Source organism: Microbacterium wangyouchuni, assembly GCF_051546305.1.
Classification (GTDB): Bacteria; Actinomycetota; Actinomycetes; order Actinomycetales; family Microbacteriaceae; genus Microbacterium.
On sequence record NZ_JBPTMA010000004.1, the window covers coordinates 1 to 57107 of the forward strand.

The window sequence follows — 57107 nt, forward strand, 5'->3', positions numbered from 1 at the left end:
ATCCGGCGCTTCGTCGAGGATGCCCACAACATCACGCGGTGGACCGATGTCGCGGATCGGGGCGGACACTTCGCGGCGCTAGAGGAGCCCGACATGCTCGTCGACGACGTGCGGGAGTTTCATAGGTGACCCGCAATGTCGGCGCATCACCTGCAGGACCTCTCGGCGATCAGCTGGCCGCACGAAGTACGACTCTGCGCTACACATTGCCACACCCCTCGATTTCGCTTCGTGTCGCGAGTCTGAGCGCGAGGATGATTGACGCTGAGCGGCGACCGGTCAGAAGACTTGGGGTGATCGGTCAGCGGTAGACCGCGAGGTGGGGTCCTGCGCGAGCTTCATCGACACAAGTTCAGTGAATCCGACTCGTCGGGCGAAGCGCACCTTCCGGCGCTTGTACACCGTGAAGCCGAGCTTGGCGTAAAGGCTTAGGGCTGGTGCGTTGGTGTCCTTGATGTCCTCGAGCAGATATTCGTGATGCCCGGGCTGCGCCAGCAGGTGAGACAGCAACGCGGTCGCGACGCCGCGACCCTGATGAGCTGGCTCGGTGGCGACGAACCCGATCTCGGCGAGCCCGGGCTGGGCATCGTCGGAGGGGCGCATAAACCAGCTCCGGATCACCACGTAGCCGAGCAGTCCGCGCGCCAGCCCAAGGTGATGGCGAATCTCGCGCAATCGCGGCGCGAACAGCGTCTGGTCGCCCCCGGTGAGCGAGGCGAGGCCGGCGGGCTCCCCGTCCACGAGCGCGATGTAGAACCGTTTGAGAAGCAGCATGTGCTCGAACGCGGCAGCCAACTTGTCGGTGTCGCGCGAGAATGCGACGAAGTCCTCTGCGAAGCTGCGCACGTATACCTCGGTGATGCGGCGTCGATACTCCTCACCGAGCTCGTCCCCCCGCTTGATCACGACCATTGCATAGACCATCCCGTCCACTCCGCTCGTCATGCTCCCGCACGGGTGCGATTCCGTCCCACGGACACGTACCGCGCCATCCGCCGGGGCACCGGACCCGGCCGAACTGTCGTCTGGCGCGATTGAACCACCTTCCTCTGGGTGCGCGTCCCTGGCCACGCCGTGGGCGTCCGTCGGTACGCTCTCGTCCGTCTTCTCGTTTGCGGTGAGCTCACGTCGACGGCGGCGACTGGCTGCGATGCGATCGATGGCGATGCCGAGGACAATTGCGACGACGACGCCCAACACCGCGCTGAGGAGTGGCTGGTCCTTCAACCACCGTCCTGCGAGGATGCCAATGCCAGCGCTGTAGATGGCCCAGGTCGCGCCCGCGAGAGCGCTGAGAGGCAGGAAACGGGGCCAGGGATAGCCGAGAGCGCCCGCAGACATGTTGACTGCGACGCGTCCGACCGGGATATAGCGGGCGCCCAGGATCAGCGGGGCACCGCGGTGCCGGAGGGTGCGCTGCGCCCGCTCGAACACAGCGACGATGCGAGGGTGGCGCATCCAGCGGAACCGCGCAGGGCCGACAGCCCGACCGATCGCGTAGGCGATGTTGTCGCCGATCATCGCGCCGACCGCGGCCACCAGGCAGAGCAGGAGTATGTTCGTGCTCCCCGTTGAGACGGCCACAGCTGCCGCCGCGACAAGCACGGTCTCACTGGGGACAGGCGGGAAGAAGCCGTCGACGAGAGCCGTCGCGAACATGACGAGATAAAGCCACGGCGAGGCAGCGGCCTGGAAGATGAGTTCGTTGATGACGTCCACCCTTCGGTGCTACGGAGCAGGGTCCGCCGGGGCATCACGCTGGGCTATCGACATCGTCATACTCCAGCGTGGTGTTGGGGGAGGAGGACTGCCGAAGAAGGTGCGGATCGACGGCACGGATGCTCACGCTGCGCCTTGCCTTGCGTATGCAGTCGATGCTGTTCCAGACCGCGATGAAGATGATGATGACCGCGAGGGGTTCTGTGGGTACGCGCCAGTCGGTGTTTCCGTCTAAAATCCCGGCCAGTTGCTGGGGCAGGTCAGGCGCGAGCAGAACGTCCCGCATGAGGAGAGCGACGATGAGAATCGCACCGACGATGGTCGTGAGTACGTTGATCCCAGCGAGAACTGGCGTCCATCGTCGGGACAGCCACACGGCGACCGTGATGACGATATCAACGATCAGCAGAGCCACGATCATCACCGGCCAGATGGTCGCCAGGTCGGGATTGAGAACCTGTATCTGGATGCCGTCTTGTGTAACCCCGCCGAATTGCCAGAGGACTAGGGCGGTCGCTGCGAGCAAACAAACCACCCAGGCGATAGTGCCCGGCAAGCCAATCTGCCAATCTGCACCTGTGGAGGACGGGGACGGCTTCGAAGGGGTCACGAGATCGCCGAGATAATGGGTGCGAGGGTGGCGGCGATGAGGAGTGATCCCATCACGATCGCCACGGCAGCGATCACGGTCATCACCACTGTGGACACTGTCCATCGCACGGGCGGCAGCGTGCGCACGATGATCAGGCCTAGCGGAAGCAATATGAAAAGACCGCTGATCACACCGGGCATCAGGCTCCAGGACGCCACACTGATGACGAGGTGACTGCCAGCGTTGATGAGCAAGGCGTAGGCCACACACGCCAGCGCCTCGGCGCTCCACTCCGCCCGGGTCGACACCGCGATTACGGCGATTGTGACTACCGCCGCAGTCACGAGTAGGAGTGCGAGTCCGAACTGTGCTTGGTCTCCGTGTAGTGACCGCCCCGGCATCCAGGGGTGTGCAGCTATCCAGCCGGTCAGGCCGAGTAGCCATTCCTCGGCATTGTGCAACGCTAAAGCGACGATAGTCGCCGCCCAGAGTGCTGCGAGGCGTGTTTGGGTGGGCAGTTCGGGCTTCGTGCCTGCAGAATCTACGTTTTGTACCATCTCACATCACTCTCTTACGATCGTATGGGCTTCTCGTACGAGTGTATGATGATCTCATGGAACACGCAATAGGGGATGGTAAGCGCCGGGTGGCCGAGGCGTTGTGGCGCGTTGTTGCCAGGGATGGCATGACAGGGGTCAGCGTGCGGACTGTGGCCGCAGAGGCCGGCGTGAAGGGAGGAACAGTCCAGTACTATTTCCCGACGCGGGCTCAGATGGTGCACTTTGCCATGGAGTTGCTTGCCGATCAGTTCACCCAACGAATCACTGCTATGCCGCGGACCGGCCCGACGCACGAATGGACGCGGGCAATCTTGCTCGAACTGCTCCCGCTCACAGCGGAGCGCCAGCGAGAGTTCAGGGTTTGGCTCGCCTTCACTACCCATGCCGATACGAACCCAGCACTGACCGAGCTCAAGCACAGTTTTTCTATCCAACTCGGGGCGATGTATCAGCGTCTTCTCCGAGCCAGGAGGGCAACATCCCACAGCATGGATGAAGGCTTTCACCATGAAGTCAATCCGTCTGACGGCACGGAAGTGGCAATCCTCCAGGCTGTCATCGACGGTTTATCGCTTCAACTTACGGACCTGGATCCTGATGAGGCAGCCGGGTTGGGTGCCCGTCTCCTTGATCATTACCTCGCCAAACCTGATGCTGATCCAATCGAGGTCGACAGGATTGGGCCCCTGCTTGAGGCCGCCGAGAAGTCTCCCAAGTGAGACGGCGAGCCTGGAGGCGTCGAACATCACAGATCGGGGGCTTCAGGCGCTCCGTAAGGTGCTCTGATCCACCAAACGGTGGAGGCGCGAATCAACCCAAGCTCAGACGCTATGGGCGATGTGGCGGTGCACGGTGTCCCCGTAACTTCGCAGTATGACCGCAATAGAAGTACGAAATCTGCACAAGCGTTACGGGCAGCACGTTGCCGTTGACGACGTCTCTTTCACCGTTGAAGAGGGGGAGATCTTCGGCATCATCGGGCCCAACGGCGCAGGCAAAACGACGACCGTCGAGAGCATCGCCGGCTTGCGGGCGCCCGACTTGGGCTCGATCTCTGTAATGGGACTCGACCCGATCAAGGACCGGGCGGAGGTGCGTGAGCGACTCGGCGTGCAATTGCAGGAGAGCAGCTTCCCAGACGCGATTAAGGTCGCCGAAGCCCTCGAGCTCTACAGCTCCTTCTACCGGGACCCCGCCGACTGGCGCGAGCTCATGGAGCTCCTGGGTCTCACCGAGAAACGCAACACGCAGTACAAGGCGCTCTCAGGCGGTCAGAAGCAGCGGCTTTCGATCGCGCTTGCGCTGGTCGGCAACCCGAAGGTCGCGATTCTCGACGAGCTCACGACGGGATTGGACCCACAGGCGAGGCGCGACACCTGGAGCCTCATCGAACGGGTTCGTGACACGGGCGTCACGATCCTCCTCGTCACGCACTTCATGGATGAAGCGGAGCGCCTCAGCGACCGGATCGCCATCATTGATGGTGGCCGGGTTGCGGCAGTGGATACGCCGGCAGGGTTGATCGCGCAGGCGAGCGCGGTACAGCAGGTCCGGTTCCGTGTGAGGCAGCCGCTGGACAAGAGCGTCCTGACCGGGCTTCCCGACGTGACCAACGTCGAGATCACCGAGGGTCGTTGGCTGGTCACCGGCAGCGGACAACTGCTGAGCGGCGTCGCAGGGGCTCTCGCCAGGGCGGAGGTCGTGGCGGAGGATCTCCGCGTCGACCAGCGCAACCTCGACGATGCGTTCGTGGCCTTCACTGGCCGCGCCCCGGAATCCCCAGAACCCCTCGAGAAGAAAGGCTGACCCATGTCTGCTCTTACGAACATGATCAAGGTCGAGACGAAACTCTTCCTCCGAGACCCCACCACCGTCATCTTCGGTGTGCTGTTCCCGACGGGACTCCTACTCGGGCTGGGCGCCATTCCTGCACTCAGAGAGTCGACGCCGGAAACCGGAGGGCTCCGATCGATCGACGTCTGGGCGCCGACCGCACTGGTATTCGGGATGGTGATGATCGCCGTGCAGCACATACCGACTGTGATCGCGACGTATCGTGAGCGCGGCATCCTGCGGAGGCTGTCGACGACTCCTGCGCATCCGCGCAACGTCCTACTCGCGCAGATGATCGTCGCGTTTGCCTCCGTTGTAGTCTCCGCGACACTCATGATTTTCGTCGCGTGGGCGGTGCTGGATATCGCGCCGCCCGAGCGGCCGCTGGAGTTCGTCGTCGCCTTCATCGTCGGCTATGCGGCACTGCTCGGGGTCAGCATGATCTCCGCCGCCGTGGTCCGCACGAGCAGCGCCGCGAACCAGATCGGCACCCTGCTGTTCGTTGTGTTGATGTTCTTCGGCGGCGCCTTCCTGCCCCGTCTCATCATGCCCGAGGTGCTCCAGAATGTCGGCGAATTCGTGCCGCCCGGGTTGCAGGCTCTCACCGCCGCATGGTCCACAGAAGCGGGCGAGATCACCGCCGGGGGGCAGCCCTTCTGGCTGCAGATTGCAATAATGGCAGGTATCGCAGTGATCGGGAGCACGATCGCCGCGAAGCTCTTCCGCTGGGAGTAGGTGGCGAAGATGAGGGATCCCTGGGCCGGTGAGCGCCCGATTTCTGGGACGCACGAATCCGCCATCGCGGAAGAGGCGGAGAACGCGAATCGTTCCCGGTTGGCCTGGAAGAAGGATCAGCTGCGGGTCTGGGATCTTCTGCAGTTGTTCACACCGTGGCTGTTGCTGACGATCTCGTCGGTGTTGTATTTCTTCTGGGGTCTTCCGGTCTCTGGTGAAGGCTTCTGGCCCGAGGGCGCATCTGTCCTCGGGCTGGTCGCGGTATCCGTGCTGTGGATACTGGTCGGGCACACACTGCCGATTAAGAGGAGGACGCTCCGGCCCGTGCCGACGGCCATCTACTTCATCGGGCTGCTGGCCCTGTGCGTCATTCTCATGACGTACTCCGATATCTTCCTCGTCTTCACCGTTGCGGGTTTCTTCCACGCATACCTGCTCACGCCGTGGCCGTTGGGCGTGCTCGGGGTCCTGGCCACCTCCGTGGCCATCAACAGCTCGGCGATGCCCGTGTGGGTGAACCCAACTCCAAAGCTGATCGCGGAGTTCATCCTGATCACCGCCGTGCAGACTGTGGCAATCGGAGTGGGCATCTTGCTCACGGCGCGCAGCGAACCCATGGAACGCAAGCGGGAGGAACTCGTTGAGCGACTCGAGTTGGCACTGCACGAGAACGCCGGGCTACACGCGCAACTGGTCGCACAGGCGCGTGAATCCGGGGCGCAGGATGAGCGACAGCGATTGGCGAGCGAAATTCATGACACGCTGGCCCAGGGTCTCGCCGGCATTATCACGCAGCTCCAGGCAGCGGAGCGTTCCGCGAGTGTGCAGGGCGAGAAGGAAGAGCACGTTGTGCGTGCACTTCGTCTCGCGCGCAGCAGCTTGACCGAGGCCAGACGGTCCGTGCAGGCGCTCGCTCCCGAGGAACTCGGGCGAGCTCACCTCCCAGACGCATTGCGCACGTTGACCGAGCGATGGTCGGAGGACCAGGGGATAAGAGCTCAGGTGAAAATTACCGGCGCCCGAGAGCCATTGAGCCCCGCCATCGAGGTGTCGCTCTTCCGGGTCGCGCAGGAGTCGCTGACCAACGTGGCGAAGCACGCGGAGGCCTCGCGCGTCGGCGTCACGCTGTCGTACACGGGCACGGAGGTGATGTTGGACGTGCGAGATGATGGACGCGGGTTCTCGAAAGCGGTCGGTACCGGCTTCGGCCTGACGAGTATCCGCCAGAGGATCAGGGGCGTTGGCGGTCATGTAGGGGTGCAAAGCGCACCGGGTGAAGGAACATCCGTGAGCGCGCGCGTTCCGGCTATTGCGCCCGGGGGTGCGGGGCCGAAGGAGGAGAGAGACCGATGATTCGACTAGTGATTGTCGACGACCACCCGATCGTCAGGGGTGGACTTCGCGACACCTTCGCGGGCGTGGAGGACATCGTCGTGGTCGGCGAGGCCAGTGACGGCGCCGAGGGTATCGAACGGGCGACGGAGTTGGCAGCGGATGTCGTGCTTATGGACCTTCGGATGCCCAGAATGGACGGCGTCGCTGCGACCGCGGCGCTGCGCGAGCGAGCCCCGGATGCCCGAGTGCTGATGCTGACCACATTCGACAGCGAGAGCGACGTGCTGCCGGCGATTGAGGCGGGTGCGATCGGATATCTCCTGAAGGATGCGCTGCCCGACGAACTGATGCGAGCGGTCCGTGCAGCCGCGCGCGGAGAGTCGGTACTCGCGCCGTCAGTGACGCAGCACCTCATGGGGCAGATGCGCAGGCCCAGTGCCGGCATGCTGACCGACCGAGAGAAGGACGTGCTGCAATTGGTCGCGAACGGCAGTTCGAATCGAGACGCCGCTGCAGCGTTGTTCATCGGCGAAGCGAGCATCAAGACCCACCTGCAGCACATCTACGACAAACTCGGAGCTCGGGATCGAGCCTCGGCGGTTGCCGAAGGCTACCGCCGTCGCCTGCTCACGTGACGCCCCGCCACGGGGTCGCATTGCCTGCAGCGGACATAGGAGACCGGTTCCACGGCAGTGCGTATCGTCCTGTTTCGAGCTATTACGAACTCGAAACATGACGATTGGGCACTGTCTTGTATGTCTCGCACTATTGAGTCACCGATCCAGATGGATCGACCTGCTATTGGGAGACTGCTTGAAGACCACTAATGCTGGCAAGGACGATTCGTGAGGCGAACACTCCTGCGGCGATCAGGCCGATGATGGCGAGGACGCTGCTGACCAGATATGGCGTATCGCCGGCAAACATGGGTGCAAAGCCGATCCCGACGTACAGGGCGATGCCGGTTGATCCGCCCAACTGGTCAGAGGCTCGCTGGACACCGGAGGCGATCCCGGCATCGTGTCAAGCGCGGTCACCCATGTGACGGGGTGTGTGACTGAGCCTGCCTCCACGACATCGAAGACGAACAGAAGCGGCGTTGCAGTAAGCAACGCTGCGCCACGCAGGTCAAGGACGCGATCTCTCCCTTTCGTGCAGCACGGGACGCATTGACGACGATCGAGCGTATCGAACACTGTCGCGGACGCGAGTGGTGCCGTTCCTGATCGGCGACGCGATCAAGGTCGCCGCGATGGCCGCACTACTTCCGGCGATCTGGCGCGTCGTGGATCGCGCCCGCGGGAGTGGTGCGCTGTCTCGCGGGAGTGTCGCAACTAACTTCCAACAGCCCGTGACTCAAGCACGCAGTGCCTTTCGTTCGATGCTGGGTTCGTGCGACGATGGATTCGTCCTGCCCACGTTGTCTTCGCTGCACGAACAGGAGAACTGATGCCTCGCGTAACCACCCGCCTTCGCGCCATGCTCCATGATGGAGGCATACATCTCGCGCCAGGGGCCTTCGACGGGCTGACCGCGCGGCTTGTAGAAGAAAGCGGAAGCGAGCTCTTGTACGCGAGCGGTGGGGCGATCGCGCGGAGCACGGGCGTCCCAGACATCGGACTGCTGAGCCTCAGCGAAGTCGTCGCCCGGCTTGAGCAGATCGTGGAGGTCACGTCGCTCCCAGTGATCGCGGACGCCGACACGGGTTTTGGCAACGCGGTGAACGCCGTGCACACATTGCAGCGCTTCGAGCGTGCTGGTGTGGCGGGAATGCACCTGGAAGACCAAACCTTCCCCAAGCGCTGTGGCCATCTCGACGACAAGTCTTTGGTGTCGTCCGATGAAATGGTACAGAAGATCAAAGCGGTGGCAGCTGCTCGAGCCGACCCGGATTTTGTTCTTATCGCCAGGACCGATGCGATCGCCACAGAAGGCTTGGAAGCGGCGCTTGAACGGTCTCATGCCTATCTCGACGCGGGTGCCGATGTCATTTTCGTCGAGGCGCCAGAGACGGTCAAACAGATCGAGGCTATTGCTCACGAGATCCCGCAACCGAAGCTGATCAACATGTTCCACAGCGGCAAGACTCCGCTCGTTCCACGCGAGCGCCTCGCCGAGCTCGGATATTCACTGATCATCGTGCCATCAGATCTACAGCGTGCCGTCATCACAGCTGTTCGCGAGACCCTTGAGGCACTCAATCGTGACGGAGACAGCAGCGCTGTACAGAATCGCATGGCATCGTTCGACGATCGAGAGCGCATCGTCCGCACCAACGAGTACCTCCGACTGGGGACATAGCCCAGTAGCACCTGGTTAGGGGACTGCTGAAGGTTTGGCCAAGTAGAAGTCCCCACGCCGGTGGCACACGCGGGGCGTAGTGGATGTCCTGGGCGAGTCGTGTTGACGGCTTGCTAGAGGCGTAGTGGCCTGTTCCGAGAGGTGAGGCACTGCGGTCGGCCTGCCACGGGGTTGTGCCGGTCGGCTCTATCGTGTTCGGGGCAGCAGATCATGGCAGCCGGTAGCCGACCCCGCGAACGGTCTGGATCTGTCCGGTGCCGAGCTTCTGACGGAGGTAGCCGATGTAAACATCGACCACGTTGGAGCCGGGGTCGAAGTCGTATCCCCATACCCGGCTGAGCAGCTGTTCGCGGCTGAGAACCTGGCCGGCGTTGCGGACGAGCTCCTCGGCCAGGGCGAACTCGCGCGCGCTGAGTTCGACATCAACCGCGCCGACGCGGGCGCGACGGGTGCGCACGTCCAGATGCAATGCGCCGTGCGTCAGGTCAGTCGTGGCGCCAGCCTCGTCCCGTCGCATCCGCAGTCGGATGCGCGCGAGTAGCTCGTCGAAGCGGAAGGGCTTGCCCAGGTAGTCATCCGCGCCGCCCTCAAGCCCGGCGATCGTGTCGTGCAGTTCTACCCGGGCGGTGAGCATGATCACCGGCAGCCGCGAGCCAGAGCCGCGCAACTGCTCGAGGACCTGGAAACCGTCGAATCCCGGCAGATTGACATCGAGCACCATCAGATCGAACTCATCAGTCTGCGCAAGGTGGAGTGCCTCGGGCCCGGTCGCTGCGACGCGTGTGGCAAAGCCGGCTGCGCGCAGCCCCTTCTCGATGAAGCCGGATATGCGCGGCTCGTCATCGGCGACAAGGATGGATGCCACAGGTTACTTCCTTCGATCGATCATCGGGTCGGGGTCGGGGTCGGGTCGGGGTCGGGGTTTGGGTCGGGGTCTGGCCCGGGCAGAGGTGGTCGTGGTGGGATCACTGGGCCGTCGGGTGGTGGCTCAGCAGTTGGACCCGCGCCTCGGGGAAGGCTCAGAACGAACACGGCACCGCCACCGACGGCATCCGCGACGCGCACGGTCCCGCCATGTGCGCGCGCAATCACCTGCACGATGTTCAACCCCAGGCCGCTCCCGGGCTTGTCTGCGGCGTTGGAGCCGCGGTGAAAGCGCTCGAATATCTGACTCTTCGCATGCTCGGGTACGCCCGGGCCGAAATCACGAACCCAGAACTGCACGTGCTCGCCGGCATCGGAAACGCCGATCTCCATCCGTCCGTCGGCATGTGTGACGACGTTCTGCGCGAGTTGCAGCATGGCTTGGGTTATCCGGGCCGAATCGAGCATCGCCGTGCCTCCGGCTGCGTCAGCCACAGACACATCAGCACCGTCGATTCCACTCGCTTTGCGTGCGATCTGCGCCAGCAATTCGGCAACATCCATCGCATGCGGATCGATCGGTCTCGGGCCGTGCAAGGCAGCGGCACCGGCCAGATCTTGCACGAGATCGGCCATTCGATCCAGCTCATCCATCGCCAGCGCACGGGTCTCCCGAGCATCCGTCGGATCGTCCGGATTCATGACCTCGATGTTCCCCCGCACGATCGTGATCGGGGTCTTGAGCTCGTGGCCGACGTCACTGAGCAGCTGTCGCTGCGAGTCGAGTGCAGCATCGATGCGATCGAGCATCGCGTTCATTGTCTCGGCGAGCTCGGCCACATCGTCGTTTCCCACGATGTCGAGGCGCTCGTTGAGATTCTGAGCCGAGATCCGCTCTGCGGTGGTGCGCATCTGGCGTAGCGGACGCAGCAGACGCGTTGCAACGATCGTGCCGGTGGCAGCGACAACGACGATGACGATGAGAGACGCGATCACAAACATCCGCACCGGTTCGTTGAACTCGGCAAGCTCCGCATGCAGGTCGTACACCATGACGAAGACGACTTCTTCTGGCGCAGACGATCCCTCGACGGAGACAGTCGTCGCCAGATAGCGCCACGCCACACCCCGCTCAGCGTAGGTGCCGATGATCGCCTCGCCGGGGTCGAGTTCCCGATCCACGTGGGCCGCGAACATCCCCTGATACTGCAGATCGAGATCCAGATCGAACCCGGGCACGAAAGTGATCACGCCGTTGACGAGTCCCATGGCGCCGGTGTTGTCATCCGGGCTCATCCGCTGCACGACCACGGCCAGTGCGTCCGAGGACGATGCCCAGGGACCGGCTTCCGGATCTGGCGATTCGACGATGAAGTGCGCGGATTCGAGGTTCGCGTGCAGCCGCGCATCCACCTGTTCAAGAATCCGCTGACGCTCGACGAGATACACCGACAAGCCAACGGCAAACAGGCCCACTGTGATTACGACGGTGATCGTTGCGACGATGCGGGTACGCACCGAGACCGCGAATCGACGACGACGCCTGCGACCGGAGTCGTCCTTATTTCCTGCTGCCACGTGTCAAGTATCCCGAGTCCGGAGGGTCTCAGCCTCTTCCTAAGAGAGATCTCATCCCATTGTGCGCCCACTCATGATGCAATCGTCAGGTGAGTGCCAACACCAAAGTCTCGGAGCGAGACCTTCTCAGCGAGGCCCTCGGCGTCTCGGCAGCGACGATGACTCTGCACTCGAAAGAGCCCTTGGGTGCCGGATCGGTCACGGGCATCGAGGTGCCGGGCGCGCAGAATCTGCTGTACTACGTGGACACCTCGCAGATTACCGTCGCCGCTGAAACCGGGTGGGCGAGCGAGGATACGCGCGTGTGGATGCATCCGGCAGACCCGCATCTGCCGGCACTCGCATCCATCTCATTCGACCACGCGGCCACGGCGCTTCTGGAGCGCCTGGGCTTCACCGCGACGAGTGCCCCGGAGTTCATCGCCTATCGACCGGGTCGCCGCGCAGTGCTCCGCGTGGCTGCCGGGGACGAGTCGGTCTGGGTCAAAATCGTCCGCCCCTCGCGCGTGGAATCGTTGGTGCGGGCGCACACGGCCACGGCCGATGCCGGCATCGGAGTCCCGTTCGTGCACGGGTGGTCCGCCGAGGGCATGGTGATCATGTCGGCGGCGGCGGGAACGCCGGCGACCGATTTTGCGTGGGAGCCGGAAACCCTGCTCGACGAGACCGATCGGCTGCGGGCGCGGTTCTCGAGTATTTCCTGGACCAAGCGGAGCCCTGGGGCTGAGCGACGTATCCGCTGGTACGAGTCTCGCGAGGTCGACGGTACCGCGGACCTCCTCGACAGCATCCGTACCCTCATCGGACGCATCGACGGTGGGCGCCCTCGCACTGTCGTGCACGGCGACCTGCACTACGGCCAGCTCTTCCTCGATGATCAGGGTCAGATCTGCTCAGTGATCGATGTCGACACCCTGGGTATTGCCGATCCGGCGGAGGATGCTGCTGCGTTCGCCGCGCACGCCATCGCGAGCGCACGCTTGACCGATGCGCATAACCGCGCACGCGTCTGGGACCTGGCCGATGGCGCTCTCGCGCGTTGGGGAGATGACCCGTTGGTGCGCGCTTTGACAGGTGTGCAACTACTCGGTCACCTGATCGCGGCGAACGACAGACGAGATGCGGATGCTGCGGACCAACTACGAGCATCGGCTCATGCAGTGCTGGACGGACGGATGCCGTCAACCGGAGCGAGATAAGAACGCTCTCATCCGCCCTTTGGATTGACCTTAGGGAGGGCGACGAGGATTGAATCATCCCGATAACAGGGAGACAGTCACTGCACACGGACAGAGGAAACAGATATGAATACACGCAAGAAGTGGATCGTCACGGGAATCGCGGGTGTCGTCGGTCTCAGCGTCGTCGCCGGCGGTGCCGCGGCGGTTGCTAGCACGATGAACTTGCAGACCACGGATGGAACGGTCATCCCCGGTGGTGCCATCAACGACAGCTCCGGCGTGCTCAGCGGCAAGACGGTGCACTTGAAGGAGACGAACTCCAGCGTCACGGTCGTCAGTGCACCCTCCGCGGCGAACGTCACTTCTGCCGTGTCGGCTGTCTCTGCGGTGTCGGCCGCATCGGCCCCGGCGCAGGTTTCTGCGCCCAGCCCGGTTTCTGCACCCAGCCCGGTTTCTGCACCGAGCCCGGTTTCTGCACCGAGTCCCGTGTCTGCCCCGAGCCCCGTCTCGGCCCCGAGTCCTGTCTCAGCTCCGAGTCCGGTGTCTGCACCGAGCCCGGTGTCCGCTCCGAGCCCGGCATCCGCCCCCAGCGCAGCGTCGGTTGCTTCGGCAGGGTCCAACTGACCTATTGGACAGGGTCCTATTGACCCACTGGACAGGTTCGAGCCCCGAGGATCCCTCCCTGATTCTCGGGGTTCGCGCTGTCTTCGCCCGGCGAGGCATTCAGACAGTCCGGCTGAAATAGGCATGCTGGAACCATGAAGCTGTCCGCTGCGGCTGCGTTGTACGCCACGCATCTTGAGAATGTGCGCCGTTTGTCGCCCGCGACGGTGCGCGCCTACCGCTCGGATCTGCGGGACCTCGCCGAAGCGACCGATGACGGCGTGCTCCGAGAGATTGACCTGGAGTCTTTGCGCGACTGGCTGTGGCGTGCCACCCAGCGCGGCGACGCACGCAGCACACTCGCGCGCCGTGCGGCTTCTGCCCGCTCGTTCTTCTCCTGGGCTCATGAGGAAGAGCTGATCAACACCGATCCCAGCCTGCGACTGGTGGCGCCGAAACGCGGGCGTTCGCTTCCGGTAGTCGCATCGCGGGATGGGATGCGGCAACTGCTGGATGAACGCCGTGAGATCGCCGTCGACGGCGATCCGATTCACCTGCGTGATCACGCGATCCTCGAGCTGCTCTATGCCTCTGGCATGCGGGTATCGGAGCTGTGCGGAATCGACGTCGACGACGTGGATCAGGACCGCGCGACTGTCCGGGTGCTCGGCAAGGGGGCGAAGGAGCGGGTTGTTCCATTCGGGATCCCCGCCCGCGATGCACTCAATGCCTATCTCGTCCGCGGGCGGCCGGTGCTTCTGGCACGCAGTGCACGGGCGACTCCGGCGGTGATGCTCGGCGTGCGTGGCGCTCGTGTCGGGCCGCGGGCGGTCTACACGATCGTCGCGGACGCCCTGGGGCCGGTCATCGGAGCGGATGCCGTCGGCCCGCATGCTCTCCGGCACTCGGCTGCCACTCACCTGCTTGATGGGGGAGCAGACCTGCGCGCCGTCCAGGAGATCCTCGGGCACGCGAGCCTGGGGACCACGCAGATCTATACGCACGTGTCTTCGGAACGACTGACAGCGACCTACCGGCTCGCCCATCCCCGCGCCTGAGAGCCGGTTATGCGCAGCAGGGGAGCAGCACCGCGCGCGGCACATCGCTGAACAGCAGCATCGGATTGATGTAGACGTCGTTGAGGCGAACCCCGAGGTGCAGTTGATCGATCGGCGTGTGGCCGCCATGTGCCACTGTGCCCACCTCCTCACCAGCGGCGATCGCTGTTCCTACTGAGAGCTGTGAACTGACCGGCTCAAGAGTGGTGACGAGCCCGTCGCCGTGATCGATGGTGATCAGCGGCCGGTCGACGACGACGCCCCGAAAAGCGACGACACCGTCGGCTGGCGCATGAACGACGCTGCCGACGGCGACCGAGATATCGATGCCGCGGTGACCGGGGCCGTAGTCGTGCGTCGGCGCTTGAAAGGGTGTGACGACGTGATGTACGCCCGGAACCGGCCACTGCCATGTGCGCGGCAAATCCGGCGTGGCAACAGCGGGAATCGCCGCGAGAAACGTGGACAGCAAGAGGACCACGCACCTGCGTGCACCAACTCTCAGGGATCGCATCAGGCCATCCTGATCGATCGTGCGGCACGGGCCATAGCTGCTACCCACTTTTCGTTGAGAACACGGGTCAACTCCGCTTCAGTGCAGAAGCAGTGGATGCGACGCGATCCTGTACACTTGAGGTCGCACCTCGATCTCGAGGTGACTACGCGTGCCCAAAGCGATCTCGGTCGTGGCATCCAATCCCTCAGGTCCCGTTCTCCGGAACGGGCGGGCGTGGGCCGGGCACCAGGAATGCTGATCGCCCGATCAGCGAAATAACCTCAACGGCGCGCCAGCGCCAGAATCAGGAGACGACCATGGCTGTGGTCACCATCCGCCAGCTGCTCGACAGCGGCGTTCACTTCGGACACCAGACCCGTCGGTGGAACCCGAAAGTCAAGCGCTTCATCCTCACCGAGCGCAGCGGCATCCACATCATCGACCTGCAGCAGTCGCTGGGCTACATCGACAGCGCCTACGACTTCGTCAAGGAGACTGTTGCCCGCGGCGGCACCATCCTCTTCGTCGGCACGAAGAAGCAGGCTCAGGAAGTCCTCGCAGAGCAGGCGACCCGCGTTGGTCAGCCCTTCGTGAACCAGCGCTGGCTCGGTGGCCTCCTCACCAACTTCCAGACGATCTCCAAGCGTCTGGCTCGTATGAAGGAGCTCGAAGAGCTCGACTACGAGGTGCCGGCCAACAGTGGCTTCACCAAGAAGGAGCTTCTGCTCAAGAAGCGCGAGCTCGACAAGCTGCACAAGTCGCTCGGCGGAATCCGCAACCTGACCAAGACGCCTTCGGCTCTGTGGGTCATCGACGCCAAGCGCGAGCACCTCGCGATCGACGAGGCCAAGAAGCTCGGCATCCCCGTGATCGGCATCCTCGACACGAACGCCGACCCGGACGACTTCCAGTACCCGATCCCCGGTAACGACGACGCGATCCGCTCCGTCTCGCTGCTGACCCGCATCATCGCGGACGCAGCTGCCGAAGGCCTGCAGCAGAAGCACAACCCCGAGTCGGGCGACGCTGAGCCGCTGGCCGAGTGGGAGAAGGAACTTCTCGAGACGCCTGCTGAGGCGCCCGCGACCGAGGCTCCCGCAGCCGAGGCAACCGAGGCAACCGAGGCTCCTGCAGCTGAGGCTGAGGCTCCCGCAGCTGAGGCCGAGGCAACCGAGGCTCCCGCAGCTGAGGCGACCGAGGCTCCGGCCGAAGCCGACGCCAAGTAATTCCGCGTACACACCCATATCGAAGCAAGGAGCCACCACACATGGCCAACTTCACCATCGCTGACATCAAGGCGCTGCGCGAACAGCTCGGCACCGGCATGGTCGACACTAAGAAGGCTCTCGAAGAGGCCAACGGCGACCGCGAAAAGGCCGTTGAGCTGCTTCGCCTGAAGGGTGCGAAGGGCAATGCCAAGCGCGCTGACCGTTCCACCAGTGAGGGACTCGTCGTCGCTCGCGAGGCCGACGGCGCTGTGACGCTGATCGAGCTCGCCTGCGAGACCGACTTCGTCGCGAAGAACGAGCGCTTCATCGCACTCGCTGACAAGATCGCTGACGCGGTTGCAGCCGCCCAGGCAAACTCGGTTGAGGATGCCCTCGTCGCTGCTGCCGGCAACCAGAACATCGGAGAGCTGATCTCGGACGAGGCAGCAATCATCGGCGAGAAGGTTGAGCTGCGCCAGGTTCGCACCGTGACCGGCGACGCCGTCGAGGTCTACCTGCACCGCACCAGCAAGGACCTGCCTCCGCAGATCGGCGTTGTCGTCGCTTACACGGGTGACGACGCAGAGACTGCTCGCAGCATCGCGCAGCACATCTCGTTCGCTAACCCGTCCTACCTCAGCCGCGAAGACGTTCCGTCTGACGCTGTCGAGAAGGAGCGCGAGATCGTTACCGAGATCTCCCGCAACGAGGGCAAGCCAGAAGCGGCTCTGCCGAAGATCGTCGAAGGCCGTGTCTCTGCGTTCATCAAGCAGGTTGCCCTGCTTGAGCAGGACTACGCCAAGGACAACAAGCTCTCTGTCGCCCAGGTGGCGAAGGACGCCGGTATCACCGTGACGGACTTCGCGCGCTTCAAGGTTGGCGCGTAGCAGTGCATAAGGGGTTCGGATCCACAAGGGTCCGAACCCCTTCTTCATGCCCAAAAGGCACTATCTTGAATCGGGACGAGAGGATCCACACACCATGACCGAACGCACCAGGCGCCGACGCGTCCTTCTCAAGCTCTCTGGCGAAGCCTTCGGAGGCGGGCAGCTGGGAGTGAATCCAGACGTCGTCAGCCAGATCGCCCGTGAGATCGCGGCTGCCGTTGACGAGGTCGAGATCGCCATCGTCGTCGGCGGCGGAAACTTCTTCCGCGGCGCAGAGCTCAGCCAGCGCGGCATGGACCGCGGTCGTGCCGACTACATGGGCATGCTCGGAACCGTGATGAACGCTCTCGCACTGCAGGACTTCCTCGAGCAGGCCGGCGCGCCGACGCGTGTGCAGTCCGCCATCTCGATGACACAGGTCGCCGAGCCCTACATTCCGCTGCGTGCCGAGCGTCACATGGAGAAGGGGCGCGTTGTCGTCTTCGGCGCCGGCGCTGGCCTCCCGTACTTTTCGACCGATACCGTTGCCGCGCAGCGTGCACTGGAGATCGGCGCACAGGAAGTACTCGTGGCGAAAAACGGTGTTGATGGCATCTACACGGCCGACCCCAAGAAGGACTCCTCGGCAACTCGCATCGACACGGTCACCTATCTGGACGCACTGCAGCGCGGCCTGAAGGTCGTCGACTCCACCGCCTTCAGCCTCTGCATGGACAACAACATGGACATGCGGGTGTTTGGCATGGAGCCCAGCGGCAACGTGACGCGCGCTCTGCTGGGAGAACCGATCGGAACACTCGTCACCGCCTGAGCGCGGTATCCAGGTGCACGCCACGCACCTGGCTAGAATTACATGCACACCCCCGACGATAGGAGTCACCGTGATCGCGGATGTCCTCGCTGATACCACCTCGCGCATGACACGCGCGGTCGAAGCTGCCAAGGAGGATTTCGCCACCGTTCGTACGGGTCGCGCGAACCCGCAGCTCTTCCAAAAGGTGATGGTGGATTATTACGGCTCGCCCACGCCGATGGCACAGCTTGCCTCGATGGCAATTCAGGAAGCGCGCTCAATTATCATCACGCCATACGACAAGTCTGCACTCAGGGCTATTGAGCAGGCGATTCGAGACATGCCCAACCTCGGTGTCAACCCGACGAACGACGGCAACACGATCCGTGTGACGATGCCCGAGCTCACTCAGGAGCGTCGCAAGGAGTACGTCAAGCTCGTACGCACCAAGGGCGAAGACGCGAAGGTTCACCTCCGCGGCGTCCGCCGCAAGTCCAAGGACGAACTCGACGCGCTGAAGGGTGAAGTCGGTGAGGACGAACTGGTGCGCGGCGAGAAGGAACTCGACCAGCTGACCCGCCAGCACGTCGATCTGATCGATGAGGCACTCAAGCGCAAAGAAGTCGAGCTCCTCGAGGTATAGCCCGCAATGAGCGATGCATCTGGAGATGGAAGCGAGCAACGCCCGATATCGTCGGACGAAACTCGCTCCGTGGTGACCCCGGACGCAGCGCCTGCTGAAACGGGCGCGGCGATGCGGGAACAGCTGCGCCAGGCGCGCGGCGAGTTCGAGACGCACGTCAATCAGGCCCGCGAGCACCTCGACCAAGCCAATGAGCGCATCAAGGCTCGTACCGGTCGCGACCTCATTCTGGCGATCCTGGTCGGCTTGGGGTTCGGCGCCGTGCTGCTGGGATCGCTCGCGTTCATCAAAGAGCTCTTCGTTCCGATCGCGCTGGCCATCGTTATTCTCGGCATCCTGGAACTAACGAGAGCGTTGCGTGCATCTGGACGGCGCATCGACGTCGCAGCCCAGCTCATCGCTGGCACCGCGCTCGCGCTGGCTGGGTTCTTCGCTCCGCCGTGGCTGATCTGGGTCGCACTGATCTCCGCGGTCGCCTTCGTGATCGTATGGCGCCTGCTGGCGCAGATGATCGCGAAGGACGGTCGCACGTACGGAGACGTTCTCAAGGATGCTGCGATCGGCGGTTTCGTGCAGATCTACGTACCCTTCCTCGCCGGCATCGCACTGCTCTTGCTGGCACAAGAGGGTGGGCAGTGGTGGGTGCTCGGATTCGTCGCCATCGCGGTCTCAGCCGACACCGGCGCTTATGCGGCTGGAGTGGCCTTCGGCAAGCATCCGATGGCTCCGCGAATCAGCCCGAAGAAGACCTGGGAAGGTTTCGCCGGAGCTGTGATCGCTGCAATCGCGGCCGGTGTCCTGCTGGCGATCTTCCTGCTGGAGATGCCCTGGTGGGCCGGGGCTATTTTCGGCGTCGCTATTTTGCTGTCGGCTACGCTCGGCGACCTCGGCGAATCCATGATCAAGCGGGATCTCGGAATCAAAGACATGAGCTCCTGGCTACCAGGTCACGGCGGGATGCTGGACCGACTCGACAGCGTGCTGCCGTCGACGATCCCCGCGCTGAGCTTGTACTTCCTGCTTTCGCCCTGGGCGATGGCGTGATGAGTGTGAATACGGTGAATGAATTGACTGAGTACGACCAGGCCGAGACGCAATCGGCCTTCCGCGTCACCCAGGGGCGTGAACGCGGGTACCACCGCACCGCCGTGGATACGTTTCTCGCCGCAGCGCGCGACAGCTTTGAGCAGGATCAAGACCAGCTCACCGCGGCTGAGATTCGCATCGCGTCTTTCCCGCTGGTGAAGGGCGGGTACGCCGTGAGCGAGGTGGATGCCGCGCTGGGACGCGTTGAGGACGCTTTCGCCGCGCGGGAACGCGAACGTGTGGTGCGCGAGGACGGCCCTGAAGCGTGGGTCGTCGCAGCACGCGGCGAGGCGCAGATCGTTCTCGATCATCTGTCTCGTGATCGTCGGCGCAAGTTCGCCCGCACCGGCCTGCTCTCGTTCGGCTACCGCATCGATGAGGTCGATCATGTCGCAGAACGCATCGTGCGCTATCTGCGCGACGGCGATGCACTTTCCGCTGAGCAGCTGCGTTCGGCAGCATTCCGGATGCAGCGGCGCGGCTACCGCGAGGAGCAGGTCGATGCCCTTCTGGACGCAACCATCGACGTGATTCTCGCTGTGCGGTGAGGCACTCATGGTGGACTCAGGCGCGCCTGGATACACTGGAGGCATTGTGACTTCCGGTACTGAGATCGACCACGTCGGCGTGCGCAGCACGACGGTCGCTGCGGCATCCCGAAAATCAGCCGTCCGCCCGCGACGCCGCTGGACCCAACGCCGTGGTGTCAGTGGTGTGTTGGCAGCTTTCGCCGTGGTTGGATTCACCGCTGCGATCGTCGCGCCGACGGGTATGGCCCTGGCCGATCCGCCGGCGGTTGAAGTCGAAACATCTTTCTCTCTGGCGGCGCGCGACACCCAGAATCTCACCATCACGGCGGAGGGGGCGACGATTTCGCCCGTGCAGCGTGGTGCGTTCGAGGTCTACGTCACACCGACCCCCACTCCGGAACCGGTGCCAGCGCCGGCCTCTGCCGGCGGTGGCGGTGGCGGCGGGGGACCGCTCTATTACACCGGTGGCGGCGCACCCGCCGAATGGATGGCTGCTGCTGGCCTCGCATCCGGTGATTGGGGCTACGTCGACTACATCGTCGGACGCGAGAGCGGTTGGAACCCGAACGCGACCAACAGGTCTTCCGGAGCCTGTGGTCTTGTGCAGGCTCTGCCGTGCAGCAAGGTGCCGGGCAACGGTTACAACCCGGTCGACAATCTTCGCTGGGCGAACGGCTACGCGACCGGGCGGTACGGCAGCTGGGCAGGCGCCTACAACTTCTGGATCAACAACCACTGGTGGTAATGCTCCGATATGGCACGATCCCATCGACGGCGCCAGGAGCGCTCGCACTCTGACGACTCCTTCGACCGTCTGCTCGCCGGGTGGAAACGCAGTGAAAGCCGCCAGGGTCGCGAATGGACTGTGCAGCCGGTATCGGCGCTGAAGGCGCAGAAGCAGTACATCTGCCCCGGCTGCGGCGGCGCGATTCTGCCGGGAACGGCACACCAGGTTGTCTGGCGTGCCGACGGCGTACTCGGTGATGCAGCGGATCTGGCCGCCAGACGGCATTGGCACACGCACTGCTGGCAGGTTGCCTGAGTCAGTCCGCTACGCGAGGCCGTGACCAGGCTGGCGTCAACGCTCGTTCATCCGGGGGATGAGCACCTGGCGGTAGATGATGAGGATGCTGGCCGCGACCGGGATCGCGATGAGCGCACCGAGCAGGCCGAGGAGCGAACCGCCGGCGAGGGCAGCGACGACAACGACAGCGCCGGGAACAGAAACGGCGCGACTCATGATCCGCGGCGAGATCAGGTACGCCTCGATCTGCATGTAGATCAGGTAATAGATCGCGGCGGCCAGCGCGACGCCCGGGGATCCGAGGCCGGGAAGCAAGCAGACCAGGACGATGATCGTCGACCCGGTGAGCGTCCCCACCAGCGGGATCAATGACGCGAAGAACGCGATGACTGCGAGCACAGCGGCGAACGGTGCGCCGATGATGTTGAGGTAGATCGCGCTCAGGATGCCATTGATGACGCCGAGCGTTACCTGGCCCATGACGTAGTAGCCCACCGAGTCCGTGATCTGCTCACCGAGGTCGACGAACCGCGCACGCTTGGATGCTGGCACCAGCTGGTACACCGAGCGCTTCAGCGACGGAGTCGAAGCGGTCAGGTAGATCGTAAGGATCAGCACGATGAACGCGCCGAACAGGCCGGTGACGATGTTCACACTCGCCGCGATCACGCCGCTGGTGATGTCGCCCATGTTCTCGAGCAACCAGTTCTGCGCCTCATTGAGCACTCGATCGACGTCGAGCGCAGGAAAAACCGCGCCCAGCCACTCGCGCAGGTCCTCCCAGAGGTTATTGCTGCTCTGCACGAGCCGCGTGATCTGCCGCACCAGCTGGGACACCTGGTCGACGATGATGGGCAGAACGATCAGCACGATTCCCGCGAAGATTCCCAGCACGCCGAAGATAGTGATCACAACCGCCAGCCAGCGCGGGAGCTTGCGACGCTCCAAGAAAGAGATGACCGGGTCGAGTCCCAGACTGATGAACAGCGCCGTGCCGACGTACAGCAGCACCGTGGACAGTGATTCGACGCTGCCGATGAGCAGAATGCCGAGGCCCACGCCCAGCGTGGCCACCAGTGCGGTGCGAAACGGATTATGGACCTTCATGCGTGCTCCTCGTCAGACTGATCTCAGGCTAGTCCGCGCTGGGTGAGAGATTTCACGACGTGCCGATCAATCGCCGCTTCACCGCCTCGTGGTCAACACACAGCCAGTTTCGATAGTCTGAAATGTCGAGTGGTGACTGGGGCGAGGCGCCTTGGTCACGTAAGGAGTCTTTTCGTGCGTTTCGTCTGGGCCGTCGTGGCCTTCGTCTTGGCCACGCTTCTGATCGGAGCGGGCATAGCTCAGCGAACCATTTTCATGGGCCCTTCCGCGCAGCAGGCTGAGCTCAGTATCGAAGAACCGGCACCTTATCTGCTCGTCGATGGCGCGGTGCTACGCGAGCATCCGGGTCAGCAGACCCTGCTCGTTCGTGGCGAGGGGGAAATTTTCGCAGCCTACGGGCGCACGGCAGATCTCGAAGCATGGCTGTCGGATGCGACCTACAACTCGGTTGTCCCCGCTGAGGACGGCACGACGACGACAACACTCATCGAACCTGTCGTAGAGGCTCCCGATGAGGGCGCCGAGGGCGCTGAGGAGCCCGGGCGCAGCCCTGTCGGCTCGGACCTGTGGTTGGACTCCTTCAGCGAGCCGGATCAGCTGATCACCGATATGCAGCTCCCGGAAGGCATGAGCGTGTTGATCGCGCGGGACGGAACCGCGGACGCACCGCAGGACATCGTCATCTCCTGGCCGCTGGACACCTCCACGCCCTCGGTTGGTCCGCTGATCGCCGCTGGCGGTGCCGTGCTGCTGTTCGGGCTGGTCATGTATGTGCTGGCGATCCGCCACCAGCGTCGCGGGCGCGGCCCTCGGCGTAAGGGCCCCGGACCGCTGCCGCCGACCGAACCGATCAATTTTGCGCTTGATCGTCCTGAGCCTCGTGCGCAACTCGAACCGGCAGCGGCCGACCCGACGGACTCCACCCCGGCAGATCCGACTCCGACAGACGAGGCTGCGCCCAAGAGCGAACGTCGGGCCATCACACCTCGGCGACGCCTGCTGGCACTGCCAGCTCTCGGCGTGGCAGCACTGCTGTTCGCTGGCTGCTCCGGTGATTCCTGGCCGCAGTTCGACTCGGCGACTCCCTCTCCGACGCCGTCGCCGACTGTGGTGACACCGGAGAACCAGAAGCCCCCGGCTGTCACCGAGGCACAGGCCTCCCGCATCCTGCAGGAGATTTCGACGACACTCAGCGAGGCTGACGCCGCGCTCGACATCGATCTGGCTGCAACGCGTCTGGACGGAGCACCGCTCGATGCCCGTCGCACCGACTACACGCTGCGCGGGACTCTGACCGATCGCCCGTTGCCAGCAATCATCCCCACCGACACCATCGAAGTGCTGTTGCCGCAGGCCACAGACACCTGGCCGCGTACGGTGCTGGCGCTCAGCAAGAGCAAGACGGACGAAACTTTGCCCCCGGTCGTTCTCACCATGACCCAGAACGACCCGTGGGCCAACTACAAGGTCACCAACATCGCAGAGATGCAGGCTTCGGCAGAGGTGCCGCAGCTGGCTCCGGCGTGGTTGGGGACGAGCCTCATCACCGACAATGCCGCAGCCTTCCTCGCGCTGACTCCGGACGAAGTCGCCGCGGCGTTCGCCGATGTGGTGGATGCGGGTGAATCGAGCGAAAGCTACGAGCTGTTCGATCCGGTGGCGATCACTCTCGCGGAATCGATCAAGGCCAGCCGTGATGCTGTCGTGCAATCGCTCGTGGACAACGGTGCTGCAGAGACCTCCAGCACGGCCTTCGACATCACACCCAGCTCCGCCGAACCGACAGCACTCGCAACGCTCGACAGTGGGGCTATTGTCGCGGTTTCGCTCGTCGACAGCGAAACCATCGCACCGACCTCCGATGACGCGGTGATCCGATTCGGAGACAACGCCGAGGCCAAGACGCTCACCGGCGTGGAAGAGGCTTCGAAGGGCGTTGTGACCACCTATGGTCTGCAACTGTTCTTCTCGGTACCCAGCCAGGGATCGACGGCACAGGTCCGCCTGCTCGCCGTCGATCAGGACATCCTCAACGTGGAAGTGATCAAGTGAGCGACATCTCTGCCGCAGCTCTTCGCGGCGCCGTAGACCTTTCGACGCTGCGCAATCGACCCGCAGCTCCCGCAACGCCAGCCGCATCAGCGGGCGGCGACGCTGTAGCACCCAGTGGATTCATCGTCGATGTCACCGACGCCACTTTCGGGCAGATCCTCGAGCTGTCGCGCACCGTACCGGTCGTCGTCGACCTCTGGGCCGAGTGGTGCGGCCCGTGCAAGCAGCTCAGCCCGATTCTGGAGAAGGTCGTCCTCGAACTCGCCGGACGCGTCGTGCTGGCGAAGGTCGACGTTGATGCGAACCCGCAACTGGCCCAGAGCTTCAAGGCTCAATCGATCCCGATGGTAGTGGCGCTGATCGCAGGACAGCCGGTCCCGATGTTCACCGGAGCCGTTCCTGAAGAGCAGGTGCGCCAGGTCTTCGACCAGTTGCTGCAGCTGGCAGCGCAGAATGGCGTGACGGGATCGTTGGCATCAGATGCTGCTGAGCCTGCTGAAGAAGAAGAGCAGCAGGAAGTGCCGTTGCCTCCGCTGCACGCCGAGGCATTCGCCGCGATTGAAGAAGGCGACTTCGCCACTGCGATCACGGCGTACGAGAAGGCGCTGGCCGAGAACCCGCGCGATGAAGACGCCCGTGCCGGCCTCGGCCAGGTGCGGCTGCTTGACCGCGTGCAGGGAGTCGACCTTCAGCAAGCGCGGGCAACCGCAGCGGCTGCGCCGAAGGACATCTCCGCGCAGATGCTGGTGGCCGACCTCGACATCTCCGGTGGTCACGTCGAAGACGCTTTCGAGCGGCTGCTCGACCTGTTCGCGCAGTTGCCGAGCGACGAGCGGACGCCCGTTCGCGAACGCCTGGTCGAGCTGTTCGGACTCATCGGCGCAGACGACGCCCGGGTCATCGCCGCGCGCACGCGCCTGTCGTCACTGCTGTTCTAGTCGCTGCTGTTTTTAATGACGGTGGCGCAGCCAGAGCGTTGACAGCGCCGGCACGGTGATCCTCGTCATCGGGGTGTCGTGGTCGGCCTCGGGATGCGCGGCGACCCGGCCGTAGTTCCCGATGCCGGTTCCGCCGTACTCGACGGCATCCGTGTTCAAGATCTCGTCCCACAACCCGGCGACCGGCAGATCGAGCTTGAGGTTGGCGCGCTCAGTACCGGCGAAGTTGCTGACCACGACGACGCGACCTCCGTGTCTGTCGCGCCGTTCGAATGCGATGACGTTGGGGTCCCAGGACGGAGCGCCCAGACGCTGGAAGTGCACGGCTTCGCCGTCGCGCTCCCACAGCGGCGCATTGCTGCGGTACACCGTGTTCATGGCGCCGACGAATCGCTGCAACTGCGCATGCGCGGGCTGATCGAGTAACCACCAGTCCAGCTCGCGGCTCTCCGACCATTCTGCGATCTGGCCGAATTCTTGGCCCATGAACAGCAGATTCTTGCCGGGGTGGCCCCACATATACGCCAGATAGGCGCGCACATTCGCGAGTTTCTGGCCATGGTCACCGGGCATCTTCGACAGCAGACTTCCTTTGCCGTGCACGACCTCGTCGTGGCTGATGGGCAGCAGATAATTCTCGCCGAAGGCGTAGACGAAGGAGAACGTCATCTCACCCTCATGGTGGGCGCGGTAGAGCGGATCGCGTGCCATGTATTGCAGCGAGTCGTTCATCCATCCCATGTTCCATTTGAAGCCGAAACCGAGGCCGGCGCGGTCGGTGCGGGCGGTGACTCCGGGGAAGCTGGTCGATTCCTCCGCAATCATGACGATCCCGGGGTGAGCGCGGTAAGCGGTGGTGTTGACCTCCTGCAGAAAACGGATCGCTTCGAGGTTCTCGCGTCCGCCGTGCATGTTGGGTTCCCACTCGCCGTCCTCACGGGAGTAGTCGAGGTAGAGCATGGACGCCACAGCATCCACCCGCAATCCATCGATGTGGAACTGATCGAACCAGTACAGGGCATTTGCAACGAGGAAATTACGAACTTCTGGACGCCCGTAGTCGAAGATCAGCGTGCCCCAGTCCTGATGCTCACCACGGCGCGGGTCCGGATGCTCGTACAAGGGCATCCCGTCGAATCGAGCCAGTGCGAAGTCGTCCTTGGGGAAGTGCCCAGGTACCCAGTCCAGGATCACGCCGATCCCCGCCTGATGCAGACGATCGATCAGATAGCGCAACCCGTCGGGGTCGCCGAACCTGGCCGTAGGTGCGTAATAGCCGCTGACTTGATAGCCCCAGGAGCCGCCGAAAGGATGCTCGGCGAGCGGCATGAACTCCACATGAGTGAAGCCTGTCTCCGTGACGTGGGCGATGAGCGGGTCGGCGACCTCTCGGTAGCCGAGTCCCTCGCGCCACGAGCCCAGATGCACCTCGTAGATCGACATCGGCTGCGCGACGGCGTGTGTGGCGGCGCGGCGGGTCATCCACGCGCCGTCCTTCCACGAGTACGCGGAGAAGGGGACCACGGACGCTGTCTCTGGAGGGGTCTGGGTGCGTCGAGCCAGGGGATCAGCCTTGAGAATCCATCGCCCATCGGGGGTGAGGATCTCGAACTTGTAGTGCGCGCCGGGCGTGATATCGGGGATGAAGAGCTCCCAGACACCGCTGCGACCCATCGAGCGCATGGCGTGACCGGCGCCGTCCCACTGGTTGAAGTCGCCGACCACGCGGACGGCTCGGGCATTGGGTGCCCACACGGCGAAAGAGAACCCGATGTCGCCGTCGAGCGGGTGGGCGTTAGCCCCGAGCACCTCCCACAACCGTTCGTGACGTCCCTCTCCGATCAGATGAAGGTCGAGTTCGCCGATGGTGGGGAGATGGCGGTACGGGTCGCCGGCGATGATCTCATCATCGTCGCCGTAAACAGTGGCGACGCGGTAGGGAACTGCGCCTCCGGCATGCTCGCCCTCCCATATGCCGTGTGCGGCATGGGTGAGAGACACCCGCGTGCGGTCCGCGAGGATGACGATGACTTCGTCGGCAAACGGTCGCAGAACCCGGATGATGCTCCGTGCGTGGCCGTCGGCATCCGTGGTCGGGTGAGTGCCGAGGATGTCATGCGGCGAATGATGAGATCCCGTTGCCACAGCCTCCCACTCTGCAGTGGAAACACCGTTGTCGATGTCGGTCATGATCGCTCCTTCACCCTCAGGATGTGCACCGGCTCGGTGAATGCATCGAGTCGAACGAAGTTGTGATCCGTCCAGGTCCACACGGACCCGGTCACGAGGTCCTCGACCAGGTACGGATCGCCTGGCTCCACTGCCCAGATACGGGTATCGAGGTGAACGGTGCTCTCGCGGACGGAGTGCGGATCGACATTGATGACGACGATGATGCTGTCTGGCTTGCCGTTGGCAGTGAAGGCGCCATCGAGGTGCTTGGAGTAGACCAGGATCGCGTCGTCGTCGCTCCAGTGCACCGACAGATTGCGCAACTGGCGAAGCGAGGGATGCGCGCGGCGAATCTCATTCAAACGGGCAAGGTAGGGAGCAAGTGAGGCGCCGGTGGCTTCAGCTGCAGCGAAATCACGAACCTTGTACTCATACTTCTCGTTGTCGATATTCTCTTCGGAACCCGGACGCGCCACGTTCTCGTAAAGCTCGTAGCCCGCGTAAACCCCGTAGGTCGGGGCCGCTGTCGCCGCGATCGCGGCCCGGACACGGTACGCCGCGCGCCCGCCGTACTGCAGGTACTCCGTCAGAATGTCCGGGGTATTCACGAACAGGTTCGGGCGCAGGTAATCGGCCGTGTCGGTGGCGAGTCCGGTGAGGAACTGCTCCAGCTCGCGCTTCGTATTGCGCCAGGTGAAGTAGGTATAGCTCTGTTGGAAGCCGACAGCGGCGAGTCCGCGCAGGGGAGCGGGACGCGTGAATGCTTCGGCGAGGAAGATTACGTCGGGATCAGCTGCGGTGACCTCAGCGATGAGCCATTCCCAGAACTGGAGCGGCTTGGTGTGCGGGTTATCGACGCGGAAGATGCGGATGCCCTGGCCGATCCAGTGCTTCACGATGCGCAGCACTTCTTCCCGGAGACCGACTGGGTCGCCATCGAAGTTCAGCGGATAGATGTCCTGATACTTCTTGGGCGGGTTCTCGGCGTAGGCGATCGTACCGTCTGGAAGAGTCGTGAACCACTCCGGGTGGGATGTGACCCAGGGATGGTCGGGGGATGCCTGCAGCGCCAGATCGAGCGCGACCTCGACTCCGACTTTCGCTGCCTCGCGCACGAAGAAACGGAAGTCGGCCAGAGTGCCGAGGTCTGGATGCACGGCGTCGTGACCGCCTTCGGCAGCGCCGATGGCCCAGGGTGAGCCGGGGTCCTCGGGGCCCGCATCCAGCGTGTTGTTCTTTCCCTTGCGGTGCGTGCGGCCGATCGGATGAATCGGCGGCAGATACAGCACATCGAAGCCCATTTCCGCGACGGCGGGCAGACGCCTCGCTGCGGTACGGAAAGTGCCGCTGATGATCGTGCCGTCACTTGATCGCCTCGCGCCCTCTGAGCGCGGGAAGAACTCGTACCAGGCGCCGACACCGGCCCTCTCGCGCTCGACGAGAATCGTGTGCTGTGCTGTCGCTGATGACAGCGAGGTGAGCGGGCGAGCGGCGAACACACCGGCGAGGTCGGCGTCGGTGGCGACAGCGAGGGCTGCGACGGCATCCGTCTCGTCGAGATCTTTCGCCAGAGCCGCGAGGCTCGTGCGTTCCGCGGCAGGGCGCGTCTTATCCGCTGCGGCGCGCGTGAGCAGTTCTCGACCGAGTGCTGTCATGACCGCAACATCGAGGCCGACGGCGATTTTCACCGTGGCTGCGTGTGCCCAGGTCGCAAAATCATCGGCGAAGGCTTCAAAACTGTACTGCCAGACGCCCTGGGTGTGCAGCGCGATCTCGCACTGCCAGCGATCGGTTCCGTCAGCGAGCGGCTTCAGCCGGTGCAGACTCTCGTCGCCGGTGGGAGATACGAGCCGCAGATGCACTCCGATGATGTCGTGTCCCTCACGGAACGCGACAACGCCGAAGGGTACGACCTCCGAGGAGAAAGCTTTGGCAGCGAATCCGCCCGGTACCGACGGTTGTGGATCGGCCAGCGGTATGCGCCCGGTTCGCGTCTCGGCCTGGTCGACGGCGCGTGGCCGCAACGGAATCTGTGCGGGGCTGAGAAGCCCCGTGGGACGAATGCTAGAACGTGCAGCCACACCCTGAATCTACCGCGCCGGCGTTGTTCAGAACAGCCTTGATCGGAAGCGAGTAGTGCTCTCATTGCTCGATGCGGAACAACCGCATCGATGTGGCCGCGGTCAAAACGACATCACCCGGGGCGAACTCTTCTTTCCCCCCACTCGGCCTGTCATCTGCGCTTGACCACAGCGACACGAAACGGGTCGCATTCTCGATATCCACGGGCAGTGTGACATCGACCGGACTCTCCGTGCCGTGGACGATGAGCAGGATCCGATTGACCGGTTCATCGGCGAGGGGAGTGGATGCTGCGACATACTGCAGAGTCCGGTTTCCGGGGTCGGTCCACTGCTGTTCCTCCATCGTCTCGCCGCACTGATTGAACCAGTCCATGACGGAAGCGTGCGGAGTGTGCTCGCCGAGGCGCGCATATCGGCTCGGACGCAACGCGGCGTTTTCCTGGCGCAACTGGATCAGCGTCGCAACGTGCTCGCGCAGCTCCAACTGCCACGGCTCGTGGTCCCAGCTGAGCCAGGTGAGGTCGGAGTCGTGTGCGTAGGCGTTGTTGTTGCCGCGCTGAGTGCGACCGGTCTCGTCGCCCGCGGTGAGCATCGGGATGCCCGCGGAGAGCAGCAGCGTGCCCAACAGGTTGCGCATGGCTTTGCGGCGAACCGCACGAACGTTGGGGTCATCGGTGGGCCCCTCGACCCCGTGGTTGAAGGCACGGTTCATATCTGCGCCGTCACGGTTGTTCTCACCGTTGGCTTCGTTGTGCTTCACGTCGTACGAGACGAGGTCGCGCAGGGTGAATCCGTCATGCGCCGTGATGAAGTTGATGCTCGCCAGCGGGCCACGGTCCGCGCTGAACGTGTTCGATGAGCCAGCCAGCCGCGTCGCGAATCCACCGATTCCGACCGGGGCCGATGCTCGGCGCGCATAGTCGATGTCGCTCAACCAGAAATTGCGCACGCGGTCTCGGTACCGGTCATTCCACTCGTGCCAGCCCGGCGCGAAATTACCGGTTTGCCAACCGCCCATTCCGACATCCCATGGCTCGGCGATGAGTTTCACGTCTTGCAGCACAGGATCGGTGCGGATAGCAGCCAGCAGCGGATGATCCCGGTTGTACTCATGCTTCTCGTCACGGCCGAGCGCTGCGGCGAGGTCGAAGCGGAAGCCGTCGATCTGCATCTCCTGCGCCCAATAGCGCAGGGAATCGAGTACGAGTCTGGCACCGGCGTCGGCCGCCGTGTTCAGGGTGTTCCCGCATCCGGTGGTGTCGATGTAAACGCCATCGGCCTGCTGTCGGTAGTAGCTGGCGTTATCGATACCCCGCAGGCTGGAGCGGGGGCCGCCGATGCCCTCTTCTGAGGTGTGGTTGTAGACGACATCGAGGATGACCTCGAGGCCTGCTTCGTGCAGGAGCCGGACCATGCCCTTGAATTCGGTCAGGACCGCTTCGGGCCCCTGTTTGCGTGACTCCTCGGTGGCGTATGCGGCGTGGGGTGTGAAGAAGTTCAGCGTGTTGTAACCCCAATAGTTGGTGAGGCCGCGTTCCAGCAGACGGGGCTCGGGGACGAAGGCGTGCACGGGCAGCAGCTCGATGGAGGTGATTCCGAGAGATCGGAAATGCTCGATCATCGTGGGATGCGCCAGCCCGGCGTAGGTGCCGTGCAGTGCGGGGGGAACGTCGGGGTGACGCTTGGTCATTCCCTTCACATGCCCTTCGTAGATCACCGTCTTGTGCAAAGGGATCCGGGGCTTGTGCGATTCTCCCCAGTCGAATCCGTCGGCGATGACGACCGAACGCCATTCCTCGTAGCCGTCGCCCTGCGCGAGACCGCGCGCGTACGGATCCAGAAGCAGCGTCTCCGGATTGAACGTGTTACCCGCACCGTGGGGCCCGTCCACCCGAATCGCATAGCGGGTTCCTGGTTGCAGAAGTTCAGAGGTGACCTGCCACACGCCGTCGTCGTCACGGTCGAGATCGACGCTGTCGGTGACCCAATCCAGATCGGTCTCATCGAAGATGACCAGTTCGACAGCTGAGGCGCGCTGCGACCAGACTCGGAGAGTCGCGGTGCCGTCGTGCAGGCGTACGCCCAGGTTGTCGAGGATCGCGCCACCGGGTGCGGTGAAGTGAGGGGTCGCGGGCATGAGTACACATTAGGCGGGATCATCAGTATCGACGCCCAAAGCCGCGAGAAATGCGGGAGAGTTAAGGGATGCGGTTCTATCTCGACCACGCGGCGACCACTCCACTGCGGCCAGAAGCACGTGATGCGTGGCTGGCGGCGACCGAGGTGGTCGGCAACGCATCATCGACGCACGGTGCCGGGCAAGACGCTCGTCGTCTCCTGGAAGAATCGCGTGAGCGGATCGCGGCGGTACTCGGATGCGATCCGATCGAGGTGGTGCTGACCTCGGGGGGAACCGAATCCATCAACACGGCGCTGCGGGGACTGTGGGTGTCGCGTGAAGCAGGGGCAGAGACGATCGTGTTTCCTGATGGAGAGCATCACGCCACGATGGACACGGTTGCCGCGCTCGTTGCCGATGGCGCAGGAGCACGTGCCGTCGCACTGGACGAACAGGGTCGCATCGGTGTGTCAGCTTTCGAGGCAGCCCTCCCCGGCGCCGCGCTGGCGACGGCTCTGATCGCCAACAACGAGGTAGGCACGCTCAATGACGCCGGATCGCTGAGCGCTGTCGCCGCACTCGCTCGCGTGCCGCTGCATCTTGATGCGGTTGCGGCGGTGGGACACGTGCCGGTGTCGTTCCGTGATCTGCGTTCGGATGCCCCGGCAGGAGCCGGCCTGGTGGCGATGAGTGTCGCCGGGCACAAGATCGGAGCGCCCGTAGGCATCGGCGCGCTCGTCGTGGGACGCACGGCACGGATGGCACCGCTGCTGCACGGCGGCGCCCAGCAGCGCGGGCTGCGGGCGGGCACCCAGGATGTCGCCGGTGCCGCCGCCTTCGCTGTCGCCCTGGAATGCGCCGAGGCTGAGCGTGAAACTGAGGCAGCACGGCTTGGCGTGCTGCGAGATCGCCTGGTTGAGGGCATCCGCAGTGCCGTTCCCGAAGCCGAACTGCTCGGGGATCCCGTCGACCGTCTGCCGAACAATGCGCATGTGCTGTTCCCGGATGCCGTGGGTGAGAGCTTGCTCTTCCTGCTCGACGTCGCCGGTGTCGCGGCATCCACGGGATCTGCCTGCCAGGCAGGCGTCGCTGAGCCATCGCACGTCGTCATGGCGATGGGGCGGAGTGAGAAGGAAGCCCGCAGCGTGCTCCGCTTCACGCTGGGGCGAACCTCGACGGATGCTGATGTGGATGCGGTGCTGGCCACGATCGCGGACGCGTATCTGCGAGCATCCGGAGCACGCACAGCTGAACGCATTTAGACTGGACGAATGCGTATTCTGGCAGCAATGAGCGGCGGTGTCGATTCTGCTGTTGCGGCCGCGAGGGCCGTGGAAGCAGGACACGATGTGACCGGCGTGCATCTGGCGCTGTCGCGCGCCGGTGGCACCCTGCGCACCGGCAGCCGCGGTTGCTGCACGATCGAGGATGCGATGGATGCGCGTCGCGCGTCTGACATGCTCGGCATCCCGTTCTATGTCTGGGACTTCTCCGAGCGTTTCCGCGACGACGTGATCGACGACTTCATCAGCGAGTATCAGGCCGGCCGTACACCGAACCCGTGCATGCGCTGCAACGAGAAGATCAAGTTCGCCGCCCTTCTCGAGCGGGCGTTGGAGTTGGGCTTCGATGCTGTGTGCACCGGGCACTACGCCACGCTGGTCGACGGCGAAGGCGGTTTGGAGCTGCACCGCGCATCGGACAACGCCAAGGACCAGTCCTATGTGCTGGGGGTCCTCACTGCTGAGCAGCTCGCGCACACGTATTTCCCGCTCGGTGAGACGCCGTCAAAGGCTCTGGTGCGGGCAGAAGCCGCCGAGCGCGGACTGAGCGTCGCGCAGAAGCCCGACAGTCACGACATCTGCTTCATTCCTGACGGAGACACCCGTGGCTGGCTCGCGGAGAAGGTTGGCGCTGAGCAGGGCGAGATCCTCGACCGCACCGGAGCGGTGGTGGGCTCGCATGACGGTGCCCACGCCTTCACCGTCGGGCAGCGTCGCGGGTTGAAGCTCGGCGTGCCGGCAGCTGATGGCAAGCCCCGGTTCGTGCTGGAGGTTCGCCCGGTCTCGAACACGGTGGTCGTCGGTCCGAAGGAAGCGCTCGCTATCGGTGAGATCTCGGGAGCTCGGTTCTCGTGGGCCGGGGCCGCACCGGTATCGTCGGAATTCGACTGCCACGTGCAGATTCGCGCGCATTCCGAGCCGGTTCCCGCACATGCGACGGTTTCGGATGACGGGGTGCAGGTGATTCCGGAGATACCGCTGGATGGCGTCGCGCCAGGCCAGACCGCTGTGCTCTATGTCGGCACGCGCGTGCTGGGACAATTCACGATTGATCACACGGTTTCGGCGGTTCCGGTCGACGCGTAAGAGTCGGGGCTCCCCGCGATGTCGGCGGTCGCTCGTAGAATTGCCAGGTGCCTGAGAACATCTCGTTGGAAGCCGCCCGTGTCGAGGCCGAGGAACTGACCACCCGCATCCTCGATGCCAAAGACGCCTACTACGGCCGCGACACCTCAGTAGTGGACGATGCCACCTACGACGGGTGGATGCACCGGCTCGAAGAGCTAGAACGGCTTCATCCCGAGCTGCAGGGGCAGGACTCGCCGACGCAGATGGTCGGTGCCGCTGAATCGACCGGCCTCGCGACGATCGAGCACGCGGAGCGGATGCTGAGCCTGGACAACGTGTTCTCGCTTGAGGAGCTGCGTGACTGGGCTGCGAAGACCACGGCGGCTTCCGGCCGCGAAGTCGCCTGGCTCACCGAGTTGAAGATCGATGGCCTCGCGATCAACCTGCGCTATGAGAACGGTGTGCTGACCTCCGCTGCGACGCGTGGCGATGGCAGGGTCGGCGAGATCGTCACGGAGAATGCGCTGCGGCTGGCTGATATCCCCGAGCGGCTGAGCGGCGAGGGGCATCCGCCGATCGTCGAGGTCCGCGGTGAAGTCTTTATCCCGGTGGCGGCCTTCGAGCGGCTGAACGCCGCTCAGGCATCGTTTCGTGAGCGTGCGTACGCCGACAATGCGGCGCGCTGGGAGGCCCGCAGTGGCGCGAAGCGCCCCTTCGATGAAGAGAAGGCGCGAGCAGCCGCCGCACGCCGCTTCCCGTCGTTCGCCAATCCGCGCAATGCCGCCAGCGGTGGACTACGGCAGCAGATCGACAAGAAGGACGGGCTCGAGCTCGAGGCGGGTCTGCTGCGAGTAGATTCGTTGTCGCTGTACGTGCACGGCATCGGGGCGTGGCCCGACCCTCCGGTCGCATCGCAGAGTGAGGTCTATGACTTGCTCGCCACCTGGGGACTGCCGATGAGCCCGCACACCCAGGTGCATCACGGGATCGATGAGGTCGCCGCCTTCGTAGCGTACTTCGGTGAGCACCGGCACGATATCGAGCACGAACTCGACGGAATCGTCGTCAAAGTCGATGAGCTGGCGCTGCATGATGAGCTGGGAACGACTTCGCGCGCGCCGCGCTGGGCGATCGCGTACAAGTACCCGCCGGAAGAAGTCCAGACGACCCTGCTCGACATCGTCGTCTCGGTCGGACGCACCGGTCGGGCCACCCCGTTCGCCGTCATGGCGCCCGCACATGTGGCGGGGTCGGTGGTGCGGCAAGCAACGCTGCACAACAAGGATGTCGTCAAGGCCAAGGGCGTTCTCATCGGCGACACCGTTGTGCTGCGAAAGGCGGGCGATGTCATCCCCGAGGTGCTGGGGCCGGTCGTCGAGAAGCGCGATGGAACGGAACGCGAGTTCGTCATGCCGGAAGGCTGCCCCGAGTGCGGCACGCCGCTTCGCGCGATGAAAGAGGGCGATATCGATCTGCGTTGCCCGAACGCGCGGTCGTGTCCTGCGCAGGTGCGCGGACGGGTGGAGCACATCGGCTCGCGCGGCGCGCTCGATATTCCAGCGCTCGGAGAAGAAGCAGCAATCGCACTCACCGGGCCTGGCGGAGTTCTGGCGACCGAGGCGCCCCTGTTTTCCTTGAACGAGGACGAACTGCCACGGATCGAAGTCGCTATTATCGACTCAGAATCGGGTGCCCCACGGTTCCGGGCCGACGGTAAGGCGATGGTCAAACGTCTCTTCTGGAATGTCAAAGAAGTCTGGCCCGAGCACGCGGTTGGTATGACCCGCGCGCAACGCAGCAAGGCAAGCGTGGTGAAGGAAGAGGTTTGGACGGTTTCCAAGACGGGAACCGAGCTCATTGCAGGACTTGATGCAGCGAAGACCAAGGAGCTCTGGCGACTGCTGGTCTCGCTGAACATTCGCCACGTGGGACCGGTCGCTGCCCGAGCCCTGGCACAGTGGTTCGGGTCGCTCGAGGCGATTCGCGCGGCATCCCGTGAAGAACTCGCCGCTGTCGAGGGCGTCGGCGGAATCATCGCCGACTCACTGCTGGACTGGTTCGAGGTCGACTGGCACGTCGAGATCGTGGAGAAGTGGGCTGAGGCCGGTGTGCAGTGGGTAACGCCGGGGCATCCCGGTCCTGGTGCGGCGGTCGCCGAAGGGGGAGTGCTCGACGGGCTCACGATCGTGGCGACCGGATCTCTCGACGGATACACCCGCGATGGCGCCCAGGAAGCAATCATCCGGGCCGGCGGCAAGGCGGCATCCAGCGTCTCGAAGAAGACTGATTTCGTGGCGGCCGGGCCCGGAGCGGGCTCCAAGCTCGCGAAGGCAGAGGATCTCGGCATCCGCATTCTGGATGCTGCGCAGTTCCATGTTCTCGTCACGGAGGGCCCGGCCGCATTGGGCGGCTGAGCGGATTAGCCAGGGGCGCCTTGAACCCCTGGCGCCAAAAACACTTTGCTGCATGAGACAGGCCTTGTTAGGCCCTGTCTCATGCAGCAAAGTGTTTCTCGAGCGGAATCAGTCCTTGTGACGCGGCTTCCGGAACGGCGCGCGGTCGGATCCGCCCTCGTTGCGGTCAGACCCGCGGCGGTCGCCGTAGCCACCCTCACGACGTGAGGCGTAGCCGCCATCGCGGGAGCCACCATCGCGGGAGCCACCATCGCGGGAGCTGCCACCACGGGGGCCGCGGTCGGGCTTGATCTCGATGAGACGACCGGAGATCCGGGTGTCCTTGAGCTTGTCGAGCACGGACGGGTTCATGTTCGAGGGCAGCTCGACGATGGAGAAGTCCGGCTTGATGTTGATGGCGCCGAAGTCATCGCGTCCGAGGCCACCCTCGTTCGCCAGCGCACCGACGATCTGACGCGGCTCGACGCGGTGACGACGGCCGACCTCGATGCGGTACGCGGAGTAGTCTCCGCGGCTGCGACGCTCACGTGGTTCACGAGCCGGACGATCGTTGCGGTCACGGTCGACACGCGGACGGTTGTCGCGTTCGACGGCTGCCGTCAGCGGGTCGTTCGCGGGGTCCAGCAGCAGCGGGGTCGCGCCCTGAGCAACAACAGCAAGTGCTGCGGCAACATCGGCCTCAGGCACATCGTGGTTGCGCACATAGTGTGCCACGATGTCGCGGAAAGCGGCGATGCGCGCGGTCTCGGCGAGAGCAGCGGTGATGCCATCGTCGAAGCGTGCGAGGCGCGTCGTGTTGACGTCTTCGGTGCTCGGCAGAGTCATCTGCGTCGGCGCCTGACGGGTGGCCTTCTCGATGCTCTTGAGCAGGTAGCGCTCGCGCGGCGTGATGAAGCTGATCGCATCACCGGAGCGACCCGCACGACCGGTACGGCCGATACGGTGCACGTAGGATTCGGTGTCGGTCGGGATGTCGTAGTTCACGACGTGGCTGATGCGCTCGACATCAAGTCCACGCGCGGCAACATCGGTAGCGACGAGGATGTCGAGCTTGCCATCCTTCAGCTGGTTCACGCTGCGCTCGCGCTGAACCTGAGCAACGTCACCGTTGATCGCGGCTGCGGAGTACCCGCGAGCACGGAGCTTCTCAGCCAGAGTCTCGGTTTCGTTCTTCGTGCGGACGAAGACGATCATGCCGTCGAAGTTCTCGACCTCGAGGATTCGGGTGAGCGCATCGACCTTCTGCTGGTAAGAGACGATGAGGTAGCGCTGCGTGATGTTCGTGGCAGTCGCGGTCTTGGACTTGACCGTGATCTCTTCGGCATCGCGCAGGTACTTCTGCGCAAGACGACGGATCTGCGGCGGCATCGTCGCTGAGAAGAGCGCGACCTGCTTCTCGACGGGAGTCTGCGAAAGAATCTGCTCGACGTCTTCTGCGAAGCCCATCTTCAGCATCTCATCGGCCTCATCAAGCACGAGGTACTTCAGCTCAGACAGGTCGAGGGTGCCCTTAGCGAGGTGGTCCATGATGCGACCGGGCGTGCCGACGACGACGTGCACGCCACGGCGCAGCGCCGACAGCTGAACGCCGTAACCCTGACCGCCGTACACGGGAAGGACGTGAACGCCCTTCATCTTCGCGGAGTATGACTCGAACGCTTCACACACCTGCAGCGCGAGCTCGCGGGTCGGTGCGAGCACGAGTGCCTGCGGGGTCTTCTGCGAGGCATCGAGGCGCTCAAGCACAGGGAGAGCGAATGCCGCGGTCTTGCCGGTTCCGGTCTGGGCCATGCCGACCACATCGCGGCCGTTCAGGAGAGTCGGGATAGTCGCGGCCTGGATCGGCGAGGGAGTCTCATAGCCGAGGTCGCGGATGGCTTTTAACACCGGCCCGGTAATACCGAGCTCCTCGAATCCGGGAGCGGCGGGGGCGTCGGGTGTCAGATCTTCGTCAGCAGTCACTTCCCGAGAATAGCGCCTTCACCTGAGAAGGTGCCTGATGACGCGGCCGACGCGCTACTGATCCTTGGTCGATTCGATCAACTGTTCACGCACCTGCCGTCGCAGGACCTTACCGATCATCGACGTCGGAAGTTCGTCCGTGACGAACAATCGCCTGGGCACCTTGTAGGGGGTCAGGATGCCTCGCACGAAATCACGGACGTCCTGCTCATCGAGTTCCACTCCGGCATCCATGACCACGGCAGCGACAACCTCTTCTCCGCTGTGACCGCTGGGGAGTCCGACGACGGCCGCATCGGCGATGGCCGGGTGCTGTCGCAGGGCGATCTCCACTTCGGTCGGTGAGACGTTGAATCCACCGGTGATGATGAGCTCTTTGATGCGGTCAACGACACGGAGGAAGCCCTTCTCATCCATCGTGACCACATCTCCGGTGCGGAACCAGCCGTCGTGGAAGACCGCGGCTGTCGCTTCCGGGCGCCCGTAGTAGCCGGAGAACACCTGGGGACCCCGCACGAGCAGCTCGCCCGGCGCACCCACGGCGACGTCGCGATTGAGGTCGTCTTGATCTGCGACACGCACCTCGGTGCCAGGAATCGGCAGTCCGATGCTTCCGGCCACCCGGTTCGGCGCCACGGGGTTCACCATCAACACCGGTGAGCATTCGGAAAGACCGTAGCCCTCGACGAGGTAGCCGCCGGTCGCAGCCTCCCACGGCTCGACGAGTTTCGCGTCCAGTGCCATGGCTCCGGATACGCCGATACCGGTCCCCGCCAGCGAAATCCCGCGTTCACGGGCTCGAATGAGGAGGCGCTCTGCGATCGGCGGTACCAGCGGCAGCACCGTGGCAGGCCGCTTGCGTGTGACGTCGAGCACCATGTCCGGATCGAACTTGGGGAACAACACCAGACGCGCGGCCATCGACATAGCAAACGTCAGACACAGCGTCAGCCCATAGGCGTGGAACATGGGCAGGACCGCGTAGAACACTGTTCCTGCGCCACGTTGCACCTCGGGAATCCACGCGCCGGCCTGCATGGCATTGGCGAGCAGATTGCGGTGCGTCAGCGAGGCGCCCTTCGGGTCACCGGTGGTGCCGCTGGTGTATTGGATGATTGCGAGCTCATCGACGCCCGGACGCGGATGCGAGGACGCAATCGGCTCATGGGCAAGGATCTGCTCCCATTTGAGTACGCCATGCACAGGAGAGGTGAGCTGAGCGCGCTTAGCTCGCAACGAGGGGACCGGCAGACGGAGTGCGATTCTCATGAGTGCTGGCATCGCATGGGTGATGTCGACCGAGATCAGCGTGTTCACGGTGAGATCCGCGGGGAACTCCTGCACCGTCGGGGCGACTTTGCTCCAGATGATCGCATGTGTGGCCCCATGGTCGGAGAACTGCTTGCGCAGCTCCCGCGGTGTGTAGAGCGGGTTGTGTTCGACGACGACCGCGCCCAGGCGCAGCACCGCGTAGAACGCGATGATGTGCTGCGGACAGTTGGGCAGAATGATTGCGACCGGGTCTCCCGCGCGCACGCCGCACTGGTGCAGACCAGCCGCGGCACGTTCGATCGACTCCTGCAACTGCCGGTAGGTCGTCTCCTGGCCGAAGAACTCCAACGCGACAGCATCCGGGTAGTCGCGAGCGGATGCCTCCACGATGTCGAGGAGGGAACCGTTGATCTCGCCGAGATCGGATGGGACACCGGGAGCATAAGACGAGGTCCACGGACGAGGGGGATCGAAGATCGGCATGAATATCAGCCTATGGGCACACGCGGCAGGTCTCACGCGGTGTGCGCCTTAGACTGGAGTGGTGTCTGAAATCACCCCTGATCTTGTGCGCCATCTCGGCGTGCTTGCGCGCATCCAGCTGAACGACGACGAGGTGACTCGCCTGACCGGTGAACTCGACGCCATCGTCGACAACATCGCAAAGGTGTCGGAGGTGGCGACGCCGGACGTCCCGGCCACCAGCCACCCGATCCCGCTCGCGAACGTCTTCCGTCCCGACGTGGTCGGCGAGACGCTCACGCATGAGCAGGTGCTGCAGAATGCCCCGGATGCCGCCGACGGCCGCTTCCGCGTAACCGCGATCCTGGGAGAAGAACAGTGAGCGACATCATCCGCCTCACCGCCGCAGAGCTTGCCGCCAAGCTGACCAGCGGTGAAGTCTCCAGCCGCGAGGCCACTCAGGCGCACCTCGACCGGATCGCCGCCGTTGACGGCGACGTCCACGCATTCCTGCACGTGAACGAGGGCGCACTGGCTGCTGCCGACGCCGTTGACGCACGGCGCGCCGCGGGGGAGGAGCTGGGCTCTCTGGCCGGCGTTCCGCTCGCGATCAAGGACGTCCTGGTCACCACCGATCAGCCCACCACGAGCGGTTCGAAGATCCTCGAGGGCTACATGTCGCCGTACGACGCGACCGTGGTCGCCCGTTCGCGCGCTGCTGGTCTCGTTCCGCTGGGCAAGACCAACATGGACGAGTTCGCCATGGGCTCCTCCACCGAACACTCCGCGTACGGCCCCACGCGCAACCCCTGGGATCTCGACCGGATCCCTGGTGGTTCCGGCGGTGGCTCGGCCGCCGCAGTGGCAGCGTTCGAGGCGCCGCTCGCGCTCGGCTCGGACACCGGCGGATCGATCCGTCAGCCCGCCCACGTGACCGGGACGGTCGGCCTCAAGCCGACCTACGGCGGCGTCAGCCGCTACGGTGCGATCGCGCTGGCATCGAGCCTCGATCAGGTCGGTCCTGTCACGCGAACAGTGCTCGACTCCGGGCTGCTGCACGACATCATCGGCGGGCACGACCCCAAGGATTCCACCTCGCTGACCGACGCGTGGCCGTCGTTCGCAGAAGCTGCCCGTGAGGGCGCCCGCGGAGACGTGCTGAAAGGTCTGAAGGTCGGCGTCATCAAGGAGCTGCCGGACTCGGGCTTCCAGCCTGGTGTTGCGGCATCCTTCCGCGCTTCTCTCGACATCCTCGAGGCGAACGGCGCGGAGATCATCGAAATCTCGACCCCGCACTTCGAGTACGGCGTGGCCGCCTACTACCTGATTCTGCCGGCCGAGGCATCCAGCAACTTGGCGAAGTTCGACTCGGTGCGCTTCGGCATGCGCGTCATCCCCGAAGGTGCCGCGACCGTTGAAGACGTGATGTCGGCGACGCGTGAAGCTGGCTTCGGCGACGAGGTCAAACGCCGCATCATCCTCGGAACGTATGCGCTCTCGGCCGGATACTACGACGCGTACTACGGCAGCGCGCAGAAGGTGCGCACGCTCATCCAGCAGGACTTCGACAAAGCGTTCGCCGAGGTCGACGTGATTGCGACCCCGACCGCTCCGACCACGGCGTTCAAGATCGGCGAGCGCATCGGCGACCCGCTGCAGATGTACTTGAACGATCTGACGACGATCCCGGCGAACCTTGCTGGCGTCCCCGGGATCTCGATCCCGTCCGGGCTTGCTGACGACGACGGTCTGCCCGTCGGCATCCAGTTCCTGGCCCCCGCTTACGAGGATGCCCGGTTGTATCGCGTCGGCGCGGCTCTGGAGACCGCGCTCGTCGACTCGTGGGGAGCACCACTGCTCACGCGGGCACCCCAGCTCGCAGGAGGGAACCGCTGATGGCCGCGGCAAAGCTTATGGACTTCGACAAGGCTCTCGAGATGTTCGAGCCGGTGCTCGGTTTCGAGGTGCACGTCGAGTTGAACACCAATACGAAGATGTTCTCGGATGCCCCGAACCCGGCGAACGAGAAATACCACGCCGCGGAGCCGAACACGCTCATCGCTGCTGTGGATCTGGGTCTTCCCGGTGCGCTGCCGGTCGTGAACGCGACCGCCATCGAATCGTCGATCAGCCTCGGACTTGCGCTGAACTGCTCGATCGCAGCATCCAGTCGTTTCGCTCGAAAGAACTACTTCTACCCCGACCTGGGTAAGAACTACCAGATCTCGCAGTACGACGAGCCGATCGCCTACGAGGGATCCGTCGTGGTCGAGTTGGAGGACGGCACACTCGTCACGATTCCGATCGAGCGCGCGCACATGGAAGAGGATGCCGGAAAGCTCACCCACATGGGCGGTGCCACCGGGCGCATCCAGGGTGCTGAGTACTCGCTCGTCGATTACAACCGTGCCGGTGTCCCGTTGGTCGAGATCGTCACGAACATCATCTACGGCGCGGAGCACCGTGCTCCCGAGATCGCGAAGGCGTACGTCGCCACGATCCGTGACATCGTGCGCAGCCTCGGCATTTCCGAAGCGCGTCTCGAGCGCGGCAACCTGCGCTGCGATGCGAACGTCTCGCTGCGTCCGCGTGTCGCCGAGGGCGCAGAACCAGCACCGCTGGGGACGCGCACGGAGACGAAGAACGTCAACTCCATGCGTTCGGTGGAGCGTGCTGTTCGCCACGAGATCCAGCGTCAGGCGCAGATCCTCGCAGATGGCGGCACCATCACGCAGGAGACCAGGCACTGGCACGAGGACACCGGTACGACTTCGCCGGGCCGTCCGAAGTCGGATGCTGATGACTACCGGTACTTCCCGGAGCCCGACCTGCTGCCCGTGCAGCCTGCGATCGAACTCATCGAAAAGTTGCGGGCAGAGCTTCCCGAGCAGCCCGTCACGCGCCGCCGCCGGTTGAAGGCAGAGTGGAGCTTCACGGATCTGGAGTTCCAAGATGTGCGCAACAGCGGTCTGATCGATGAGGTCGAGGCGACAATCGCTGCGGGTGCGGCTCCTGCCGCTGCGCGCAAGTGGTGGACCGGCGAGATCTCTCGTCTGGCGAACACCCAGGACGAGGTCGCCGCAGATCTCATCAGCCCGGAGAACGTCGCCGCGCTGCAGAAGCTCGTGGATGAGGGAACCCTCACCGACAAGCTTGCGCGTCAGGTGCTCGAAGGTGTTGTCGCCGGTGAGGGAACTCCGCAAGAGGTCGTCGATGCGCGCGGTCTTGCTGTCGTCTCCGACGATGGCGCGCTGATCGCTGCGATCGATGACGCTTTCGCTGCCCAGCCCGACGTGCTTGCCAAGATCAAGGACGGCAAGGTCCAGGCTGCTGGTGCCGTGATCGGTGCTGTGATGAAGGCGATGAAGGGACAGGCAGACGCCGCCCGCGTGCGTGAGCTGATCCTGGAGCGTGCTGCGGGGTAGTCGTCTGAGAATGTCGCACGCATCGGCGAGAATGGATGCATGGGACGAGGCGACGGGCGAGGCAGACTCGTCTCTCCTGACGGGGCGGATGACACCGGCACCCGGATCCTCCACGTTGACATGGACGCGTTCTATGCGGCCGTCGAAGTGCTCGATGATCCATCGCTGGCGGGACTTCCGCTGATCATCGGTGCGCCGGATGGACGCTCGGTCGTCTCCAGCGCATCGTATGAAGCTCGCCGGTACGGTGTGCGCGCGGCGATGCCGGTGGGACAGGCAATGCGGCTGTGCCCGACGGCTCGGATCGTCATGCCGCACTTCGAGCGCTACCAGGAGATCTCCCGGCAGGTGATGGCGGTGTTCGAGTCGATCACTCCGCTGGTCGAACCGCTCTCGGTGGATGAGGCATTCCTGGATGTTCAGGGGGTGCGGCGGCTCTGGGGGAGTCCGGGCGAGATCGCTCATCTCGTGCGGAAGCGGATTCATGCAGAGGTCGGGATCACCTGCAGCGTGGGCGTCGCCGCCACCAAACACGTCGCCAAGATTGCCTCGACGATATCGAAACCCAATGGGCTCCTCATTGTCGCGGCTGCGGATACTGCTGACTTTCTGGAACCGCTGTCGGTGCGCGCGATGTGGGGTGTCGGGCCGAAGGCGGCTGAGACGCTGGAGGGACGCGGCATCCGAACTATCGGTGACATCCGCCAATCCCCGCAGGACATGCTCGATCGGGCCGTGGGGCCCGCGTTGGGCGCTCGAATCGCCCAGCTGTCCCGGGGTGAGGATGCTCGCGCAGTTGAGGTGGAGCGCGTCGAGAAGAGCATCGGACATGAAGAGACCTTCGACGTCGACGTCTCCGACCGTGAGTTCCTGCGCGCCGAGTTGTTACGGCTTGCGGATCGGGTCGCTGTTCGCCTTCGCCGGGCGGATTGGGAGTGTGGGACTGTTGCAATCAAGATTCGCTTCGATGACTTCTCCACGCTGAGCCGATCCCAAACGTTGTCCGAGCCGACATCTGTCGGTCAGCGGATCGGAGAAGCGGCGCAGACGCTGTATGAGTCGATCGACCGGCGTGATCCAGTCCGACTCGTGGGCGTTCGCGCGGAGAAGTTGCGCCCGGCTGGGGGAGCAGCCTTCGCGCTGTGGGACGACGATGAGCATTGGCGCAAGGTCGAGGGCGCACTGGATGATGCGCGTGCTCGTTTCGGGAACACGACGATCAGCCGGGCGCGTCACCTGGGTCGAGGTGCCGGACGCGGTGCACCGCAGCACCCCCAGGCGCACGGACTCGACTGACAACGGTCAGATTCATCTGCGCAGATGGACGTTCCGCGATAGCGTTGCCTCATGCCTAACATCGCAGTAGAACTCGGAGAACAAGTAGCCGCATTCGGCGTGAAGAGCGCCTACGGTGAGCCGCAGGATGTCGATGGGGTGAGCATTACCCCTGTCGCTCTGACCATGTCGGGATTCGCTGGAGGAACGGGAACCGGCGGCGAGGGCGGCGGCAGCGGCGAGGGTGGGAGCGGCGGCGGTGTGTCCATTCCGCTTGGCGTATATGTCCGACGCGAGGAAGGACTGCGTTTCGAGCCGAATCTGGTCACGCTGCTTGCGGTAGCGATCCCGTTCGTCTGCGTGGCAGGTCGTGCTCTCACGCGCGTGATCCGTGCACTCAAGAAGTAGCGACCCGGTCGCGCTCGCACTGCAGCGTGGAGCTGCCAGCATCCTGGATGCGATCGTCGATGTGGCCGCATCCAATCCGGTCGTGTTGATCGATGGTCGGGCCGGCGCCGGGAAGTCCACGCTCGCGCGTCTGGTCGCGGCGAACTGGCCGCTGGCAGGACAACCGCAACTCATTGCGCTGGACTCGCTCTACCCAGGCTGGGACGGGATGGATGCGGGGGTGGAGTGTGCTCTGCACGATATTCTTCGGCCGCACGCGCGCGGGTTGCTCAGCACCTGGCGGCGCTGGGATTGGGAGTTGGAGATGGAAGCGGAAGCGAGCGCAGTGACGCCCGCGCTCGGTGTCATACTCGAGGGTTGCGGCGCGCTCAACCCGGCTACGGCTCGACTGGCTGATGTGCGTGTATGGGTGCAATCACCGGAGCCTGCGCGTAAACGCCGCGCGCTCGAGCGCGATGGTGACACCTTCCGACCGCACTGGGACCGATGGGCCGCACAGGAGGACAGTCACATTCGCCGTCACGATCCGCACGAGCTCGCGACGCTGACCGTCACGATTCCTTAGAATGCCGTCTCGTCCACGTCGTCGGCCAGCGTGAGCAGGGTGTCGAGACGGTAGGCGAGCCAGTCGTAGACGCCGAAGCGCGGGTCGTCCGGATCACGCTGTTCATCGTCGGTGGTGATGTCCAACCGTGACGCGATCACCAGGCGGATCGCGGTGAGTGTGCGCAGCCACGCGTCAAGGTCTTCCGGCGGGATAGTGATGTCTCGGGGTGTGAGCGCTTGTTCTTCGGTGAGCGTCTCGGCATCAGCGGTGACGAAAGGGGCGAGAGCGTGTTGCACACGCGTGGCGTCCTGGACACGACGATCGATCAGGTCATCGCGGGTTGCTGATCGGAACTCGGCCGAGGCTGCGGCATCCTCCGGGTAGACATCGGGAGTGAGTCGATCGATGCCAGGGTCGGATGTGTCGGCGGACATCGCCAGAACACTGGTGAACTCGTCGATGAGTCCGCTGAGGTGCAAGCACTCGATGGTCGCCAGCGGTAGGCGGATGCTGCGTCCGTTCACTGCGGGGCCAATCTCACCGTGGCCCACAAGCCGTAGTCGTGCATGGCTTGGGCATGAACCTCCATCGTCTCGCGGGGTCCGGTGGCAACGATCGCGTGTCCATCGTGGTGGACGGCGAGCATGAGCTGAGTCGCGTGTTCGACGGAGTATCCGAAGTACGAGCGGAATACGCGCACGACATAGTTCATGAGGTTGACCGGGTCATTCCAGACCACGACTTGCCACGGCTGCGCGGGAACGGCGTGCAGATCGGTGAGGTCGTCGAGTTCGGGGAGCACCGCGGGGATTGTCATGCCCATCCCAGCTCGTGCAGTTGGGCGTCATTGATGCCGTAGAAGTGTGCGATCTCGTGGACGAGAGTGGTGTGGACTTCGTCGCGCAGCTCTTCTTCGGTGTCGCACTGAGCGAGATGCGGTTCGCGGAATACGACGATGCGGTCGGGGAGTTCACCCATGCCGTACTGGCCGCGTTCGGTGAGCGCGAGCCCATCGTAGACGCCCAGGAGGTCGAGGCTGCCGTCTTCCGGGCGGTCCTCAACGACGAAGATGACGTTGTCGAGTCCGTCAACCATCTCATCGGGCAGCTGATCGAGCTCGTCGATGACGAGCCGTTCGAAAGCTGGGGCATCCATCTCCATCACCATCCAGCCTATTGCGCTGAGCCATGGTCGGGAGAATGCAGAAGGCCCGAGTGTTCAACTCGGGCCTTCCTGTGGGGTGGCTAACGGGGCTTGAACCCGCGACCCCCGCGACCACAACGCGGTGCTCTACCAACTGAGCTATAGCCACCATGTGCCCGCCGAAACAGGCAACTAGAAGAGTGTATTACACCTCTGGGCTGAATGACGAAACGGTGCGCGCGGCGATGTCTCGTGCCTCATCGCTGGTCGGGCCTGGCTCGGCGACGAACACGGCTTCGCGGTAGTAACGAAGCTCTCGAATCGACTCCAGGATGTCGGCGAGTGCGCGGTGTCCGCCGTTTTTGGCGGGGGCCTGGAAGAAGACTCGTGGGTACCAGCGCCGGGACAATTCTTTGATGCTGGAGACGTCGACATTGCGGTAGTGCAGCCACTGATCGATCTGCGGCATGTACTTCGCCAGGAACATGCGATCGGTGCCGATCGTGTTTCCTGCGAGCGGCGCCTTGCGCTCCAGCGGGACAAACCTCTTGATATATGCCAGCGTCTGCGCCTCAGCATCTGCCAGTGAGATGCCCTGCGGAATTTCCTCGATGAGCCCGGACGACGTGTGCATTTGCGTGACGAAGTCGTTCATATTCTCCAGAGCGGAGTCATTGGGCTTAATGACCACCTGGAACCCCGGATCAATGGGGCGAAGCTCGAAGTCTGTGATGACGACGGCGATCTCGACGAGTTCATCCACCGCGAGGTCGAGACCTGTCATTTCGCAGTCGATCCAGACAAGACGGTCATTTTCGGACGCAGATACCATGACTCGATTCTATCGAGAGCACGGACACTGAACGCTGTGGTCCCCCAGGCACGATTCGAACGTGCGACCGGCGACTTAGAAGATCGATGCTCTTCCGCTGAGCTACTGGGGGTCGACATCTAGATTAGCGATGTTTTCCCGCTCGGCTGCAATCATCGGCGCTCGCGCTGTCCTCGCAGACCGCGCTACCCGTTTCGTAGGGCTTGCACCGCATCGTCGGGACGCCAGAAGTCACCGACCAGCCGGAAGGCACCCGATGCCAGGTGCAGGCGTTCGGCGCGGTACCGGAGGCCCAGCGGGTCGGCGATGATTCGCAGGTGGCCGAGGATGCGGCCGGCGGCGTCTTCGACGCGCCAGAGATGATCGGATGCGCGTACCAGGTGCTCGCGCGTCGAGGAGAGAGCAGGGGAGGAGTACGGAACCTCGGGCAAATGCTGGAGTTGAGTGGTTGACATCGGAATCTCCTTTCGACTCGAACATATGAGCGACCACCGACATTCATCCCGCGTTCGATGGAATCCTTTCCTGCACTGACCTGCGTATTGCACGAGTTGTCCACCGAACGTGGGTATCGGCCTGCGTGCTGGCCGTAACACCGGCACGCTGTTGTGATCCGGGTACGCCCCGGGAACACAAAGGAGACAGCTATGAACGACACCGTGACGATCCTGGGACGAGTAGGTGCTGATCCGAACCGGAGCGCGACCACGACCGGGGTCCCTGTTGTGAACTTCCGCGTCGCGAGTCCGCAGCGCCGGTACGACTCGAAGGTGCAGGCGTGGGTGGAGACCGGCACCAACTGGTACAACGTGTCGGCGTTCCGCCAGCTCGCCGATCATGCGAAGGCGTCGCTGCGCCAGGGGGACGGAGTGATCGTCACCGGCAAACTCAAGCTGCGTGAGTGGGAGAGCGGCGGTCGCAAGGGAATGAGCGCTGATATCGAGGCCGAGGCCATCGGTCACGACCTGCGGTGGGGGGCGAGCGCGTATGTGAAGGCGAACAGCGCGTCGGCTGCGCCGCAGCCGCTATCTGATGCGAGCGCCGAGATCAGCGCCGATCAGAGCACTGCCCCTGCAGTGCACGCACCCGACGATAGTGAGGAGGATCTTGAGCTGGAAGAAGCGGAACTCGTGCCCTCGACGAACTGGTCAGCGAACTGAGCCCAGTCATGCTCTACGCGTGGCGGGGGCTGAGAGCGCGAGACGGGGCGCGCGCGTAGGATCGGAGCGTGCCCCGTCGACTTCATTCCTTGCGCTCGCTGCTCGCCCTGGCGGCATCGACGGTAATCATCGGTCTCGCGCTGACAGCGTGCACTCCCCAGCCCACCGATCCGGAACCGTCAGGGGAGCCTGCGGTGAGCAGTGCCCCGACGGCCACTCCCGCGCCCGAGCCGAGTTTTCACCCCGACGGAACCGCTGAAGACAACCTTCCGGTCTTCACGAAGATCGTCGAACAGGTCGGAGCTTCTCCGGAGAACGTCTCCGGGCGGGCGTACATCGACGCGCTCGTGGCCGCAGGATTCGATCGCGCCGGCATGCAGGTCACCGAAGACGGCACCACTGTGGGAAATCCTGCCGAAAGCATCCAGTTCTCCGTCCGCTGGGGCGAGGACCTCTGCCTGGTCGGACAGGTGGGACCGTCAACCGGTGCACCCGTCACGATGATCATGGATCAGCTTGCCGAGGGGCGCTGCCTGATCGGGAATACGCGTCCGATCGATTGGTGATTGGTAGCGCTCAGCTCCCTCGTCGAACCCGCCGAGTATCGGGCAGACCCTCAGTGACGATGACGGATCCCGGGTAAGCTGGTACAAGACTTTGTGTGCCGTCACGACGGTGCGACAACGGATCATGTACGACGAGATAGGGCGTTGAAACGGTATGGCAGAGTACATCTACTCGATGGTGCGTGCGCGGAAGGCAGTGGGCGAGAAGCTCATCCTGGATGACGTGACGATGTCGTTCCTTCCCGGAGCGAAGATCGGTATGGTCGGCCCGAACGGTGCCGGTAAGTCGACGATCCTCAAGATCATGGCAGGCCTCGACATCCCGTCAAACGGTGAAGCCAAGCTCTCCCCGGGGTTCACTGTCGGCATTCTGTTGCAGGAGCCCGAGCTCGACGAATCGAAGACTGTCCTGGAGAACATCCAGGACGGCGTCGCTATCAAGGCGAAGCTCGATCGCTTCAACGAGATCTCGGCGCTGATGGCCGATCCGGATGCTGATTTCGACACGCTGCTGGCTGAGATGGGTGTGCTGCAGGAAGAGATCGACGCCGCTGACGGCTGGGACCTCGACTCGCAGCTCGAGCAGGCCATGGATGCGCTGCGCACCCCGCCCGGAGACGCTGCGATCGCCCCGCTGTCCGGTGGTGAGAAGCGCCGCGTCGCACTGGCGAAGCTGCTGCTCCAGAAGCCTGATCTGTTGCTGTTGGATGAGCCGACTAACCACCTCGACGCCGAAAGCGTTCTCTGGCTCGAGCAGCACCTGAAGTCCTACAAGGGTGCCGTCATCGCGATCACCCACGACCGGTACTTCCTCGACAACGTCGCAGAGTGGATCGCCGAAGTCGACCGCGGACGCCTGATCGGCTACGAGGGCAACTACTCGACGTATCTGGAGAAGAAGGCCGAGCGCCTCGACATCCAGGGTAAGAAGGACCAGAAGCTCGCGAAGCGCCTCAAGGACGAACTCGAGTGGGTGCGCTCCAGCGCCAAGGGACGCCAGACCAAGTCGAAGGCGCGTCTGGCTCGCTACGAAGAGATGGCAACGGAGGCGGAGCGGACTCGGAAGCTCGACTTCGAGGAGATTCAGATCCCCGCCGGCCCACGTCTGGGCAGCGTCGTGATCGAAGCGAAGAACCTCAAGAAGGGCTTCGGCGACCGCACGCTCATCGACGGCCTGAGCTTCAGCCTGCCGCCCAACGGCATTGTCGGCATCATCGGTGCGAACGGCGTCGGTAAGACCACGTTGTTCAAGTCGATCGTCGGTCTTGAGTCGATCGACAGCGGCGAACTCAAGATCGGTGAGACGGTCAAGATCAGCTATGTCGACCAGTCCCGCTCGAACATCGACCCGGACAAGACGTTGTGGGAGGTCGTCTCTGACGGCCTCGACATCATGATGGTCGGCAAGATCGAGATTCCCTCGCGCGCTTATGTGTCGAAGTTCGGTTTCAAGGGGCCCGACCAGCAGAAGAAGGCCGGGGTACTCTCCGGTGGTGAGCGCAACCGCTTGAACCTCGCCCTGACGCTCAAGGAGGGCGGCAACCTTCTGCTTCTCGACGAGCCGACTAACGACCTCGATGTCGAGACGCTGAGCTCGCTCGAGAATGCTCTGCTGGAGTTCCCCGGGTGCGCCGTGGTCATCACTCACGACCGGTGGTTCCTCGACCGCATCGCCACGCACATCCTCGCCTACGAGGGCACCGATGAGAACCCGGCCCAGTGGCACTGGTTCGAGGGCAACTTCGAAGCGTACGAGCAGAACAAGATCGAGCGCCTCGGCCAGGATGCGGCGAACCCGCACCGTTCGACGCACCGCAAGCTCACGCGTGACTGAAGCAGATCGAGAGGCGGGCACAACGCCCGCCTCCCGTATCTCCGTTCCGATCCAGCTGCGCTGGGGAGATCTTGACGCGTACAACCACGTCAACAACACCTCCATGCTGAAGTTGCTCGAAGAAGCGCGTGTGCGTGCATTCTGGGCGCCCGGACCGGGAGAACAGGCACCGCAGACGGCGATCCTGGAGACCGGAATCGAATCCGGCATGCTCTCACTCATCGCACGGCAGGAGATCGAGTACCTCGCGCCCGTTCCGTACCAGCGCCGACCGCTCGAAGTGCAGTTGTGGTTCGGCAAGATCGGTGGCTCCAGCGTCGATGTCTGCTATGAGGTCTTCAACGACCCCGCCAGCGAGACCCGAGTGCTCTACGCCCGCTCGACGGCGGTGCTGGTGCTGGTGAACGCCGAATCAGGTCGTCCGACGCGAATCACCTCGCAGATGCGCGAAGCCTGGGCGCCGTATATCGGCGACCCTGTCCAGTACGCGCATCGCTGAGAGCGTCAGCGGTCCGCAGGGACGCGGATCATGATCTCCTGCGAGACACTGGCGACCAGCACGCCTTCGCGCGTGTAGACACGGCCGGTAGCCAGACCACGACCGCCGCGAGCATTGGGTGACTCCTGCACGTACAGCAGCCACTCATCGACGCGCGCGGGACGGTGCCACCACATGGCGTGATCCAGGCTCGCCACCTTCAGCCCCGGCGTCACCCAAGACACACCGTGCGCGCGCAGGATCGACTCCTGGATCGTCATATCGCTGAGGTAGGCCAGCGCAGCGCGGTGCAGACGCTGGTCATCCGGCATCGGCGCCCGCAGACGCATCCACACGGCCTGCCGCGCGGCCTGCTCGCCGTCGACGGCGAGATAAATCGGCGGGTCGATATGACGCACTTCAACGGGACGCTCCATCAGCAGCTGCCGCATGACCGGCTTGTTGTCCGGTGCCAGATCTTCATCGGGCGGGATCTGCTCGGGCTGCGGGATGCCGACTGGCATCGGCGTGGAATGTTCGAGCCCGGGAGCCTCGTCCTGGAACGAAGCGATCATTGAGAAGATCGGAACGCCGTTCTGGTAGGCCTGCGCCCGTCTGGTCGAAAACGACCGACCATCGTGGATGCGATCGACGGCTATCGTCACGCCCTGGGTGGAATCGCCCGGGCGGAGAAAATACCCGTGCATCGAGTGCACGGCGCGATCCTCTGGCATCGTCCGCTCAGCGGCGATCAGGCATTGGCCGAGCACCTGCCCGCCGTAGATGCGCCCGGTGGGCATACTGTGCGAACTGCCGGTGAAGATGTCTTCGGTGGTCCGCGCTTGGCTCTCATCGAGATCCAGCACGTCCAGCAGGGTGTCAACGGATGCTTGAGCCTGTGCGTCTGCGTTCATGGCGCTCCTCCCGCGACCGTCGATCGCCTCCTTGATAGTTTAGAACGCGTGCACCATCGCCTTGTTCTCGCAGACTCCGACACCGCTCGTGACGTCCTCACCTTTTTCGGCCGAGCAGGATTGGTCTCCGAGGACGGGGTACGGCTGCAGGGCGCGGATGGCATCCTGGCCGTGACCGCTGCTGCGCTGGCGCCCCAGGGATTGTTCGACCAGACCCCGACGGTTCTCGCCATGCGGATCGTCCGCGCCGATCCGGAGTTGGAGTGCGACATCGTCGTGGACGAACTCACCGCAGATGAAGACGAGCGGATGCTGAAACTACCCGACACCGGACGTTCTCCGGCCTGGGCGGGAGTCGCGCCGCCACGTGGAGGGTGGGAGCGCACCGGAAGCCTGGAATCGTCGGTGATTGCCAACCGTGCCCAATGGGGAATCTCGGCCGTGGCGCGCGGGGCGACACCGGGCGCTGGCGAAGAGGCGGTCCGAGCGCTCCGGGCCGCCATCTGGGGTGAGCCGGACGAGGACCTCGCCGGTCTCCCGCGAGGCGTGGCCTTCGCCGCACACGCCTTCGGGTTCATCTCCGGCGAGGAGAACGTCACCGTGACAGCATCCGGGCGCTGGACGCGGTTGGGCTTCGCGCGCGGGCACGTGCTCTCGCGCGGTCCGATGGTCACCGGACTCACCGCCGTCCGCGGAACAGGCGTAGGCGCAGGCTAGCGGGTCCTACTGCGCAGCCGCGCGTCCCGCCTGACGTCCGGAGAACAGGCATCCGCCCAAGAACGTACCTTCCAGTGCGCGGTACCCGTGCACGCCGCCGCCGCCGAACCCGCTGGCCTCACCCGCAGCGAACAGCCCGGTGATGGCGTTGCCCGAAGAGTCCAGCGCGCGTCCATCGAGGTCGGTCTCGATGCCACCGAGCGACTTCCGCGTCAGAACGTGCAGCTTCACCGCGATCATCGGGCCGGCCGCCGGGTCCTGCAGCCGATGCGGTGACGCTGTGCGGATGAGTCTGTCGCCGCGGTAGCCGCGCATGGAGCGCAGCATCCCGATCTGCGCATCCTTGCTGAAGTCGTTTTCGATCTCGCGGTCACGAGCGATGACTTCACGGCGAACAGTATCGATGTCGAGCGCTTCGCCGCCGTCGTGCAGGCGCATCTGCTCCAGCAGGCTCTCCAGGTCGTTCTCGACGATGAAGTCCGCGCCCTCGTCGAGGAATGCCTGCACGGGACCGGTCGGGCCCTTCGCCAGACGAGATTTCAGCAGCAGCCCGACATCCTTGCCGGTGAGATCGGGGTTCTGCTCGCTGCCAGAAAGCGCGAACTCCTTCTCGACGATCTGTCGCGACGTGACGAACCAGGAATGGTCGTGCCCGGTCTGGCGCAGGTACTGGAGAGTTCCCAGTGTGTCGAAGCCGGGGAAGAGCGGGACAGGCAGACGTTGTCCCGTGGCATCCAGCCACAGGGATGACGGCCCGGGCAGGATTCGGATGCCGTGCGCAGGCCACACCGGATCCCAATTGCTGATTCCCTCGACGTAATGCCACATGCGGTCGCCGTTGATGAGGTGCGCACCGGCTGTTGCAGATACGGCATGCATCGACCCGTCCACATAGGCTGGCACTCCCGTCAGCATGTGCTCAGGAGCTGTGCCCAGCCGCTTTGGCCACGCCGCGCGCACCAGGTCGTGATTTCCGCCGATGCCGCCGGAGGCGACGATGGTCGCACCCGCGGAGATCTCGAAATCACCGGCGACCTCGCGTGATGTGCTGAGGCCGCGGGCACTCGTGGAATCGACGAGACGGTGGCCCCGTGCGCCGATGACAGCGCCATCGGCGCTCAGCAGCTCAGTGACGCGATGGCGGGGGAGCACAGTGAGGGTTCCGGCATCCTCCGCACGGTGAACGGCATCGGCGAACGGTGCGACGATGCCCGGGCCGGTACCCCAGGTGATGTGGAAACGCGGCACCGAGTTTCCCGGACCGATCGCGCCGTAGCCGCCGCGCTCAGCCCACCCGACCACGGGGAAGAAGCCGACGCCGCGCTCACGTAGCCAGGCACGTTTCTCACCCGCGGCGAACTGCAGATACGCGTCAGCCCATCGACGCGGCCAGTGGTCCTCGTCGCGGTCGAAACCGGCGTTGCCGAACCAGTCCTGGGTGGCGAGTTCGAGCGAGTCTTTGATTCCGAGGCGTCGCTGCTCCGGTGAATCGACGAAAAACAATCCGCCGAATGACCACCATGCCTGACCGCCCAGGTTCGATCGGGGCTCCTGGTCGAGGAGGATCACTCGTTTACCGGCGGCTGTCGCCTCGGCGGCGGCCACGAGACCGGCCAACCCCCATCCGATCACTAGGACGTCGGCGGACAGGGGTGGGGTCGTCATGCGTTCTCCGTTGAATCCTGACTGGTCGTGCGGGTCTCGAGCGTGGGCCGGCCGGCGGCATCGGGGCCGATACTCGTGGGTTCCATGGTGTTCACCATGGCATAAGCGGCGCGTTCGAGGTAGTCCCACAGCGTCGCGTCGTGCAGTGCGGACAATTGGACTTCGTCGAGCGAGGTGCGCATGCAGCGCAGCCAGCGGTCACGGGCATCCGGATTGACGTGGAAGGGGTTGTGCCGCATACGCAGGCGCGGATGCCCGCGGCGCTCACTGTATGTCGACGGGCCGCCCCAGTACTGCGCAAGGAACAGCGCGAAGCGCTCTTCTGCGGGGCCGAGATCCTCTTCCGGATACATCGGCTTCAGGACCGGGTCGAGCGCGACCTCGCGGTAGAAGATGTTTACGATCTTCTCGAACGTCGCGTAACCGCCGACCTCATCATAGAAAGTCATTCGTTGTCCTTGGCTTCGTCGTCGTGTGCCTGGGTGTTCTTTTTGCGCCAAATCCCGCGGATCACCGGCGGCACGCCCGTGACCGGATTAGGGCGCGTCAGCGGTGGGTTCGCGCCGCGCACACGACGGGCACCCTCGGGCCCGGTGGGGATGACGGACTCCATCCGGGGAATGGTCAGATCCAGCCCCTCAACGGCTGCTTTGAGTCGCATGCGCAGTTCGCGGGCCACGTCATCCTTTGCATTCGCGCGTGTCTTGAGCACAACGCGAATAACCAGAGCATCGCCGGAGATCGACTCCAGGCCCCACACCTCTGGACGTTCGATGATGCGCGTACGCCACTTGGGTTCCTTCGCGAGTTGTTCGGCCGCCGCGAGCAGCGCGCGCTCGACCTCGGCCACATCGGCATCGACGGGCACGCCCAGGTCGATGATCGTGCGCGCCCATCCCTGCGACATGTTTCCGATCCGGAGGATCTCGCCGTTGCGCACGTACCAGAGCGTGCCGTTCACATCCCGCAGCTGGGTCACACGCACGCTCACATACTCGACCATGCCGCTGGCGAGACCCACATCCACGACGTCGCCGATTCCGATCTGGTCCTCGGCGACGATGAACAGGCCGTTGAGAACGTCTTTGACGATGTTCTGGGCGCCGAAGCCGAGTCCCGCGCCGACCGCGGCGGTCAGCAGCGTGAGCGAACTCAACAGCGAAGGCGAGAGCGTCCACACGATCAGCAGCAGTGCGATCACCAGAACCACCACGTTGATGATGTTCTGCAGAATCGATCCGAGCGTGCGAGTTCGCTGAATCAGCCGCATATCTGCCAGCGGGGACTGCTCCAGAGCTTGAGTATCGTCCACGTTCGCTTTGGACTTTGCGCTGTTGACGATGCGTTGCACGACGCGCCGGATGACGATGCGCAGCACGAACGTGACAACCAGGGCGACGGCGATGATGATCGCGACGTTCAGCGCGGCGCGGCCACCGCGGGCGAGGGTCTCTAAAAAACCCGTCCAGTCGGCTTGATCCACCGGTTCGACATCTTGGAAATGCGGAAGGGAGAGCACCCCTCGATACTAGCGATCGGGCCCCTGCACCAGCTGGATGAGCTTGGTGGCAGGGGCCCGACGCAGAAGCTGAGGATCAGTCCTCAGAGTCGTCCTCCGCGTCGCGAGCCTGTGCGGCCAGGGCGCGTTCCACGTCGGCTAGCCCCTCGCTGACGAGGCGGCGCAGCGCCGGCGCAGCATCAGCGTTGTCGCTCAGCCACGTGCGGGTCGCTTCGCGAAGCTCAGCGTTGGCAAGCGGCGTCGGGTATAGCCCGACGATGAGGTAGTTCGCAATCTGGTAGGTGCGCGACTCCCACACCGGCAGCAGCATGTCGAAGTAGCTCTGTACGAACTCGCCGAGCACCTCGACGCTGTTCGGGTGGACGAAGCCTTGGGAGCCTGCGCGCACGATCGTGTTCGGGGCATCCGAGTTCTCGACCAGTCGCGTCCACGCGATGCGCTTATCCGGCACGGTGGGAAGAGCGGCGTGCGCCAGAGCTGCGAACTCGGCACCCTTCGAGGTGTTGTCCGCTGCGAGGGCGGCATCGATGGATGCCGCATCCGTCGCGCCGATCGAGGCGAGGCCGATCAGCAGCTGCCACGAGAGGTCAGCGTCGATCTCGAGGCCGGGGAGGGTGTCTTCTCCGGAGCGCAGGCGACCGACGATGCCGGCATGCTCGGAGTTG

At 64.1% G+C, this 57107-nt stretch carries 56 protein-coding genes and 2 tRNA genes (1 of these 58 running past the window's edge); 33 read left to right on the forward strand and 25 right to left on the reverse strand.

Features of this window, described 5'->3' with window-relative positions:
• Positions 1-279 precede the first annotated feature (279 nt).
• The 3 genes from ACSS7Z_RS09135 to ACSS7Z_RS09145 are packed head-to-tail and all read right to left on the reverse strand — an operon-like array spanning position 280 to position 2868.
• Positions 280-1719 (reverse strand): GNAT family N-acetyltransferase, encoded by a 1440-nt coding sequence (locus tag ACSS7Z_RS09135; RefSeq protein ID WP_438254293.1) that lies wholly within the window; start codon positions 1717-1719, stop codon positions 280-282.
• A 34-nt stretch (positions 1720-1753) separates the two neighbouring features.
• Positions 1754-2329 carry a hypothetical protein gene (locus tag ACSS7Z_RS09140; protein ID WP_438254294.1) on the reverse strand — a complete coding sequence of 192 codons (576 nt, stop codon included), beginning with the start codon at positions 2327-2329 and terminating at the stop codon, positions 1754-1756.
• Positions 2326-2868 carry an HXXEE domain-containing protein gene (locus tag ACSS7Z_RS09145; RefSeq protein WP_438254295.1) on the reverse strand — a complete coding sequence of 181 codons (543 nt, stop codon included), beginning with the start codon at positions 2866-2868 and terminating at the stop codon, positions 2326-2328. Before ACSS7Z_RS09145 ends, ACSS7Z_RS09140 begins: the two co-directional genes overlap by 4 nt.
• A 56-nt stretch (positions 2869-2924) precedes the next feature.
• On the opposite strand from ACSS7Z_RS09145, the gene ACSS7Z_RS09150 reads away from it, so the two are divergent.
• The 7 genes from ACSS7Z_RS09150 to ACSS7Z_RS09180 all read left to right on the forward strand — a co-directional run bounded on the left by ACSS7Z_RS09150 (position 2925) and on the right by ACSS7Z_RS09180 (position 9075).
• The gene (locus tag ACSS7Z_RS09150; protein ID WP_438254296.1) at positions 2925-3590 is read left to right on the forward strand and encodes a TetR/AcrR family transcriptional regulator; all 666 of its coding nucleotides are present in this window, start codon (positions 2925-2927) and stop codon (positions 3588-3590) included.
• A gap of 154 nt (positions 3591-3744) precedes the next feature.
• Positions 3745-4677 (forward strand): ABC transporter ATP-binding protein, encoded by a 933-nt coding sequence (locus ACSS7Z_RS09155; protein ID WP_438254297.1) that lies wholly within the window; start codon positions 3745-3747, stop codon positions 4675-4677.
• Positions 4678-4680: 3 nt separating this feature from the next.
• Complete coding sequence (locus ACSS7Z_RS09160) at positions 4681-5439, forward strand: ABC transporter permease (RefSeq protein WP_438254299.1); 759 nt, start codon at positions 4681-4683, stop codon at positions 5437-5439.
• A 9-nt stretch (positions 5440-5448) separates the two neighbouring features.
• Positions 5449-6792 carry a sensor histidine kinase gene (locus tag ACSS7Z_RS09165; RefSeq protein WP_438254300.1) on the forward strand — a complete coding sequence of 448 codons (1344 nt, stop codon included), beginning with the start codon at positions 5449-5451 and terminating at the stop codon, positions 6790-6792.
• Positions 6789-7409 carry a response regulator gene (locus ACSS7Z_RS09170; RefSeq protein WP_438254301.1) on the forward strand — a complete coding sequence of 207 codons (621 nt, stop codon included), beginning with the start codon at positions 6789-6791 and terminating at the stop codon, positions 7407-7409. The genes ACSS7Z_RS09165 and ACSS7Z_RS09170 overlap by 4 nt, the downstream gene beginning before the upstream one ends.
• Before the next feature lie 578 nt (positions 7410-7987).
• A complete protein-coding gene (locus tag ACSS7Z_RS09175; RefSeq protein ID WP_438254302.1) occupies positions 7988-8224 on the forward strand; it encodes a hypothetical protein in 237 nt (78 codons plus the stop codon).
• Positions 8225-8253: 29 nt separating this feature from the next.
• Complete coding sequence (locus tag ACSS7Z_RS09180) at positions 8254-9075, forward strand: isocitrate lyase/PEP mutase family protein (protein ID WP_438254839.1); 822 nt, start codon at positions 8254-8256, stop codon at positions 9073-9075.
• 208 nt (positions 9076-9283) lie between these two features.
• Here the strand turns inward: ACSS7Z_RS09180 and ACSS7Z_RS09185 are convergent, their stop codons facing one another.
• Together ACSS7Z_RS09185 and ACSS7Z_RS09190 are read right to left on the reverse strand one after the other, a co-directional pair.
• Positions 9284-9940 carry a response regulator transcription factor gene (locus ACSS7Z_RS09185; RefSeq protein ID WP_438254303.1) on the reverse strand — a complete coding sequence of 219 codons (657 nt, stop codon included), beginning with the start codon at positions 9938-9940 and terminating at the stop codon, positions 9284-9286.
• Positions 9941-9960: 20 nt separating this feature from the next.
• Complete coding sequence (locus ACSS7Z_RS09190; protein WP_438254305.1) at positions 9961-11517, reverse strand: sensor histidine kinase; 1557 nt, start codon at positions 11515-11517, stop codon at positions 9961-9963.
• Between the two features lie 89 nt (positions 11518-11606).
• Here ACSS7Z_RS09190 and ACSS7Z_RS09195 point away from each other — a divergent pair, with 89 nt between their 5' ends.
• Positions 11607-12716 carry a phosphotransferase gene (locus ACSS7Z_RS09195; protein WP_438254306.1) on the forward strand — a complete coding sequence of 370 codons (1110 nt, stop codon included), beginning with the start codon at positions 11607-11609 and terminating at the stop codon, positions 12714-12716.
• A 77-nt stretch (positions 12717-12793) separates the two neighbouring features.
• On the opposite strand, the gene ACSS7Z_RS09200 is transcribed toward ACSS7Z_RS09195, so the two are convergent.
• On the reverse strand, positions 12794-13318 hold the full coding sequence (locus ACSS7Z_RS09200; protein WP_438254308.1) for a hypothetical protein: 525 nt from the start codon (positions 13316-13318) through the stop codon (positions 12794-12796).
• 138 nt (positions 13319-13456) lie between these two features.
• On the opposite strand from ACSS7Z_RS09200, the gene ACSS7Z_RS09205 reads away from it, so the two are divergent.
• On the forward strand, positions 13457-14359 hold the full coding sequence (locus tag ACSS7Z_RS09205; RefSeq protein WP_438254310.1) for a tyrosine recombinase XerC: 903 nt from the start codon (positions 13457-13459) through the stop codon (positions 14357-14359).
• A gap of 7 nt (positions 14360-14366) precedes the next feature.
• Here ACSS7Z_RS09205 and ACSS7Z_RS09210 read toward each other — a convergent pair whose 3' ends face one another.
• The gene (locus tag ACSS7Z_RS09210) at positions 14367-14840 is read right to left on the reverse strand and encodes a murein hydrolase activator EnvC family protein (protein ID WP_438254312.1); all 474 of its coding nucleotides are present in this window, start codon (positions 14838-14840) and stop codon (positions 14367-14369) included.
• Between the two features lie 332 nt (positions 14841-15172).
• Here ACSS7Z_RS09210 and rpsB point away from each other — a divergent pair, with 332 nt between their 5' ends.
• The 8 genes from rpsB to ACSS7Z_RS09250 all read left to right on the forward strand — a co-directional run bounded on the left by rpsB (position 15173) and on the right by ACSS7Z_RS09250 (position 21044).
• Entirely contained in the window at positions 15173-16081 is a 909-nt protein-coding gene (gene rpsB, locus ACSS7Z_RS09215; protein WP_438254313.1) for a 30S ribosomal protein S2, read from the forward strand.
• 41 nt (positions 16082-16122) lie between these two features.
• Complete coding sequence (gene tsf, locus ACSS7Z_RS09220) at positions 16123-16950, forward strand: translation elongation factor Ts (protein ID WP_438254315.1); 828 nt, start codon at positions 16123-16125, stop codon at positions 16948-16950.
• A 94-nt stretch (positions 16951-17044) separates the two neighbouring features.
• Entirely contained in the window at positions 17045-17761 is a 717-nt protein-coding gene (gene pyrH / locus ACSS7Z_RS09225) for a UMP kinase (RefSeq protein WP_438254316.1), read from the forward strand.
• Between the two features lie 70 nt (positions 17762-17831).
• Positions 17832-18386, forward strand: coding sequence for a ribosome recycling factor (gene frr / locus ACSS7Z_RS09230; protein ID WP_438254317.1), 555 nt, complete (start codon positions 17832-17834; stop codon positions 18384-18386).
• A gap of 6 nt (positions 18387-18392) precedes the next feature.
• Entirely contained in the window at positions 18393-19430 is a 1038-nt protein-coding gene (locus tag ACSS7Z_RS09235) for a phosphatidate cytidylyltransferase (protein ID WP_438254319.1), read from the forward strand.
• Positions 19431-19453: 23 nt separating this feature from the next.
• Complete coding sequence (locus ACSS7Z_RS09240) at positions 19454-20020, forward strand: DivIVA domain-containing protein (RefSeq protein ID WP_438254321.1); 567 nt, start codon at positions 19454-19456, stop codon at positions 20018-20020.
• A gap of 46 nt (positions 20021-20066) precedes the next feature.
• Positions 20067-20747, forward strand: coding sequence for an aggregation-promoting factor C-terminal-like domain-containing protein (locus ACSS7Z_RS09245; RefSeq protein ID WP_438254323.1), 681 nt, complete (start codon positions 20067-20069; stop codon positions 20745-20747).
• Between the two features lie 9 nt (positions 20748-20756).
• Complete coding sequence (locus tag ACSS7Z_RS09250) at positions 20757-21044, forward strand: Rv1322 family protein (protein ID WP_438254324.1); 288 nt, start codon at positions 20757-20759, stop codon at positions 21042-21044.
• A 36-nt stretch (positions 21045-21080) separates the two neighbouring features.
• Here ACSS7Z_RS09250 and ACSS7Z_RS09255 read toward each other — a convergent pair whose 3' ends face one another.
• Positions 21081-22133: an AI-2E family transporter gene (locus ACSS7Z_RS09255; RefSeq protein WP_438254326.1), complete on the reverse strand. Its 1053-nt coding sequence runs from the start codon at positions 22131-22133 to the stop codon at positions 21081-21083.
• Between the two features lie 174 nt (positions 22134-22307).
• Here ACSS7Z_RS09255 and ACSS7Z_RS09260 point away from each other — a divergent pair, with 174 nt between their 5' ends.
• Positions 22308-24185 (forward strand): DUF8094 domain-containing protein, encoded by a 1878-nt coding sequence (locus ACSS7Z_RS09260; protein WP_438254328.1) that lies wholly within the window; start codon positions 22308-22310, stop codon positions 24183-24185.
• Positions 24182-25123, forward strand: coding sequence for a tetratricopeptide repeat protein (locus tag ACSS7Z_RS09265; protein WP_438254329.1), 942 nt, complete (start codon positions 24182-24184; stop codon positions 25121-25123). The genes ACSS7Z_RS09260 and ACSS7Z_RS09265 overlap by 4 nt, the downstream gene beginning before the upstream one ends.
• A gap of 12 nt (positions 25124-25135) precedes the next feature.
• On the opposite strand, the gene glgB is transcribed toward ACSS7Z_RS09265, so the two are convergent.
• The 3 genes from glgB to glgX all read right to left on the reverse strand — a co-directional run bounded on the left by glgB (position 25136) and on the right by glgX (position 31516).
• Complete coding sequence (gene glgB, locus ACSS7Z_RS09270; protein WP_438254330.1) at positions 25136-27313, reverse strand: 1,4-alpha-glucan branching protein GlgB; 2178 nt, start codon at positions 27311-27313, stop codon at positions 25136-25138.
• Complete coding sequence (locus tag ACSS7Z_RS09275; RefSeq protein WP_438254841.1) at positions 27310-29268, reverse strand: alpha-1,4-glucan--maltose-1-phosphate maltosyltransferase; 1959 nt, start codon at positions 29266-29268, stop codon at positions 27310-27312. Before ACSS7Z_RS09275 ends, glgB begins: the two co-directional genes overlap by 4 nt.
• A gap of 169 nt (positions 29269-29437) precedes the next feature.
• A complete protein-coding gene (gene glgX / locus ACSS7Z_RS09280; protein ID WP_438254331.1) occupies positions 29438-31516 on the reverse strand; it encodes a glycogen debranching protein GlgX in 2079 nt (692 codons plus the stop codon).
• Between the two features lie 68 nt (positions 31517-31584).
• Between glgX and ACSS7Z_RS09285 the strand changes: the two genes are divergently transcribed.
• Genes ACSS7Z_RS09285 through ligA form a run of 3 tightly spaced genes read left to right on the forward strand, consistent with a single transcriptional unit; the run spans position 31585 to position 36263 of the window.
• The gene (locus tag ACSS7Z_RS09285) at positions 31585-32760 is read left to right on the forward strand and encodes a cysteine desulfurase family protein (protein WP_438254333.1); all 1176 of its coding nucleotides are present in this window, start codon (positions 31585-31587) and stop codon (positions 32758-32760) included.
• Positions 32761-32769: 9 nt separating this feature from the next.
• Positions 32770-33867: a tRNA 2-thiouridine(34) synthase MnmA gene (gene mnmA / locus ACSS7Z_RS09290; RefSeq protein WP_438254334.1), complete on the forward strand. Its 1098-nt coding sequence runs from the start codon at positions 32770-32772 to the stop codon at positions 33865-33867.
• A 47-nt stretch (positions 33868-33914) separates the two neighbouring features.
• Entirely contained in the window at positions 33915-36263 is a 2349-nt protein-coding gene (gene ligA, locus ACSS7Z_RS09295; protein ID WP_438254336.1) for an NAD-dependent DNA ligase LigA, read from the forward strand.
• A gap of 108 nt (positions 36264-36371) precedes the next feature.
• On the opposite strand, the gene ACSS7Z_RS09300 is transcribed toward ligA, so the two are convergent.
• Both ACSS7Z_RS09300 and ACSS7Z_RS09305 read right to left on the reverse strand, forming a co-directional pair.
• Positions 36372-38225, reverse strand: a complete 1854-nt coding sequence (locus ACSS7Z_RS09300) for a DEAD/DEAH box helicase (RefSeq protein ID WP_438254338.1) — start codon at positions 38223-38225, stop codon at positions 36372-36374.
• Positions 38226-38279: 54 nt separating this feature from the next.
• Positions 38280-39980, reverse strand: coding sequence for a long-chain-fatty-acid--CoA ligase (locus tag ACSS7Z_RS09305; protein WP_438254339.1), 1701 nt, complete (start codon positions 39978-39980; stop codon positions 38280-38282).
• 61 nt (positions 39981-40041) lie between these two features.
• Here ACSS7Z_RS09305 and gatC point away from each other — a divergent pair, with 61 nt between their 5' ends.
• From gatC to ACSS7Z_RS09335, 6 genes are read left to right on the forward strand one after another with little or no spacing between them, the layout of a single operon-like run.
• Entirely contained in the window at positions 40042-40341 is a 300-nt protein-coding gene (gatC, locus tag ACSS7Z_RS09310; protein ID WP_438254341.1) for an Asp-tRNA(Asn)/Glu-tRNA(Gln) amidotransferase subunit GatC, read from the forward strand.
• The gene (gene gatA / locus ACSS7Z_RS09315) at positions 40338-41855 is read left to right on the forward strand and encodes an Asp-tRNA(Asn)/Glu-tRNA(Gln) amidotransferase subunit GatA (protein ID WP_438254342.1); all 1518 of its coding nucleotides are present in this window, start codon (positions 40338-40340) and stop codon (positions 41853-41855) included. Before gatC ends, gatA begins: the two co-directional genes overlap by 4 nt.
• Positions 41855-43384: an Asp-tRNA(Asn)/Glu-tRNA(Gln) amidotransferase subunit GatB gene (gene gatB / locus ACSS7Z_RS09320; protein ID WP_438254343.1), complete on the forward strand. Its 1530-nt coding sequence runs from the start codon at positions 41855-41857 to the stop codon at positions 43382-43384. The genes gatA and gatB overlap by 1 nt, the downstream gene beginning before the upstream one ends.
• Before the next feature lie 39 nt (positions 43385-43423).
• Positions 43424-44680, forward strand: coding sequence for a DNA polymerase IV (gene dinB, locus ACSS7Z_RS09325; RefSeq protein WP_438254344.1), 1257 nt, complete (start codon positions 43424-43426; stop codon positions 44678-44680).
• A 51-nt stretch (positions 44681-44731) separates the two neighbouring features.
• Positions 44732-45067, forward strand: coding sequence for a hypothetical protein (locus ACSS7Z_RS09330; RefSeq protein WP_438254345.1), 336 nt, complete (start codon positions 44732-44734; stop codon positions 45065-45067).
• Positions 45051-45632, forward strand: a complete 582-nt coding sequence (locus ACSS7Z_RS09335; protein ID WP_438254346.1) for a nucleoside/nucleotide kinase family protein — start codon at positions 45051-45053, stop codon at positions 45630-45632. The genes ACSS7Z_RS09330 and ACSS7Z_RS09335 overlap by 17 nt, the downstream gene beginning before the upstream one ends.
• On the opposite strand, the gene ACSS7Z_RS09340 is transcribed toward ACSS7Z_RS09335, so the two are convergent.
• The 7 genes from ACSS7Z_RS09340 to ACSS7Z_RS09370 all read right to left on the reverse strand — a co-directional run bounded on the left by ACSS7Z_RS09340 (position 45629) and on the right by ACSS7Z_RS09370 (position 48044).
• Complete coding sequence (locus tag ACSS7Z_RS09340; RefSeq protein ID WP_438254348.1) at positions 45629-46138, reverse strand: DUF2017 family protein; 510 nt, start codon at positions 46136-46138, stop codon at positions 45629-45631. The two genes, ACSS7Z_RS09335 and ACSS7Z_RS09340, sit on opposite strands and share 4 nt — an antisense overlap.
• Positions 46135-46431, reverse strand: coding sequence for an ATP-dependent Clp protease adapter ClpS (gene clpS, locus ACSS7Z_RS09345; RefSeq protein ID WP_438254350.1), 297 nt, complete (start codon positions 46429-46431; stop codon positions 46135-46137). Before clpS ends, ACSS7Z_RS09340 begins: the two co-directional genes overlap by 4 nt.
• The gene (locus ACSS7Z_RS09350) at positions 46428-46775 is read right to left on the reverse strand and encodes a metallopeptidase family protein (RefSeq protein WP_438254351.1); all 348 of its coding nucleotides are present in this window, start codon (positions 46773-46775) and stop codon (positions 46428-46430) included. Before ACSS7Z_RS09350 ends, clpS begins: the two co-directional genes overlap by 4 nt.
• Before the next feature lie 75 nt (positions 46776-46850).
• A tRNA-His gene (locus ACSS7Z_RS09355) sits at positions 46851-46926 on the reverse strand.
• A gap of 36 nt (positions 46927-46962) precedes the next feature.
• Positions 46963-47589, reverse strand: a complete 627-nt coding sequence (orn, locus tag ACSS7Z_RS09360) for an oligoribonuclease (protein WP_438254353.1) — start codon at positions 47587-47589, stop codon at positions 46963-46965.
• A 37-nt stretch (positions 47590-47626) separates the two neighbouring features.
• Positions 47627-47701 (reverse strand) — tRNA-Arg (locus ACSS7Z_RS09365).
• A 73-nt stretch (positions 47702-47774) separates the two neighbouring features.
• Positions 47775-48044, reverse strand: coding sequence for a hypothetical protein (locus ACSS7Z_RS09370; RefSeq protein WP_438254354.1), 270 nt, complete (start codon positions 48042-48044; stop codon positions 47775-47777).
• A 192-nt stretch (positions 48045-48236) separates the two neighbouring features.
• Here ACSS7Z_RS09370 and ACSS7Z_RS09375 point away from each other — a divergent pair, with 192 nt between their 5' ends.
• The 4 genes from ACSS7Z_RS09375 (at position 48237) to ACSS7Z_RS09390 (ending at position 51648) form a co-directional block, all read left to right on the forward strand.
• A complete protein-coding gene (locus ACSS7Z_RS09375) occupies positions 48237-48749 on the forward strand; it encodes a single-stranded DNA-binding protein (protein WP_438254355.1) in 513 nt (170 codons plus the stop codon).
• Between the two features lie 68 nt (positions 48750-48817).
• Positions 48818-49315, forward strand: coding sequence for a DUF6993 domain-containing protein (locus ACSS7Z_RS09380; protein WP_438254356.1), 498 nt, complete (start codon positions 48818-48820; stop codon positions 49313-49315).
• A 154-nt stretch (positions 49316-49469) separates the two neighbouring features.
• Complete coding sequence (gene ettA / locus ACSS7Z_RS09385) at positions 49470-51149, forward strand: energy-dependent translational throttle protein EttA (RefSeq protein WP_438254357.1); 1680 nt, start codon at positions 49470-49472, stop codon at positions 51147-51149.
• Complete coding sequence (locus tag ACSS7Z_RS09390) at positions 51142-51648, forward strand: acyl-CoA thioesterase (RefSeq protein ID WP_438254358.1); 507 nt, start codon at positions 51142-51144, stop codon at positions 51646-51648. Before ettA ends, ACSS7Z_RS09390 begins: the two co-directional genes overlap by 8 nt.
• Positions 51649-51653: 5 nt before the next feature.
• Here the strand turns inward: ACSS7Z_RS09390 and ACSS7Z_RS09395 are convergent, their stop codons facing one another.
• On the reverse strand, positions 51654-52541 hold the full coding sequence (locus ACSS7Z_RS09395; RefSeq protein WP_438254360.1) for an acyl-CoA thioesterase: 888 nt from the start codon (positions 52539-52541) through the stop codon (positions 51654-51656).
• Positions 52542-52589: 48 nt separating this feature from the next.
• On the opposite strand from ACSS7Z_RS09395, the gene ACSS7Z_RS09400 reads away from it, so the two are divergent.
• A complete protein-coding gene (locus tag ACSS7Z_RS09400) occupies positions 52590-53258 on the forward strand; it encodes a DUF8185 domain-containing protein (protein ID WP_438254361.1) in 669 nt (222 codons plus the stop codon).
• A 6-nt stretch (positions 53259-53264) separates the two neighbouring features.
• Here ACSS7Z_RS09400 and ACSS7Z_RS09405 read toward each other — a convergent pair whose 3' ends face one another.
• The 4 genes from ACSS7Z_RS09405 to pepN form a co-directional block, all read right to left on the reverse strand.
• Positions 53265-54923, reverse strand: coding sequence for an FAD-binding dehydrogenase (locus ACSS7Z_RS09405; RefSeq protein ID WP_438254362.1), 1659 nt, complete (start codon positions 54921-54923; stop codon positions 53265-53267).
• The gene (locus ACSS7Z_RS09410) at positions 54920-55372 is read right to left on the reverse strand and encodes a globin (protein WP_438254363.1); all 453 of its coding nucleotides are present in this window, start codon (positions 55370-55372) and stop codon (positions 54920-54922) included. The genes ACSS7Z_RS09405 and ACSS7Z_RS09410 overlap by 4 nt, the downstream gene beginning before the upstream one ends.
• The gene (locus ACSS7Z_RS09415; protein WP_438254365.1) at positions 55369-56442 is read right to left on the reverse strand and encodes a mechanosensitive ion channel family protein; all 1074 of its coding nucleotides are present in this window, start codon (positions 56440-56442) and stop codon (positions 55369-55371) included. Before ACSS7Z_RS09415 ends, ACSS7Z_RS09410 begins: the two co-directional genes overlap by 4 nt.
• Before the next feature lie 76 nt (positions 56443-56518).
• A protein-coding gene (gene pepN / locus ACSS7Z_RS09420) for an aminopeptidase N (RefSeq protein ID WP_438254366.1) crosses the window boundary here: on the reverse strand, positions 56519-57107 show its end. The gene runs 1976 nt beyond the window's last position; only the last 589 of its 2565 coding nucleotides appear in the window; its start codon lies off the right edge, out of view; its stop codon occupies positions 56519-56521.

What these genes read in the sequence shown, in the direction of transcription:
- pyrH (WP_438254316.1), top strand. Translation starts at nt 17,045, where the DNA reads ATGACCGAACGCACCAGGCGCCGACGCGTCCTTCTCAAGCTCTCTGGC.
- ACSS7Z_RS09180 (WP_438254839.1), top strand. Translation starts at nt 8,254, where the DNA reads ATGCTCCATGATGGAGGCATACATCTCGCGCCAGGGGCCTTCGACGGG.
- ACSS7Z_RS09330 (WP_438254345.1), top strand. Translation starts at nt 44,732, where the DNA reads ATGCCTAACATCGCAGTAGAACTCGGAGAACAAGTAGCCGCATTCGGC.
- ettA (WP_438254357.1), top strand. Translation starts at nt 49,470, where the DNA reads ATGGCAGAGTACATCTACTCGATGGTGCGTGCGCGGAAGGCAGTGGGC.
- clpS (WP_438254350.1), bottom strand. Translation starts at nt 46,431, where the DNA reads ATGACAATCCCCGCGGTGCTCCCCGAACTCGACGACCTCACCGATCTG.
- tsf (WP_438254315.1), top strand. Translation starts at nt 16,123, where the DNA reads ATGGCCAACTTCACCATCGCTGACATCAAGGCGCTGCGCGAACAGCTC.
- ACSS7Z_RS09375 (WP_438254355.1), top strand. Translation starts at nt 48,237, where the DNA reads ATGAACGACACCGTGACGATCCTGGGACGAGTAGGTGCTGATCCGAAC.
- gatB (WP_438254343.1), top strand. Translation starts at nt 41,855, where the DNA reads ATGGCCGCGGCAAAGCTTATGGACTTCGACAAGGCTCTCGAGATGTTC.
- ACSS7Z_RS09170 (WP_438254301.1), top strand. Translation starts at nt 6,789, where the DNA reads ATGATTCGACTAGTGATTGTCGACGACCACCCGATCGTCAGGGGTGGA.
- ACSS7Z_RS09410 (WP_438254363.1), bottom strand. Translation starts at nt 55,372, where the DNA reads ATGACTTTCTATGATGAGGTCGGCGGTTACGCGACGTTCGAGAAGATC.
- orn (WP_438254353.1), bottom strand. Translation starts at nt 47,589, where the DNA reads ATGGTATCTGCGTCCGAAAATGACCGTCTTGTCTGGATCGACTGCGAA.
- ACSS7Z_RS09305 (WP_438254339.1), bottom strand. Translation starts at nt 39,980, where the DNA reads ATGCCGATCTTCGATCCCCCTCGTCCGTGGACCTCGTCTTATGCTCCC.
- glgX (WP_438254331.1), bottom strand. Translation starts at nt 31,516, where the DNA reads ATGCCCGCGACCCCTCACTTCACCGCACCCGGTGGCGCGATCCTCGAC.
- ACSS7Z_RS09165 (WP_438254300.1), top strand. Translation starts at nt 5,449, where the DNA reads ATGAGGGATCCCTGGGCCGGTGAGCGCCCGATTTCTGGGACGCACGAA.
- ACSS7Z_RS09160 (WP_438254299.1), top strand. Translation starts at nt 4,681, where the DNA reads ATGTCTGCTCTTACGAACATGATCAAGGTCGAGACGAAACTCTTCCTC.
- glgB (WP_438254330.1), bottom strand. Translation starts at nt 27,313, where the DNA reads ATGACCGACATCGACAACGGTGTTTCCACTGCAGAGTGGGAGGCTGTG.
- ACSS7Z_RS09250 (WP_438254324.1), top strand. Translation starts at nt 20,757, where the DNA reads ATGGCACGATCCCATCGACGGCGCCAGGAGCGCTCGCACTCTGACGAC.
- ACSS7Z_RS09145 (WP_438254295.1), bottom strand. Translation starts at nt 2,868, where the DNA reads ATGGTACAAAACGTAGATTCTGCAGGCACGAAGCCCGAACTGCCCACC.
- ACSS7Z_RS09235 (WP_438254319.1), top strand. Translation starts at nt 18,393, where the DNA reads ATGAGCGATGCATCTGGAGATGGAAGCGAGCAACGCCCGATATCGTCG.
- ACSS7Z_RS09350 (WP_438254351.1), bottom strand. Translation starts at nt 46,775, where the DNA reads ATGGAGATGGATGCCCCAGCTTTCGAACGGCTCGTCATCGACGAGCTC.
- dinB (WP_438254344.1), top strand. Translation starts at nt 43,424, where the DNA reads ATGGGACGAGGCGACGGGCGAGGCAGACTCGTCTCTCCTGACGGGGCG.
- ACSS7Z_RS09150 (WP_438254296.1), top strand. Translation starts at nt 2,925, where the DNA reads ATGGAACACGCAATAGGGGATGGTAAGCGCCGGGTGGCCGAGGCGTTG.
- ACSS7Z_RS09255 (WP_438254326.1), bottom strand. Translation starts at nt 22,133, where the DNA reads ATGAAGGTCCATAATCCGTTTCGCACCGCACTGGTGGCCACGCTGGGC.
- ACSS7Z_RS09370 (WP_438254354.1), bottom strand. Translation starts at nt 48,044, where the DNA reads ATGTCAACCACTCAACTCCAGCATTTGCCCGAGGTTCCGTACTCCTCC.
- mnmA (WP_438254334.1), top strand. Translation starts at nt 32,770, where the DNA reads ATGCGTATTCTGGCAGCAATGAGCGGCGGTGTCGATTCTGCTGTTGCG.
- rpsB (WP_438254313.1), top strand. Translation starts at nt 15,173, where the DNA reads ATGGCTGTGGTCACCATCCGCCAGCTGCTCGACAGCGGCGTTCACTTC.
- ACSS7Z_RS09285 (WP_438254333.1), top strand. Translation starts at nt 31,585, where the DNA reads ATGCGGTTCTATCTCGACCACGCGGCGACCACTCCACTGCGGCCAGAA.
- ACSS7Z_RS09155 (WP_438254297.1), top strand. Translation starts at nt 3,745, where the DNA reads ATGACCGCAATAGAAGTACGAAATCTGCACAAGCGTTACGGGCAGCAC.
- ACSS7Z_RS09405 (WP_438254362.1), bottom strand. Translation starts at nt 54,923, where the DNA reads ATGACGACCCCACCCCTGTCCGCCGACGTCCTAGTGATCGGATGGGGG.
- ACSS7Z_RS09205 (WP_438254310.1), top strand. Translation starts at nt 13,457, where the DNA reads ATGAAGCTGTCCGCTGCGGCTGCGTTGTACGCCACGCATCTTGAGAAT.
- ACSS7Z_RS09395 (WP_438254360.1), bottom strand. Translation starts at nt 52,541, where the DNA reads ATGAACGCAGACGCACAGGCTCAAGCATCCGTTGACACCCTGCTGGAC.